Origin of the sequence: Rhodococcus sp. Eu-32, assembly GCF_003336925.1 — a bacterium.
GTDB lineage: Bacteria > Actinomycetota > Actinomycetes > Mycobacteriales > Mycobacteriaceae > Rhodococcoides > Rhodococcoides kyotonensis_B.
The window spans coordinates 1-57,208 of sequence record NZ_QGNK01000025.1; the positions used below are offsets into that span (position 1 = coordinate 1).

A 57,208-nucleotide genomic window follows, 5' to 3' on the forward strand; every position below is an offset into this window, starting at 1 on the left:
CCCAGACGGGAAGAATGAAGCAAGAAGACGTCACACCCACACCCCACAAGGCATGAGCGCCAAAAACATTCGGCACTGACATTCATCGACACACTGTTGAGTTCTCAAAGAACACGCGCACACCATCCACTCGCAGACTCACGCCTGCCAGCATCAAGGGCAACTGTTCCAGTCTATCCCAGCTTGGTCTCGGAAGCAAACTTCCGACTCTTGGGGGACACGCTATATCAGGCACTCCGTACAACCTCGTTGTCTCCGGCCTCTCGGCTCGGAGTCGGTGTCCGTGTCGCTCTGACTCGACAAAAGTTACGCGAGCAGACTGCACCACGCAAATCCCCAGGTCGCGTCGACAACTCCCCACGTTTACGCAGGTAGCGGATGCGCGAGGGGCGTTCTCCAGCCCACGCTGAAGGAAACCGTCGACTGTGACGCCGGACATACCTCTACCTTCGGCGCACTGATATCGCTCGAACATGCTCCGGCACAGCAACATTCGTCTCGACATCCGAGGCAATCCGCGGTGTGCCCACCGTTTCGACCATCGGGACGACGCCGGCCCACACTCCCCCCGCCTCGATGTCGGCGGCGTCGTCGACCGGATCACCGGCCCGCGACTTGACCGACGCCTCGTACAGAGGAAGCGCCAATACCGCCGTCGCCGCCAGCTCTTTGCGTGTGTGGGGACGGAGATGCGCGCTTCTCCCCTCGACGACCTGATCGACGATCGCGTTCAGTGCACGCACGCGTTCGCCGTGGTCGGTGACGACTCGGGGGGTTCCGACCACCACCGCACTCCGGTAATTCATCGAATGATGGAACGCCGACCTCGCCAGTACGAGCCCATCGAGCGCCGTCACCGTCACGCAAATTCTCCAGCGGGTGCGTCGACCAGACTCCTGGCCGCGACCGATCCGTGGAGATACAGGCTTCCACCGCGGTCCGGGCCGTCGAGATCGACGCCATACGCAGTGGGTAGGACGCGCACGGAGCCGTCGACAACCACGCCCATGTGACAGATGCGTGACGACGCGAGCACGTCGACCAGGTCGGCGCGATCGCTACGGGCACGGCCTCGGCCACGTTTGATCGTCGTTCTGGGCGTCGGCGACAACGGGGTCTCGTAGATGCTCACCTCGTCGATCGTTGTCGACAACTGGCCCGATGTCATGGTCCACTGAACGCGATTTTCCATAGGCCACTGTGCAGGTGTTGGGAGCATCCGATGTTGCCGTCTTCGCTCACGATCACGCTCGATCGGTCGGGTACGCGTACCTTGCCGGTCCAGATCGCCGATCGAATTCGGTCCGCGATCAGCGACGGCGAGATCCGTGGTAACACTCGATTGCCCAGCAGCAGAGCGCTTTCCGGCGAGATCGGCGTGGCTCGAGGCGTCGTCGAGCAGGCCTACGAACAATTGATCGCTGAAGGGTGGATCGAAGCGCGTAGCGGGTCCGGTACATACGTGCGCCGCATCTCCTCGTCCACCGGGACCCGAGTTGGGAGGACAGCGTCCTCTCCCCCGCCCACCGCCACCACCCACCGCCGTCGGATACGACTCGGGACGGGCACCCCGTGGATCCCGCCTCGACTCCCTACAGCGTGGAAGCGTGCATGGCGCGACGCCGGCGCTGCTCCACACCCGCAGATCTATCCCGACCCACTCGGTGAGCCGCGGTTGCGCGACGCCGTCGTCGACCTGCTGGCCAGGGCGCGCGGCCTGCACACGGACTCGAGCTCGGTCGTCGTCACCACCGGCAGCATGCACGGTCTCGGCCTCGCACTGGCCGCGCTTGCCGACCCCGGAGTCGACGACTCTCCCGTGCTCGCTCATGAGAATCCGGGTTATCGCGTCGCAACGACGACCGCTCGTCGCGCCGGGTGGTCGCTGTTCGACGTCCCCGTCGACGCCGACGGAATGGTGCCCGACCACCTCGATTCCGCGCCAGCGCAGACACGCGCCGTGTATGTCACGCCGTCGCACCAACATCCGACGGGAGGACTGCTTCCGGTGGGCCGTCGACGAGCCCTCGCCGACTTCGCGCGAACGCGTGACGTCATGATCATCGAGGACGACTACGACTCCGAATTCCGTTACGACGTAGCACCTTTGCCGACGATTGCGGAGTTCGCACCGGATCGCACGATCTATCTCGGGACCGTCGCGAAGACGTTCGGCGGCGGCATCAGACTCGGATGGCTCGTCGCACCACCGCACATCGTCCAAAAGATCGCGTCCGTGCGCGCCGACACCGGTGACTACCCCTCCGTGCCGGTTCAGAACGCGATGGCGTCGCTGCTGCGCGACGGCGAGTGGGATCGGACGGTCCGAGCGGCGCGCCGTCGCTACCGAGAGCGCGACCGCCGCGTCACCGCGGCACTCGCGCCCTACGGCGAACTGCGCGGCGTCGGCGCCGGGATGCACACGACGCTGCTGTTACCCGAACACACTGCGACCGACGTTGCCCGTATGGCGGCCGAGGAGGGCGTCGACGTCGACACGCTCGCGAGTTCGACCAGAAGCCCGTCCCCGATCGCCGGTTTGCTCGTCGGCTACGGCTCCCTGTCCGACGAGGACCTCGTCTATTGCCTCGATGTGCTCACGAGTGCCCTCGACTCCGTGACCCGCTGACTCGAAACGCCTGGTGTCGCAGCAAGTTTCGAAGGGAAGAGCCTGTAGAACGCGTCAGCTGACGCGTTCTATGTTGCCGCCCAAGGCGGTCAGGTTCTCCACGAACCGCGGGTAGCCGCGGTCGATGTGATAGACGTCGTGCACCTCGGTGACGCCGTCGGCGCACAGACCCGCGAGGACGAGGCCCGCGCCGGCTCGAATATCCGACGACCACACCGGCGCGCTCGACAGCTGCGGCACCCCCCGCACGACCGCATGGTGACCGTCGGTTCTCGCGTCGGCTCCGAGTCGAATCATTTCCTCGACGAACCGGAAGCGCGCTTCGAAAACGTTCTCGGTGATCATCGACGTTCCGTTCGCGACGGCCGCAAGACCGATGGCCATCGGCTGTAGATCCGTCGGGAATCCGGGGAACGGCAGCGTCGCGAAATTCACGGCAGTCGGACGCTCGTGCTGGACGACGCGGAAACCGTCGGGCTCTGAGGTCACCTCGGACCCGGCCGCGCGCAACTTGTCGAGTACCAGAGACAGGTGCTTCGGGTTCACGCCGCGCACTCGGACGTCGCCACGCGTCATGGACGCTGCGATACCCCACGTCGCCGCGACGATGCGGTCGCCGATGACACGGTGGGTGGTCGGCTTCAACGATTCGACACCCTTGATGGTCAGTGTCGACGTGCCCGCTCCGGTGACGTTGGCGCCCATCTCGTTGAGCATGTTGCAGACGTCGACGATGTCCGGCTCGCGCGCGGCATTGTCGATGACCGTTTCCCCCTTGGCGAGCACAGCCGCCATCAGGATGTTCTCGGTCGCGCCGACGGACGGGAACGCCAAGCGAATGTTGGCGCCGCGCAGCTCGTCGGCCTCCGCGACGACGCAGCCGTGCTGAATTTCGCTGTGGGCGCCGAGCAGCCGCAGGCCGGACTGGTGCATGTCCAGAGGCCGCGAGCCGATGGCGTCGCCACCCGGAAGCGCAACCACTGCGCGCCTGCACCGCGCGACGAGCGGGCCGAGCACGCACACCGACGCCCTGAACTGGGTAACAGCCGGGAAGTCGGCGTGATGTTTCGGTTCGGCAGGCGTCGTGATGCGGACGACGTCGCCTTCGAGCTCGACATCGCAGCCAAGGCCGCGCAGCACCTCGGCCATCAGCGGTACGTCGAGAATGTCCGGGCAGTTGGTTATGGTGCTCGTGCCCTCCGCCAACAGCGCGGCCGCCATCAGTTTCAGAACGCTGTTCTTGGCGCCCCCGACCGACACCTCGCCGACGAGTCGGTTTCCTCCGGATACCAAAAAGCGTTCACTCACAATTCGACAGCGTAGCCAGGGAAGCGCGACGGCATCCGAGCGGTACCGTGACTTCATGGCTGTGCACCTCACCCGCATCTACACGCGTACCGGCGACGACGGCACCACAGGACTCAGCGACTTCTCACGAGTCACCAAGAACGACCCACGCCTCGTCGCGTACGCCGACTGCGACGAGACCAACGCAAGCTTGGGAGTTGTTCTGGCTCTTGGTAATCCGCCGCAGCAGGTCGCCGACGTGATTCGCACGATCCAGAGCGATCTGTTCGACGCGGGTGCGGACTTGTCCACTCCGATCGTCGAAGACCCGAAATATCCACCGCTGCGTATCGACCAGAGCTACATCGATCGCCTCGAAGCATGGTGCGACGAGTTCAACGAGAATCTCGAGCCACTGACGTCGTTCATCCTGCCCGGTGGTACCCCGTCGGGAGCTCTCCTGCACGCTGCACGCACGGTGTGCCGTCGCGCAGAACGCGCTGCATGGGCTGCGGTCGACGCGAGCCCCGACACGACGAACGCACTGCCGGCGAAGTATCTGAACAGATTGTCGGACCTGCTGTTCATCCTGAGCAGGTATGCGAATCCGGACGGAGACGTCCAATGGGTTCCGGGAGCGTCGCGCTCTACCGAATAACTACGCGGGCAGGAGCGGAGCCTGCAGAAGCGACATAGGCGGGCAGGAGCGGAGCCTGCAGAAGCGACCTACGCAGCCGGTCGGCCGCGCTTCGAGCGGTCCGACGGCCGGGATTCGAGCCACGACATGAACGCGGTCAACGCACCGCGGTCGAGAGCGATCTCGTAGGTCTTGCCTCGATCCGAGAGTTCGAGGATTGCGATCTCGTCGGACATGATGTCGAACTCGTTGTCGCGGGGCGTGCGCCTGGCACCCACTTCGATGCCCTGACGTGCCATCCGATGGTTGGGTCCGAGCTTCAGGCTCGACAGTTTGAAGAAGACCATCGTGTTGTCGCCGTAGCGGATGACGCCGTGGCGCCAGCCACTGCCACCCGCGACCGGCGTCACGCGCATGATGGCCGCGGTACCACCGCGCCGCAGCACGTTCAGACGGTACAGAAAAGCCGCGACGAGGCCTGCGAGCAGCACTACCAGAAGGATCAGAACGATCACTCCGATGTGCATCACAGACCTCGTCGCGGCTTGCTGTCGAATACCTAGGCGCGCTCGGCAGCGCGAATTCGGCCCTTCGCGATTGCGAGAGCTTCCTTGTCGTCACCGCCTGCGTCCAATACTGCACGAGCTGCTTCGACGTCGATGTCCTGCGCGAAGTCCGCGGACTCCGCCAGAACGGTGACGGTCTTGCCCGTGACCGACAGGAAGCCACCGTGAACTGCAGCCACGATCTTCCCCCCGTCGGTCGTCGTGATGGACACCGTCCCTGCCTCGACGAGCTGGCCCAGTACGGGCTCATGGCCGGCCATGATGCCGATCTCGCCCTCGGTCGTCTGAGCGCTCACCAGGGTCGCGTTGCCGGACCACAGCTTCTGCTCGACCGCGACGAGAGCGACCTCCATGCCGTTCGTTTCCGCAGATGTCACGTCGGGCTACTTTCCGGCCATCTTCTTCGCTGCAGCCTCGACGTCGTCGAGACCACCACAGCTGTTGAAGGCCTGCTCGGGAAGGTGGTCGTACTCGCCCTTGGTGACCTTGTCGAACGCCTCGATCGTGTCCGCCAGCGAGACGACCGAGCCGGCCTCACCGGTGAACTTCTCGGCGACGATGAAGTTCTGGCCGAGGAACTTCTGGAGACGGCGTGCGCGGCCGACCAGAACCTTGTCCTCTTCCTGAAGCTCGTCCATACCGAGGATGGCGATGATGTCCTGCAGTTCCTTGTACTTCTGCAGGATTCGCTTGACCTCGTTGGCGACGCGGAAGTGCTCTGCACCGACGATGCCGGGCTCGAGGATTCGCGACGTCGAGCTCAGCGGGTCCACAGCGGGGTAGATACCCATCTGCGAGATCGGACGCGAGAGCTCGGTCGTGGCGTCGAGGTGGGCGAACGTCGTCGCAGGCGCCGGGTCGGTGTAGTCGTCGGCGGGAACGTAGATCGCCTGCAGCGAGGTGATCGAACGTCCACGGGTCGAGGTGATGCGCTCCTGGAGCTCACCCATCTCGTCCGCCAGCGTCGGCTGGTAACCCACGGCAGAAGGCATACGTCCCAGAAGGGTCGACACCTCGGAACCTGCCTGCGTGAAGCGGAAGATGTTGTCGATGAAGAGCAGAACGTCCTGGCCCTGAACATCGCGGAAGTACTCCGCCATCGTCAGTGCGGACAGGGCGACGCGCATACGCGTGCCCGGCGGCTCGTCCATCTGGCCGAAGACGAGGGCGGTGTCCTGAAGGACGCCCATCTCTTCCATTTCCAGGTGAAGGTCGGTGCCCTCGCGAGTGCGCTCACCGACGCCTGCGAACACCGAGGTGCCCGAGAACTCGCGAGCGATACGCGTGATCATTTCCTGGATCAGAACGGTCTTGCCGACGCCGGCACCACCGAACAGACCGATCTTTCCACCCTTCACGTACGGGGTCAGAAGGTCGATGACCTTGATGCCCGTCTCGAGGATCTCGGTCTTGCCTTCGAGCTGATCGAAGGCTGGTGGCTTGCGGTGGATGCCCCACTGCTCGCCGTCGCGACCCAGTCCGGGGGTGTCGAGGCAGTCACCGAGGGCGTTGAATACGTGGCCCTTGACGACGTCGCCGACGGGAACCGAGATCGGCTTGCCCGAGTTGGCCACCGAGGTGCCACGAACCAGACCGTCGGTCGGCTGCATCGAGATGGTGCGGACCAGGTTGTCGCCGAGGTGCTGCGCAACCTCGAGCGTCAGGGTCTTCGCCACCGTCGGCAGCGTGATCTCTGCGTGCAGTGCGTTGAACAGGGCGGGGATGGCGCCGCGCGGGAACTCGACGTCCACAACGGGGCCGATGACCCGAACGACACGGCCGGACTGAGTGTCCGCTCCGCTCGCGTTCTCTTGGGTTACTGCTGCGGTCATTGCTTAGTCACTTCCTGCGCTGTCAGCCAACGCGTTCGCGCCACCAACGATTTCGCTGATTTCCTGGGTGATCTGGGCTTGCCGAGCCTGGTTCGCCTGACGGCTCAGGTTCTCGACCAATTCGTTCGCGTTGTCCGTCGCGGCCTTCATGGCGGTACGACGCGCGGCCGACTCGGATGCAGCCGCATCGAGCAGCGAAGAGTAGATCCTCGTGCTGATGTACTTCGGCAGCAGAGCCGACAGGAGGGTTCCGGCCTCGGGTTCGAAGTCGTACTGCGCCTGGACTTCCGAAGCGGACGGTGAGTCGGTGAGTGCGTCGGCACCCAGTTCGATCTCTTCGTCCGTGTAGGAGATCTCCAGCGGAGCCATGCGACGAACTTCGGGCTTCTGCGTCAGCATCGACACGAATCGCGTGTAGACGATGTGCAGTTCGTCGACGCCCTCGACGGTGCCTTCACCGTTGGGTGCATCGACATCCGAACCGGATCCCGCCATGAAGAGCTCGACCAGGTGCTTGCTGGCCTTCGCTGCGTCGGCGTAGCCGGGCTCCTGGGAGAAGCCCGTCCAAGCGCCCTTCACGTCGCGCTCGCGGAAGGTGTAGTACGTGAGTCCCTTCGCACCGAGTACGTAGATGACCGGATCCTTGCCCTCGGAACGCAGGAGCTGGAACAGCTCCTCCGCTTCCTTGAGCACGTTGGAGTTGTAACCACCGCACATACCGCGGTCACTGGTGACGACCAGGACTGCAGCACGCTTGGGTTCGGGCCGCTCGTTCAGCAGCGGGTGGTCCAGCGAACCGGACGCACTGGCCAACGCGGAGAGCACGTTGGTGATCTCTTCCGCGTACGGCTTCGATGCAGCAACACGGGCCTGCGCCTTGGTGATTCGCGATGTCGCGATCAACTCCTGCGCCTTGGTGATCTTCTTGGTCGAGTTGACCGACTTGATCCGGGAACGCAGCTCGAGAATGCTTGCCATCAGCTGTTCACGCTCCCTTCTCTACTCGTAACGACACTGGGCATCTCTCGCAGACCTACTTGCTGACAGTCTTGCGAGTGACGTTGACCTGCTCCTGGTTGACCTCGTCCGGGTTCAGCGTGTCCGCCTCTGCCTCGTTGACGACGCGGTTGCCCTCGGAGTCCAGGAATCCTGCCTTGAACTTCTCGGTGGCCTCGACCAGTGCCTTCTGCGCGTCCTCGTCGAGAGCCTTGCCGCCGGCAATGCTGTCGTAGACGCCAGTGGCGTTGCGGTGCAGATCTTCGAGCAGCTCGCTCTCGAAGCGACGAACGTCGCCGACGGGAACCGAGTCGTACGTGCCCTGGCCGGCGAGCCAGATCGAGACGATCTGATCTTCGACGGCAACCGGTGCGTACTGGTCCTGCTTCAGCAGCTCCACGAGGCGAGCGCCACGCTCGAGCTGTGCCTTGGAGGCCGCGTCGAGGTCGGAAGCGAAAGCCGAGAAGGCTTCGAGCTCACGGAACTGAGCGAGCTCGAGACGCAGCGAACCGGAGACCTTCTTCATGCCCTTGGTCTGCGCTGCGCCACCGACTCGGGACACGGAGATACCGACGTTGATGGCGGGGCGAACACCCTTGTTGAACAGGTCCGACTCCAGGAAGACCTGGCCGTCGGTGATGGAGATGACGTTGGTCGGAATGTACGCCGAGACGTCGTTGGCCTTGGTCTCGATGATCGGCAGAGCCGTCAGCGATCCACCACCGAGCTCGTCGGACAGCTTCGCCGAGCGCTCCAGCAGACGGGAGTGCAAGTAGAAGACGTCACCGGGGTAAGCCTCGCGGCCCGGCGGGCGACGCAGCAGCAGCGAGATGGCACGGTATGCCTCGGCCTGCTTCGTCAGGTCGTCGAACACGATGAGGACGTGCTTGCCCTGGTACATCCAGTGCTGGCCGATGGCCGAGCCGGTGTACGGAGCGAGCCACTTGAAGCCTGCGGAGTCGGAAGCGGGAGCCGCGACGATGGTCGTGTACTCCAGTGCGCCCTGCTCTTCGAGCGCGGCCTTGACGCCTGCGATCGTGGAGCCCTTCTGGCCGATGGCGACGTAGATGCAGCGAACCTGCTTCTTCTCGTCGCCGGACTCCCAGTTGGCCTTCTGGTTCAGGATGGCGTCGATGCAGACGGCGGTCTTGCCCGTCTTGCGGTCACCGATGACGAGCTGGCGCTGTCCGCGGCCGATCGGGGTCATGGCGTCGATGGCCTTGATACCGGTCTGCAGCGGCTCTTCGACCGGCTGACGCTCGAGCACGGACGCTGCCTGCAGTTCGAGTGCGCGGTTCTCGGTCGACTCGATGTCACCGAGGCCGTCGATGGGCTGGCCCAAGGGGTTGACGACGCGGCCGAGGTAGCCGTCGCCGACCGGCACGGACAGAACGTCACCCGTGCGCTTGACTTCCTGGCCTTCTTCGATGTGCTCGTAGTCACCGAGGATGACGGCACCGATCTCGGTGGCATCCAGGTTCAGCGCCACACCGAGCACGCCGCCCGGGAATTCCAGCAGCTCGTTGGACATCGCCGACGGCAGCCCGGACACGTGCGCGATTCCGTCGCTCGTGTCGGTAACCGTGCCGACCTCCTCGCGGGAAGACTCCGGTGAGTAGCTCGCGGTGAAGTTCTCGATCGCGCTACGGATCTCGTCGGAGGAGATCGTCAGCTCCGCCATATTGTTTCCTGCTCTTCCTTCGATGTTCGCGGTATCAAACGCTTCGAAACGTCGAAACGCTTTTCCTCGGACTGTGGTGTCCGTACTCGGACTACTTGAGTGTCTTTCGCAATGCAGCGAGGCGTCCTGCCCCACTACCGTCGATGACCTCGTCGCCTATCCGGACCACGAGTCCGCTGAGCAGTTCGGTATCGACCTCGACGTGCACGGTGACGGGCTTGCCGTACGTACGTGTCAGTGTCGCAGTCAGCTTTTCGAGCTGACTGTCGCTGAGCGGCGCCGCACTCCGCACATGAGCGACAGCTCGGTCACGGACCTTCGCCGCCTGCCCAGCCAGCGCGTCGAGCGCGTCGGCCGGAGCCGTCGTGCGCAGACGACTGACTGCCTGGATCGCCAGGGCCTCGGTGACCGCGGTCACCTTGCCGTAGAGAAGGCGTCCGAGCAGCTCACGCTTCGCCTGGACCGGCTTGCCGAGATCCGACAGAGCCTGCTCGAGCGACGGGTTGGCTGCGACGATGCGGCCGAGGCGGAACAGTTCGTCCTCGACCGTATCGAGCTGGTTCTGATCTGCCGCGGCGCGAAGCAGCGCTTCACGTCCCAGCTCGACCAATGAGTTCAGCAGGTCCGATGCCTTGGACCAGCTCTCCGAGACAGCGCTCTTCAGAATGCGAGCGGTGATCTCGGAGACCTGTCCGGCGAACAGCTCCTCCACGAGAGCGCTGCGACGAGTCGCCGAAACCGACGCGTCGGCCAGCGCGGTACGCAACGTGCGCTGACCGTCGAGGGACTCGACGACAGCGAAGAGCTCTGCACCGGTCTGCGCGGCAGTAGCAGTTTCCGCACCTGCCGACGCAGACCCCAGCGCATCGTTCGCAACCGAACGCGTGCGGGCAAGAGCCTCACGAGAAGTTGCGTACATGGTCATCTCACTTTCCGGCTGCAGAGTCAGCCGTGACGGAGTCGAGTTCGCTCAGGAAACGATCGATCGAGCCTGCGCGCTTCGCCTCGTCGGACAACTGCTCTCCGATGACCTTCTCGGCGAGTTCCACTGCCGTGCGTCCGAGATCGGCACGGAGTTCCGTGACGATCTGCTGACGCTGCGCGACGAGCTGGCTGTGGCCTGCGGCCACGATCCGGTCGCTTTCTTCCTGCGCCTTCGTCTTCATTTCGGCGAGAATGGCCTGTCCCTGGCTGCGTGCGTCCTCACGGATCGCCGCTGCCTCGGACCGAGCGTCGGCGAGCTGCTTCTGGTACTGCTCGAGAGCAGCCTTGGCCTCTGCCTGCGCCTCTTCGGCCTTCTTGATGCCGCCTTCGATCAGATCGCTACGTTGCGCCAGGACGGCCGAGAACTTCGGGAGGATGTACTTCCAGAAGACGAAGCCGATGACAGCGATGCAGACCAAAGACCAAACGATGTCGTATGTCGCGGGGAGGAGAGGATTGATGTCCTCGCCTTCCTCCGCGGCCAAGATCGCGATGTTGGTTGCCATGTCGAATTAACCGAACAGGAAGCCGGCGACGATACCGATCAGCGCGAGAGCTTCGGTGAACGCGATACCGAGGAACATGTTGGTACGGATGGTGCCCTGGAGCTCGGGCTGACGCGCGATGCCCTCGATGGCCTTGCCGACCACGATGCCTACACCGATGCCAGGTCCGATGGCTGCGAGGCCGTAACCGATGGCGCCGTAGCCGCCACCCGTAACGGTGGTCTCGGTGACTTCCTGTGCCAGGTACGCGAGGCTCATTTGATTTCCGTTCCCTTTCTGTTGCCCATCACCGGTCGGTGCGTGGGTCAGGTAGATCTGTCGGTCGAGCGGTCTAGTGAGAGTCGGCGTGCAGCGCGAGATCGATGTACACCGCGGTCAGCAGGGCGAACACGTACGCCTGCAGACCGATGACGAGCATCTCGAACAGCGTGAAGCCGAAGCCCGCTGCAAGCGAGAACACGCCGAAAATCTTCATTCCCGCCGCGGCCTGGAAGAAGAAGAACTGGGTCGCGCTGAAGAACAGCACGAGCATGAGGTGGCCGGCCAGCATGTTGGCCATGAGACGAACGGTCAGCGTGAACGGCCGCAGGATGAAGGTCGAGATGAACTCGATCGGGATCAGAATTATGTGCAGGGCAGGCGGAACGTTCGGAACCACGATGCTGCTCTTCACGTACTTGAAGAAGCCGTACTTCTTGATGCCCACGTAGTTGAACGTGACGTAGGCGATCGCTGCAAGGACGATCGGCATACCGATTCGCGCGTTGGGCGAGATGTTCAGGAACGGAATGATTCCGGAAAGGTTCATGAACAACACGGCGAAGAAGATCGTCATGATGATCGGCAGGAAGCGCTTTCCCTGCTCCTTGCCGAGGATCTCGTCGGCGATCTGAACCTTGACGAAGTCGAGCATGTACTCGACACCGTTCTGCAGACCCCGCGGAACGACCTTCGGGCTTCGCATCGCGAACGCGAACAACACGACCAGCACGAGGGTCATGAGAATGCGAATCAGCATCAGCCGGTCGAGTTCGAAGGGGGTGCCTTCGAACAACACAGCGGGAGGAAAGAAGTCGGTTAGTGACGGCGGGTGGAACTCCGCAGCCAAGTTGGTGACGCTCAGCGGTCTCTCCCGTGTTCGGGCCGCAGACATCTACGACTGCGGTTCGATCGGACATTGACGATCTATCAAGTCGACGATATCGGCTCGAGGTCGTCAGCAGCTGAGGCAGATTTTCAGGTCGGCCAGCGTCTGTCGGGTGTCGGCGACTCACGTCGACTCGGTAACTTCTCGTTACCTGCAAGCGCCTTCGTGCACGCGAAATGTCCCATTCGCGGCAGTCCACCACTTACTTGGTCGGAACTTTATCAACACAACTACGACGATGTGTAGGTGGGGCCGATTCTTGACCGATTACGACACATCGTCGTACTACTTCTCGTCGGACCCCGACGTCGCAGGGGGTTCGTCCACATAGGGGGCCTTGGTGCGCACGACGCCGTACACCTCGGCACCCAGCACCAGAACCAGTGCCGCGATGACGACGCCTGCGAGTGCGCCCTTGCTGTAGAAATCCATGTCCTTCAGGACGGCGAGAACCACCACGGCCAGCAGCATCTTGACGATCCACCCGCCGAGCAGAACCGCGCCCGCCATGGTCGGTGGGAACTTCGACGTCAACGCGATGGACAACGCCGTCGTCAGGATGAAACCGCCGCCGAGAGCGGCTCCGATGAGCGCTCCCCACAACCCGGGGAGTCCCGCGACCAGCGTTGCGACGACTGCGCCGACGACGGCGAGCACCACGAGACCGATCACGCCGTAGCGAACCGCGGCGCGCATCGTGTCGGACTGATCGGGCACGGGCGTTGGAGAGAAGCTCACAGGCGCACAGACTACCCAGTGGCTCGCGACGTCACGCCCGACGCCCTCTTCGACCAGCGGCGCGCGAGCGCCGTCGCTGTCGGGCGAGGTCCAATCGGACCGAGGGGACGGCCGTCACCACCAGCGCGAACACGAGGCCGGCCGCCACCAGGAGCACGACGACGCGACGGTCGATGAGCGACGACCCGACAGCTCCGAACGCCAGTACGCCCACCCACAGGTAGATCACGAGCACGACGCGTCGGTGCGAGTGACCGATCTGCAGCAACCTGTGATGCAGGTGCATCTTGTCCGGACTGAAGGGGCTGCGACCGGCGCGGGTGCGCCGAACCACGGCGAGCAGCAGGTCGAGGATGGGAATGAACATGACCGCGCCGACGAGCAGAATCGGCGACAACAGACCGAGCAGGTCACGTGGGCCGTACGCGACGAGCGGGATCCGGCCGGACGCGCTCGTCGACACCGTCGCGAGCATCAGGCCGATGAGCATCGATCCCGAGTCGCCCATGAAGATGCGGGCGGGCTGAAAGTTGTGCGGAAGAAAACCCAGGCACGCGCCCGCCAACGCTGCTGCGATGACGGTCGGCGGATAGATGCCGACGTCGCCGCCCTGCTCGTGCAGCAGGCCCACCGAGAAGACACAGATGGCGATGGACGCGATCAACCCGAGTCCGGCAGCGAGACCGTCCAGCCCGTCGACGAAGTTCATCGCGTTGACCATCACTACCGTCACCAGCACCGTGACCAGTCCGGCCTGGAGCTGATCGAGCACGACGGTCTGCACGTCGGACCACGGGACGTAGATGATGTACCAGCTCACGCCCATCACGACGAGCACACCGGCGGCGGTCACCTGGCCGACGAACTTGGTCAGAGCGTCGAGACCCCATCGATCGTCGATGATGCCGACGACGACGATGACGCATCCCGCGAGCAGCGCAGCGGGAATGTCCTGGGTGTACTCCGAGTCGAATCCTCGCGCCAACGCCGGAAGTTGCGACGCGAACAGCAGCGCGACCAGCATGCCCAGGTACATGCCGGTGCCGCCGAGCCGCGGCGTGGGGGTGACGTGCACGTCGCGTTCGCGAGGCGCTGCGACCGCTCCGAACTTGATCGCGAGGACGCGAACTCCGCCGGTCGCGAGGAACGTCACGACGGCCGCGGTCAGGAAGACCAGCAGCAACTCCCTGATCGGGACGCCTGCTCCCTGCCCCGGCTGTGCGAGTACGTCGACCGTCATGCGCGAGGGTACGCAGGCTTGCGGGTCACGAGGTTCGTGACGTCGTCCCGGATCGACGCGATCTCGCGGTCACCGGCCTCGGTACCCATCTCTGCGCGAACAGCGCGCGCGACGAGCGTCGCCACCGCCTGCATGTCCGACGCGTCGAACCCCTGCGTCGTCACTGCTGCCGAGCCGACACGAATTCCCGACGCGACCGCGGGCGGAGCCGGGTCGAACGGGATCGCATTCTTGTTCAGCGTGATGCCTGCCGCCTCGCATCGCGCCTCGGCCGTTCGGCCGTCGACTCCGAGGTTCTGTAGGTCGAGCAGCGCGAGGTGCGTGTCGGTTCCGCCGGAGACGGCACGCATGCCGTTCTCGACCAGACCGGACGCAAGGGCTGCCGAGTTGGACACGACGTCGCCCGCGTAACGCTTGAACGCGACGGTCGATGCCTCGGCGAACGCGACGGCCTTCGCCGCGACGGTGTGCATCGCCGGACCGCCTTGGCTGAACGGAAAGACCGCCTTGTCGATGGCGCGCGCGTGTTCCGCACGGCACATCAGCATCCCGCCTCGGGGTCCGCGCAGCACCTTGTGCGTGGTCGCCGAGACCACGTCCGCATACGGTACGGGCGATGGGATCGCTTGTCCGGCAACGAGACCGATGAAGTGAGCCGCGTCGACCCACAGGATTGCACCGACTTCGTCGGCGATCGAACGGAAGGCGGCGAAGTCGATCAGGCGCGAGTAGGCCGTAGCCCCTGCGACGATGATTCGGGGGCGGTGGACGAGGGCGAGCTCGCGGACCTCGTCGTAATCGATCAGTTCGGTGTCTCGTCGCACGTGATACGGGATGGGCGTGAACCACCGGCCGGAGAAGCTGACCTTCGAGCCGTGTGTCAGATGTCCGCCGTGCGGCAGGCTCATCGCGAGAATCGCATCACCGGGCTGCGCGAACGCGGCGTAGACCGCGAGGTTCGCGTTGGCACCCGAATGCGGTTGCACGTTGACGTGATCGGCGCCGAACAGCGTCTTCGCCCGCTCGATAGCGAGGTTCTCGGCGCGATCGACGACCTCGCAGCCACCGTAGTAACGGTTGCCCGGATATCCCTCGGCGTACTTGTTGCCGAGCACGCTCCCCAGTGCCGTGAGGACCGCGGGGCTCGCGAAATTCTCGCTCGCGATCAACTGCAGGCCGGAACGGACACGGCCGAGTTCACCGAGCAGGACGTCGGCGATCTCGGGATCGGCAGCCTCCAACTCGGTGAAGTCGGGGCCGAAGAAGTCGGGCGTCGTCACGTGGCAGCACTCCCCTGCCGCAGGCTATCCGCCGTCACGCCGAGAACCTCACCGACGGCGTCGGCCGAGATGGCGCCCTCGCGCAGGATGCGCGGGTTCTCCGACGTCAGGTCGACGATGGTCGATGCGACGGCGTGCTCGGCCGGTCCACCGTCGAGGTACACCGCGGCGGAACCCCCGAGCTGATCACGAGCCTCCACGACCGTCGTCGCAGGCGGTTGACCGGAGATGTTGGCGCTCGAGACCGCCAAGGGCCCGACCTCGCGCAGCAACTCGAGCGCAACCGGGTGCAGCGGCATACGCAACATGACGGTGCCCTGTGCGTCGCCGAGATCCCAGGCCAGCGACGGTGCCTGCTGCACGACGACGCTCAGCGCGCCCGGCCAGAACGCCTTGATCAGATCGCGCGTGCGCGGACGGACGCCCTGGACGAGTCCGTCGATGGTGTTCCAGGATCCGACGAGCACCGGTACCGGCATGTCGCGACCGCGGCCTTTGGCGCGCAGAAGGTCGGTGACCGCGCTGCTGTCGAAGGCGTCGGCAGCCAGGCCGTAGAGAGTGTCCGTCGGCATGACGACGAGTCGACCGGACTTGAGGGCGCCTCGGGCAGCGGTCAGTCCGGCGGCCCGGGAATCGGCTTGCTGGCAGTCGTAGACGGTGCTCACTCCCCTATCCTGTCACTCACCTCCCGCGAGACGGCAGATGGCTCGCGGGAGTGCGTCAGTGGCCCGACACGTCCGTTTTCGACACGGCCACTCTGGACGCGACGACGAACCGCGGCCGTCCTGCGAGATCCGGGTGTTCCTCGACCCCGGCGAAGATGCGTCGGCGCTCGAACAACTCGGCCACCTGGCGCCCGTGGGAGTCGTCGTGTTCGACGCCCGCCGCTCCCCCGACGCGCAGCAGACGTGCGATCGTCCCGATCATGGGCTCGATGACCGACAGTCCATCCGCGCCACCGAACAGTGCACAATGCGGGTCGTGGTCCACGACTTCCGGTTCGAGTTCCGCACCGAGCGGAATGTACGGCGGATTGGACACGATGAGGTCGACGCGCCCGTCGAGGTCGGTGAGCAGCGTTCGGTCGGTGACGTCGCCGTGATGCAGCGTGATCGGCGTATCCCCTTGTTCCGCACGCAGATCCGCGTTGCGACGCGCCCACGCCAGAGCAGGTGGATCGATTTCGACGGCGTGAACTTCGGCGTCCGGCCGGGCATTCGCCACGGCGAGCGCCAAAGCGCCTGAGCCGGTGCACAAGTCGACGACGACGGGCGGCTTGGTATCGACGCGTTCGAGAAACGCCAGAGCCCAGCCGAGCAACAGCTCGGTCTCGGGGCGTGGAACGAACACTCCCGGACCGACTTCCACGTCGATGTTGCCGAGAGCCGTTGTGCCGGTGATGTATTGAAGTGGAATACGCTTCGCGCGTTGCTCGACGGTCTTCATGTACGCGTCGATGATCTCGGGCTCGACCAAGGGGACGAGCCCGAGACGGCCGCGTTCGACACCGACGATGTGCGACGCCAACAACTCGGCGTCGACGCGAGCGCTCGGGACACCTGCGGCCTCCAACTTGCCGGTGGCGTCGAGAATGGCCAGGCGCAGTGGTTTACGAGTCACGAGTACAGCGTGCCACGAAGTGTCATTCCGCCTGCATGCGAGCCTCGCGGTCGGCCTTGCCGAGCGCGTCTAGCAACGCGTCGAGTTCGCCGTCGAGGACCGCGTCGAGGTTGTGTGCCTTGAATCCGATGCGGTGATCGGTGATTCGGTTCTCGGGGAAGTTGTACGTGCGAATGCGCTCGGAGCGGTCGACGGTCCGCACCTGGCTGGCCCGACCCGCTGCGGCTTCCTCGTCGGCAGCTTCCTCGGCCGCGGCCTGCAGGCGCGCGGCGAGCACCTGCATGGCACGTGCCTTGTTCTGGAGCTGAGATCGTTCGTTTTGGCAGGTGACGACGATTCCGGTAGGCAGGTGCGTGATGCGAACCGCGGAGTCCGTCGTGTTGACGCCCTGGCCACCCTTGCCGGACGAGCGGTACACGTCGATACGAAGATCGGTCTCGTCGATCTGGACTTCCTCGACCTCTTCGGGCTCGGGATACACGAGAACGCCTGCCGCGGAGGTGTGCACGCGTCCCTGCGACTCGGTGACCGGCACACGTTGTACGCGGTGCACGCCACCTTCGAACTTCAGTCGCGCCCAGACGCCGTCGAGCGAATCGCCCTTGGTCTTGATCGACAGCGTCGCATCCTTGTATCCACCGAGGTCGGAAACGTTGGCGTCGAGGATCTCGACGCGCCAGCCGCGTCGTTCCGCGTATCGGACGTACATGCGAGCCAGATCGGACGCGAACAGAGCCGATTCCTCGCCACCCTCACCGGACTTCACCTCGAGGACGATGTCGTCGCCGTCGTGCGGGTCGCGGGGGGCCAGCAGATCGGCGAGCGTCTGCTCCAGCGTCTCCACCGACTGTTCGAGGTCGGGAATCTCGGCGGCGAACGACGCGTCGTCGGCGGCCAGTTCGCGGGCGGCGGCCAGATCGTCCTGTGCCGAGACGAGTTTGCCGTGCACGGACATGATCGGCGCCAACTCGGCGAAGCGTTTACCCGCACGACGTGCAGCACTGGGGTCGTTGTGCAGCGCCGGGTCCGCCAGCTGCTGCTCGAGGCCCGAGTGTTCGGCCAGAATGTCGTCGATGGCCGAAGGCTTCGTCATCCTCGCCATGGGTGTGCTCCGCTCTCGTGAATCCTCGATAGGTATGAAAAAAGCCGACGCCCGCCCTGCAAACTGCACAGGGCGGGCGTCGGCGAAACAGCTAGCTGTCGGCTGCAGCCTTCTTGCCGGCGCGCTTTCCGTAGCGAGCCTCGAAGCGTGCAACGCGACCACCGGTGTCGAGAATCTTTTGCTTGCCCGTGTAGAACGGGTGGCACTGCGAGCAGACCTCGACGTTGATGCGCTCTTTGTCGGTGGTGCTACGCGTCTCGAAAGTATTTCCGCAACCACAGACCACGGTGGTGGTGGTGTAGTCGGGGTGGATTCCTGCCTTCATGGTGTCCCTTTCCAATGGTCGCCGGGTCGACCTCGCCGTTCGAGGACGTGAACCGGAACCGGACTCGGCCGTTCAGTATGCCAGAGAGAGCGGTTGACCTGCTAATCGCTCACTGACAGGTGCTTCAACACGAGCACTTCGACTCTTGTTCCCAGTCGTGCGTGCGAATGTACAGCGGGCTGTACATTCGCACGCACGGGTGCCTAGTCGTCGAGCGCGCCGGGCGCGGTCTTCGACACCTGGATCAGGAACTCGAGGTTGTTCTTGCTCTTCTTGAGCCGGTCGATCAGCAGATCGATGGCCTGGTGCGAGTCGAGGCCCGACAGCACGCGGCGGAGCTTGTGCAGCACCGCTGCCTCGTCCGAGCTGAGCAGCAGCTCGTCCTTACGCGTACCGGACGGGTTGACGTCGACGGCCGGGAAGACGCGTCGCTCGGCGATCTTGCGATCGAGCTTGAGCTCGGCGTTGCCGGTGCCCTTGAACTCCTCGAAGATCACCGTGTCACCCGTGGAACCGGTCTCGACCATCGCCGTCGCGATGATGGTGAGCGATCCGCCGTTCTCGATGTTGCGCGCGGCACCCAGGAAACGCTTGGGCGGGTACAGCGCGGTCGAGTCGACACCACCGGACAGGATGCGTCCCGATGCAGGCGAGCTGTTGTTGTACGCACGGCCGAGTCGCGTGATCGAGTCGAGCAGCACGACGACGTCCTGGCCGGCCTCGACGAGACGCTTCGCACGCTCGATGGCGAGCTCGGCCACCGACGTGTGGTCGCCCGGCGGACGGTCGAACGTCGAGGCGATGACCTCGCCGTTCACCGAACGCTGCATGTCGGTGACTTCCTCGGGACGCTCGTCGACGAGGACGACCATCAGGTAGCACTCGGGATTGTTGACCGAGATGGCGTTGGCGATGGCCTGCAGAACGCTGGTCTTACCGGCCTTCGGCGGGCTCACGATCAGCGCACGCTGGCCCTTACCGATCGGCATGACCAGGTCGATGATGCGCGTGGTCAGGATGTTCGGCGTGGTCTCGAGACGCAGACGCTGGTTCGGGTAGAGCGGCGTCAGCTTGCCGAACTCGGGACGCTTGCGCGCCGATTCGACGTCGCCGCCGTTGACGGTGTCGAGACGAACGAGCGGGTTGAACTTCTGGCGCTGGTTCGACTGTTCGCCTTCACGCGCGACTCGAACGGCACCGGTGATCGCGTCGCCGCGACGAAGTCCGTTCTTGCGCACCAGGTTCATCGAGACGTAGACGTCGTTCGGACCCGCCAGGTACCCGGACGTACGCACGAACGCGTAGTTGTCGAGAACGTCGAGGATGCCCGCTACAGGCTGGAGAACGTCGTCCTCGCGAATCTCGGGCTCGCGCTCGCGGCCCTCGCTGCCGCCGCCGTCACGGTCGCGTCCACGACGACGCTCGCGGAACCGGCGACCCCGACGACCACGACCTTCTCCGTCGTCGTCCTGGTTGTCGCGGTTGTCACGATCGGACCGCGGACCGTTGTTGCGGTCTTCACGGTTGTCGTTCCGGTTGTCGTTGCGGCTGTCGCCTCGGTTCTCGCCCCGGTTGTCACCCTGGTTACGACCACGGTTCCGGTTGTTCTCACCACGACCGTCGCCACGACCGTCGGACCGGTTGCCGTCGCCGCGGCCGTTGTCGGACCCACGGCCCTCGGAACGCGTGTTGTCGCCGCGGTTTTCCGAACGGTTGCCGTCGCCGCGCGTCGCGGTGTCGTTGTCCGAAGCCTCGGTGCGAGCGCCGCCGTCGGCACGGTTTCCGCGGCCACGACGCGGACGCTCGGAGGCTGCGTTGTCGGATTGTTCCTTGTCGGCAACAGGAGCGCTGGACTCGGAAGCCGACTCGGAGGAAGCTGTGTCGTCGAGCGGAAGCTGGTCGGGTGCACCGGCACGACGACCGGAAGCCCGACGTCCCCGCGTGCGACGCGGTGCCTCGGCCGCATCGTCGGTCGCCGCAGGCGCGGCCGACGGAGCGTCGTCGACGGGAGCCTTGTCCGCTACAGCCGCAGCGCGACGCGATGTCTTGGGTGCCGCCTCGGCCTTCGGCTGCGCTTCGATCTTCGAAGGCGCGGCACCGCCTGCCTGACGTGCAGAAATTGCGGCGATCAGGTCGCCTTTGCGCATGCCCGAGATGCTCTTGATGCCGAGTTCTCCCGCGAGACTACGCAGCTCGGTGAGCACCATTCCGGACAGGCCAGCTCCGCGGCGCGTTTTCTCGGGCGCAGAGATCAGTTCCGTATCGGTCACGGAGGTCCTTTCCTTCCCTCGCTCGCAGTCTGCGCAGTCGAGGGTTCGTTCCGCAGCTCGAATCTCGTATCGAACCCGGATGTAGCCGTTCACGATCGACACGCTTCGGACAGACGACCGATTCCGATGCCGCGTGTGTGTTGCGGATGGGAATCGAGCCAGGAACGTCAACCACCCCGGACGTGGAATCCCCCGGATGCAGCAACTTGAATGCCCTGGTGAAAACCGGCGTCTGAAGCGCACGATGTACGGACGAACCTCAGAATAGCCCTGTTCGACACAGTCGGCAAGAACCGGTTACCGGCGAGTCACCCGATTCGGACGCCGTCGGCGACCTCGAGCTCGAGAACTTCCAGTCCTTCGCTGTCCGCCTGTTCCTTCATGTCCTGCGGAAACGGTTCCGTGCACAGAGCCAGGACCGTCGGCCCGGCGCCCGACAACACCGCCGCGATGCCACGCGCGCGCAGTGACGAGATCCACTTCGTCGCGTCGGGCAACGCACTCGAACGCTGCCCTTGATGCAACAGGTCCTCGGTCGCGGCCATCAACAGATCGGGCCTCTGTGTCAGCGCGACGACCGCGAGCGCTCCCCTGCTGACGTTGAACGCCGCGTCGCGATGCGGGACCAATTCCGGTAGCAGACCACGGGTATGCGACGTCGACGATCGCTCCGAGGGTACGAGCGCGACGACGCGGATGTCCGGATGCACGGCAAGACGCACGGCCGAATAGGTGCGTTGCGTGATGCTCGCGCTTGCCGGCTCGCTCCACGACACGACGGCACCGCCGAGCACACTGGCCGACGCGTTGTCCGGATGACCTTCGAATTCGGACGACAACTGCACGAGTTGCTCGTCGCTCAGCGCGAGCGACGGATCGAGTTTCGCCGCGAGACCGTTGGCGGCCGCCAGTCCTCCGACGACCGCCGACGCCGATGATCCGAGACCACGCGAATGCGGAATGACGTTGTTGCACACCACATCCAGGCCGTCGGCCCAGACGCCTGCGGCCTCGAGCCCACGCTCGATCGCCCGTACGACGAGATGCGTCGGCCCCCACGGGACGTCGTCGGCACCTTCGCCCTGAACGTGGATGCTCAGACCCGACGTGGTCGTGGTGACGGTGACCTCGTCGTACAGGCCCAGTGCGATACCGAGGGTGTCGAACCCCGGGCCGAGATTGGCACTCGACGCAGGCACACGGGCGGTCACGGTCAGACCGGTCGGCAGCGTTGTCGTCATGGTCGCGGATTCTGTCACTACGCCAGCTCGAGCGCAGACGCCACAGCGACGGGATCGACCGGGATGGGTTCGACGACAGGCATTCCCGACAGTGCGGTGTCGGGGTCCTTGAGGCCGTTGCCGGTCACGGTGCAGACGACGGTCAGTCCGCTGTCCAGCCAGCCTTCCTTGCGTGCGGCGAGCAGGCCGGCGATGCTTGCTGCCGACGCAGGCTCGACGAAGACACCTTCGGTCCTGGCGACCAGGCGGTAGGCCTCGAGAATCTCGTCGTCGGTGGCCGCGCGGAACGCGCCGCCCGACTCTTCCTTGGCTGCGACCGCACCGTTCCACGACGCGGGCGAACCGATGCGGATCGCGGTGGCGATGGTTTCCGGATCCTTCACCGGTGCACCGCTGACGAGAGGTGCTGCGCCCGCGGCCTGGACGCCGAGCATGCGCGGCTTGACCGACGTGATGCCGTCACGGAAGTACTCGGAGTATCCGCGCCAGTACGCGGTGATGTTTCCGGCGTTGCCGACCGGAAGTGCATGCACGTCAGGCGCTTTGCCGAGTGCGTCGCACACCTCGAACGCGGCCGTCTTCTGTCCCTCGATGCGCACGGGGTTGACGGAGTTGACGAGGCCGATCGTCGGGAATTCGGCCGTGGTCTTGCGGGCGAGTTCGAGGCAGTCGTCGAAGTTGCCCTGCACCTGAATGATCTTCGCGCCGTGCATGACTGCCTGGGCGAGCTTGCCCATTGCGATCTTGCCCTGCGGCACGAGCACCGCGCAGCCCATCTTGGCCTTGGCCGCGTAGGCAGCGGCGGACGCCGACGTGTTGCCCGTCGACGCGCACAGCACTGCTTCCTGGCCGCGAGCGAGTGCGTCGGTGACGGCCATCGTCATACCGCGGTCCTTGAACGACCCCGTCGGGTTGAGCCCCTCGACCTTCAGATGTACGTCGCACCCGGTGATCTCGGACAGGTGCTCCGCGTGGATCAGCGGCGTGCCACCCTCGAGCAGGGTCACGGTCTTCCAGTCCGGTCCGAGAGCGAGGCGATCGCGGTACGCCTCGATCAGCCCTGGCCACGGCGTGTGAACGGTCATTCGGTGGTGCCTTCCAATCTGAGAACGCTTGCGACTGACGTGACGACGTCGAGCTTCTCGAGCGCCGAGACGGTTTCGGAGAGTGCGGAATCCGCGGCGACGTGGGTGACGACGACGAGGCGGGCGCCGTCGCCCGCATCCTGCTGACGGACTGTCGAGATACTGACGTCACGCTTGGAGAACTCGGCCGCGACCGTCGCCAGAACGCCCGGGCGATCGGCTACCTGCATGCTCACGTAGTACCGAGTGGGGATGTCTCCCATGGGCGCAACCTTGAGCTTGGCGTACTTCGACTCCAGCGGACCGCGTCCACCGTAGAACTTGTTGCGTGCGGCCATCACCAGGTCGCCGAGCACGGCAGACGCCGTCGGCGATCCGCCTGCACCCTGTCCGTAGAACATGAGACGTCCTGCGGCCTCTGCTTCGACGACCACGGCGTTGAATGCGCCGCCGACCGTCGCCAGCGGGTGGTTTCGCGGAACGAGCGCCGGGTAGACGCGAGCGGAGATGCGCTCCTTGCCCTTCGGCGTCGTGATGCGTTCGCAGATGGCGAGCAGCTTGATGGTGCAGTCGAGCGACCGTGCCGTCTGCAGGTCCTCCGCGGTGATCTTGCTGATGCCCTCGCGGTAGACGTCGCCCGCGGTCACGCGGGTGTGGAACGCGATCGACGCGAGAATCGCAGCCTTGGACGCGGCGTCGTAACCCTCGACGTCGGCGGTGGGATCCGCTTCGGCGTACCCGAGACGTCCCGCTTCGGCGAGCGTCTCGGCGTAGTCGGCACCCGTGTCGTCCATCGCGGACAGGATGAAGTTGGTCGTGCCGTTGACGATTCCGGCGACCTTGTTGACGCGATCGCCTGCGAGCGACTGCATCAGCGGGCGCACGACCGGAATGGCGCCCGCGACGGCAGCCTCGAAATACAAGTCGGCGCGGGACTTCTCGGCCGCGTCGTTGAGCTCGCCCGCGTATTCGGCGAGCAGCGCCTTGTTCGCGGTGACGACCGACTTGCCCTTCTCGAGGGCCGAGAAGATCAGCTTGCGAGGAACGTCGATGCCGCCCAGCACCTCGACGACGAGATCGACGTCCTCGCGCGCGACGAGCGACGCCGGATCGTCGGTCAGCAACGAGGCGTCGACGCCTCGATCACCGTCGATGCGTCGCACTGCGATGCCCCGAATCTCCAGCGGCGCACCTACTCTCGCCTCGAAGTCGGCTGCGTTCTCGGTCAGAATGCGAACGACTTCGCTTCCGACGTTTCCGAGACCGAGAACGGCCACACCCAACGGCTTCGATGTCACGGCTGCACCTCCAAGCTGAGCAGATCTTCCAATGTCTCCCGGCGCAGAACGAGGCGGGACTTTCCGTCTTTCACTGCCACGACGGCAGGTCGAGTCAGCAGGTTGTACCGACTGGACATCGAGTAGCAGTACGCACCGGTCGCGGCGACGGCCAACAGGTCGCCCGGTCCGACGTCGCTCGGCATCCACGTGTTCTTGATGACGATGTCGCCGCTCTCGCAATGCTTTCCGACGACACGAGCGAGCACCGCATCCGATTCGCTGTCACGCGAGACCAACCTGCAGTCGTACTCGGCCTGGTACAGCGACGTACGAATGTTGTCGCTCATTCCACCGTCGACGCTGATGTAGCGGCGACGAGTCTTCGCATCGACCGTCACGTCCTTGGTGGTACCGACCTCGTACAGCGTGACCGTGCCAGGACCGGCGATGGCGCGTCCCGGCTCGACGTCGATACGAGGCACCGGCAGGCCAACGGCCGCCGATTCGCTTGCGACGATGGACTTCAACTTCGCGGCGAGGTCCTCGACCGCGGGCGGGTCGTCACTGGCCACGTACGAGATGCCCATGCCGCCACCGAGATCGATGGTCGAGATCTGCGCAGTCTTGTCGGTACCGAACTCCGACACCACGTCTCGCAGCAGGCCCAGCAACTTGTGCGCGGCGAGTTCGAAACCGTCGACCTCGAAGATCTGCGAGCCGATGTGGCTGTGCAGTCCGACGAGCCGCAGGTTGTCGGCGGCGAAGACACGACGAACCGCGTCCAGCGCCGAGCCGTCGGCCAGCGAGAATCCGAATTTCTGATCCTCGTGCGCGGTCGCGATGAACTCGTGCGTGTGTGCCTCGACACCGACGGTGACGCGCACCAGGACGTCCTGAACGACACCGAGTTCTCCGGCGACGGCGTCGAGTCGGTCGATCTCGATGCTCGAGTCGAGTACGACGTGTTCGACCCCGGCTCGCACGCCTGCGGTCAGCTCGTCGATCGACTTGTTGTTGCCGTGCATGGCAATTCGGTTCGCCGGGAATCCCGCGGCGAGTGCGATGCCCAGTTCACCGCCGGAGCACACGTCGAGCGAGAGTCCCTCGTCGGCGATCCAGCGCGCGATCTCTCCGCACAGGAACGCTTTGGACGCGTAGTGAACTCGTGCCGGGTCACCGAACGCCGACGCCATTTCCCGTGCCCGCGAACGGAAGTCGTCCTCGTCGATGACGAACAGCGGGGTGCCGTACTGCTCGGCCAGTTCGGTGACCGGCACTCCAGCGAGGCGGACCACGCCGTCGTCGCCGCGAGCGGCGTTGCGCGGGAAGACATGCGCGGGAAGCGTCGTCATCTCCGACGCCGAGGCGGGTCGTTCCGTCCACGACTCCTTGGTCGCGACGTCGGCGTGCTTCGGACCGGCGGGATGCGCGTTCACATCCGCTCCGGTGCGCTGACGCCGAGCAGGTCGAGGCCGTTGGCCAGCACCTGCCGGGTTGCGTTGCCCAACGCCAAACGTGCGATGTTCACGGGGCCTGGCTCCTCGTCTCCTTGGGGAAGTACACGGCATGCACCGTAGAACCGGTGGTAGGCACCGGCCAGTTCTTCGAGGTACCGCGCAATGCGGTGCGGCTCACGCAGATTCGCCGCACTGGCTACGACGCGCGGGTATTCGCCGATCGTCCGGATCAGGTCGCCCTCCTGCTCCTGCGTCAGCAGGGACAGGTCCGGGTTCTCGGCGGACAGGCCCAGTTCGGCCGCGCCCCGTGCCAGCGACGCGAGCCGCGCGTGCGCGTACTGGACGTAGTAGACCGGGTTCTCGTTGCTCGCACTGGCCCACAGTTCGAGGTCGATGTCGATGCTCGAGTCGACCGACGAGCGCACGAGCACGTAGCGGGCCGCGTCGACGCCGATGGCGTCGACCAGGTCGTCGAGCGTGATGACGGTGCCCGCGCGCTTGCTCATCTTGACCGGGGCGCCGTCGCGCACCAGGTTGACCATCTGGCCGATGAGCACCTCGACGGTGTCGGGGTCGTCGCCGTACGCTGCCGCGGCGGCCTTGAGGCGACCCACGTAACCGTGGTGGTCCGCGCCGAGCATGTAGATGCACAGGTCGAAGCCGCGCTGGCGCTTGTTCTGGAAGTACGCGATGTCACCGGCGATGTACGCGGCGTTGCCGTCGCTCTTGATGACGACGCGATCCTTGTCGTCACCGAAGTCGGTGCTGCGCAGCCACCAGGCTCCGTCCTCGTGGTAGAGGCTTCCCGAGTTCTTCAGGTAGTCGACGGCCTTCTCGACCGCACCGGATTCGAACAGCGAGTTCTCGTGGAAGTACACGTCGAAGTCGACGCCGAACTCGTGCAGATTCTTCTTGATCTGCGCGAACATCAGGTCGACGCCGATGGACCGGAAGGTCTCGGCCTGTGCTTCGGGTGCCATCGCGAGCGCCTCGGGGCTCTTCGCGAGCACAGCCTGTGCAATTTCACCGATGTAGGCGCCCGCGTAGCCGTCCTCGGGCGCCGGTTCACCCTTCGCGGCGGCGATGAGCGAGCGGCTGAAGCGGTCGATCTGCGCACCGTGATCGTTGAAGTAGTACTCGCGTACCACCTCGGCTCCCTGAGCAGTCAGGATCCGGCCCAGCGCGTCGCCGACGGCTGCCCACCGGGTGCCGCCCAGGTGGATCGGGCCGGTCGGGTTCGCGGAGACGAACTCGAGGTTCACCTTGCGGCCTGCGAGCGCAGTTCCGTGGCCGTACGACGCGGCCGCGGCGAGCGCCTGGGCGACGATCGCGCCCTGCGCGTCCGCCGCGAGGCGAATGTTGAGGAACCCGGGGCCCGCGACGTCGGCGCTGGCGATCGCGGAGTCGGCGGCGAGGGCTTCGGCGAGCCAACCGGCGAAATCGCGCGGATTGGCGCCGGCTTTCTTGGCGACCTGAAGTGCGACGTTGGTCGCGTAGTCACCGTGCTCGGGGTTGCGGGGTCGCTCGACCGTCAGCTTCTGGGGCAGCACGGACGCGTCGAGACCGCGTTCGGCAAGCACCTTCGCGGCGGTCGCGTGTAGCAGTTCGGCAAGGTCGGCTGGAGTCACAGGTAGCTATCCTATGGTCTAGGGCAGGGTCGGTCGGCAGCCAGTACCTCATGAGGGCAGGCGTCACCCCCGGACGGCCTCAAAGCATGCGCTCAGAATGAGAACGTACAGTAATGGCGCCCTGCGATCTTGCAACCAGGTGCGCGGACACGTCGCACCTCCCACAACCGAAAGAGCGACGACAGCGATGCCCACGGGTTCCGATAGCGGCGGTCAGAGCAAGAAGTCGGCCGCCAAGGCCAACAAGGCCATCAAGGCCGCCAAGAGAAAGAGCGGCGTCCCGGCGACCAAATCCGGACGTCCGGGTCGGCAGATTCCCTGGCTGACGGTCGGAGCGATCGTCGTCGTGGTCGGTCTCATCGCGATTCTCGCGATCAACCTCGTTCCCAAGTACCAGCAGCGCGCCGAGACCCAGAAGTGGGAGCCGAGCGAGAGCAATCAGGACCCGTCGTCGCAGATCGCCGACGTGGTGAAGATGGAGTACCCGGCGGCGCTGCACGTCAGCCCGACCCAGCGCGTCGCGTACGACCAGACTCCCCCGTTCGGTGGACCACACGATGCGGTGTGGGCCACGTGCACCGGCGTCGTCTACCCCGAGGCCATCCGTACCGAGAACGCCGTGCACTCGCTCGAACACGGCGCCGTATGGATCACGTACAACCCGGACGAACTGGGCGAGGATCAGATCTCCACTCTCGCCGACAAGGTCGACGGTGAGTCCTACATGCTGATGTCGCCGTACCCCGGCCAGGACTCCGCGGTGTCGCTGCAGTCGTGGGGCCACCAGCTGAAGCTCGACAGCGTCGACGACGAGCGCATCGATCACTTCATCGCTGCGCTGCGCCTGAACCGCTACGCATACCCCGAGGTCGGTGCCAGCTGCTCGACCGTGCCCGGCTCGTTCGATCCCGACAACCCGCCGCCGTTCGACGCGTCGGCTCCCGGGGCCGACGCCGTGCCGATGGACGGCGCGGGCATCACGCCCGACGCCAGCGAGACCGGCGCTACCGGTGGTCTGCCCGATGGCATGCAGCTTCCCTCCGATCTCCAACTCCCGACCGAAGCTCCGGCAGAACCGGCGCCCGCGTCCTGATGTCGGATCAACTTCGTAAGAAGTCCCAGGTCGCCGCGCTGGCGGTCCTGGGACTGATCGCGGCCGTCGCCGTCGGATTCGCCCTCGGATTCCTCGCCAGGACCACCGTGCTCGGTGGCGACGACTCCGTGCCTGCAGCGGATTCGGTCGACGTCGGCTTCGCCCAGGACATGTCGGTGCACCACAACCAGGCCATCGACATGTCCTCGATCGCACTGACCAACGCAGCCGACCAGCCCGTGCGAACGCTCGCGTTCGACATGCTGACCTCGCAGCAGAACCAGGTGGGCCAGATGCAGGGCTGGCTGGCCATCTGGGACCGCGCTCCCGTCGGATCGAACGGCTACATGGGCTGGATGAAGGACGACGAAGGCCACTCACACACGATGTCGATGGCCTCACAGCCGACAGGATCGGTTGCGGCCATGCCGGGCATGGCGACGGCCGACGAGCTCGCAGCATTGCGCCAAGCAACCGGCCCGGCCGTCGACGTGATGTTCCTGCAGTTGATGCTGCGGCACCACGAGGGCGGCCTGTCGATGATGGAGTACGCCGTCGACCACGCCGAGACTCCCGCTCTGAAGCGGCTCGCCGAATCGATGATCTCCACGCAGGAGAGCGAGGCCACGCTCATGAAGCAGATGCTCGCCGAGCGTGGCGCCCAACCCTTGGCGCCTAGCTAGAGACCGAGAACGTCCAGTCGGCCACCTCGGGCATGTCCTCGAGGTGCTCGACGACGTACTTCTCGTGCCGCGCGAGCTGGGACGTGCAGTAGTCGATCAACTCTCCGCCCTTCTCGGGTACGCGACGCGACCGCCGTAGCGCCTCCAGCACGAGGTGGTAGCGGCTCATCTTGTTCAGCACGACCATGTCGAACGGTGTCGTCGTCGTGCCCTGTTCGTTGAAACCGCGGACGTGGAACCGACCGGCACCCGTGCGTCCGTGCAGAAGCTCGTGCACGGCACGCGGGTAGCCGTGGAAGGCGAAGACGACGTCTGCATCGGCGGTGAACAGATCGACGAACTTCGTCTCCGGGAAGCCGTGCGGATGCTCCTCCGGCGTCAGCAACCCCATCAGATCGACGACGTTGACGACGCGCACCCGCAGGTACGGGACCCATTCGCGCAGAATCTGCGCGGCCGCGAGAATCTCCTGCGTCGGCACGTCACCGGCCGCCGCGAGCACGATGTCCGGCTCGCTCGGCGTCCCGGCCGTGTCGGTCTCGGTGCCTGCCCATTCCCAGATCGACGCGCCGGCCGCGCAGTGCTCGTGAGCCTGCTCCAACGTCAGGTACTGCAGGTGCGGCTGCTTGTCGACGACGATCAGATTGACGTGATCGCGGCTGCGCAGACAGTGATCGGAGATCGACAACAGCGTGTTCGAGTCCGGCGGCAACCAGACACGCACGACGTCGGGTGCCAGCGGGATGACTGCGTCGATCATGCCCGGCCCCTGGTGGCTGAAGCCGTTGTGATCGTTGCGCCAGCACGTGCTCGTCAGCAACACGTTGAGCGACGCCACCGGCTCACGCCACGGCAGGTCCGCGGCGTGCTGCAGCCACTTGACGTGCTGGATCATCATCGAGACGCTGACCATCGCGAACGCCTCGTAGCTGGCGAACACGCCGTGTCCGCCCGCCAGCAGATAGCCTTCCAGCCAGCCCTCGCAGAGATGTTCACTCAGCACCTCCATGACGCGTCCGTCCGGCGAGAGGTGGTCGTCCCACTCCTCGATCGGCAGCTGCCAGCACCGGTCGGTGGCGTCGAACACCGCCGCCAGGCGATTGCTGGCCGTCTCGTCCGGGCAGAACAGCCGGAAGTCACCGCCACCGTCGTCGCGGGTGTTGTCCGCATAGATGTCGCGCATCAGCTCGCCGAGCACACGCGTCGTCTCGTGGAATCCGGCGCCGGGTGCCTCGATCGGGATCTCGTACTTCTCGAGCGGCGGAATCCGTAGCGGTCGTAGAAGCCTGCCGCCGTTCGCGTACGGCGTCGACCCCATGCGCTTGTCTCCCGACGGGGCAAGTGTCGCAAGCTCTTTCACCAGAGCACCGTCGTCGTCGAACAGGTTCTGCGGCTCGTAGGACCGCATCCAGGATTCCAACTGCGCGAGGTGGTCGGGGTCGGTGCGGACCCCGGACAGCGGAACCTGGTGCGCGCGAAAGGTTCCCTCGACGAGTGTGCCGTCGACGGTGTGCGGGCCGGTCCATCCCTTCGGGGTGCGCAGAACGATCGCGGGCCATCGCAAATCTGGTTTCCCGCCGGAACGGGCAGTGCTCTGTATCGCACGAATCGTGTTGTGTGACTGGCGGATCGCCCGTTCGAGAGCCGGGAACACCTGCCGCGGATCGTCTCCCGATACGACGACCGGATCCCATCCCTGCCCCCGCAGGAATGCGTCGACGTCCTCGTCGCTGCTGCGACCGAACACCGTCGGCCCCGCGATCTTGGCGCCGTTGAGATTCAGGATCGGCAGCACCGCGCCGTCCCGGCGGGGATTCAGGAACGCCGGTAGCTTCCACGATCCGGCGAGCGGGCCCGTTTCCGCCTCCCCGTCACCGATGACGCACGCGACGGTCAGATCGGGCCGATCGAACGCCGCACCGCCCGCGTGCACGAGCGCGTACCCGAGTTCGCCGCCTTCGTGGATGCTGCCGGGGGTCTGGACGCTGACATGGCTAGGGATGCCGCCGGGCGACGAGAACTGACGGCAGAGCCGTCGAACGCCCTCGGTGTCGCGGGAAACATGCGGATAGACCTCCGAATACGTGCCTTCCAGATAGGTCGACGCCACCAGCGCAGGCCCTCCGTGACCGGGTCCGGTCACGTACAGCCAATCCGAGTCGGTGTTCTTGATGTGCCGGTTGAGCAGCGCATAGATCATCGACAGCGCCGGGCTCGTCCCCCAGTGGCCGAGGAGGCGAGGCTTGATGTGGGCCGCGGTCAGCGGCTCACCGAGGAGAGTGTTGTCCTGCAGATAGATCTGAGCGACGGTCAGATAGTTCGCCGCCGCCCACCATTTCAAGTCGAGATCCAGGTCGTCCGTCGAGTAGTCCTGTGCTGTCACCGATCATCCTTTCGGCTGGTCTTGACTGTCCCCCGTACCCACGACACTAGGTCGATTTCGGCTGCCGGGGGTGATGCGCTAGTCTTGGACCCGCCCTGGCCCCCGTAGCTCAGGGGATAGAGCGTTCGCCTCCGGAGCGAAAGGCCGCAGGTTCGAATCCTGCCGGGGGCACACATTCTTCCATCACTCGATGCGAGTATGGCTGTGTGCCCGATCAAGTCGATTTCGACGACGTAGCCGACGAACTGTATTCGCTCGACCCCTCCGAGTTCGTCGCCGCGCGCAAGGACGCCGTCGCCCGCGCCCGTAAAGCCGGCGACCGAAAAACTGCCACCGCCATCGGAGCGCTGCGCAAACCCACCGTCGTCGCGTGGATGGTCAATCTGCTGGTCCGCGAGGAACCCGAGGACGTCGCCGAACTGTTCGACCTCGGCGACAGTCTGCGCGAGGCTCAAAGACGTTCGGCCGCCGACGAGCTCAAGGAACTGTCCGGGGCACGCCAGCAGGCGATCCGGGCGCTGACGCGTCGCGCAGTGAAGATCGCAGCCGAGCACGGCAAACCCGGTGCCGACGACGCGGAACGCGAAATCGGTCAGACCCTGAACGCGGCTCTCGCAGATCCCGACGTCGGCGAGCGGGTCAGGGCGGGCCGCGTCGTCACGGCCGAGTCGTACAGCGGGTTCGGTCCCGCGATGCTTGCGTTGGCACCGGAGCTTCCCGACGAGGAAGAGGAGCCAGGCGACGAGAAGACCGCCGACGAAGAGCCCGAAACCGTCGACCAGAAAGCCCTCGACAAGGCCAGGGAACAATTGGAGGAAGCGAGGGAGGACGAGGCGTCGGCGCGCGCCGACGCCGAATCCGCCCGCGCCGAGGCAGAATCCGCCGACGAGAACCTCGCCGAGGTCAAGGAGCGGCTCGCTCGACTGCGTAGCGAACTACACGAAGCCGAGGAGCAGGAAGCCGAAGCGCGTCGGACCGTGAAGTCGGCCGATCGTGAAGCCAGGCGCCTGAAGCGAGTGCTCACCGACGCGCAGGCGCGGACGGAGGAGGCGCAGAACGCCGTCGACTCTTTCAGGCGGGAGTGTAGCCTGCAGGAATGACCCAGATCAGGCGGGAGTGGAGCCTGCAGGAATGACCCAGATCAGGCGGGAGTGGAGCCTGCAGGAATGACCCAAATTAGGCAGGCTCGATGATGGCCGTGATGGTGGTGATATCGCCTGCCGGGATTTCGAAGTGCTCGGTCACGGATACGGTCACGCCGCCGTCCAGGTCGAGCAGATAGCGCCCGACGACGCTGGTGCCCCACTCGCGGAAGGCGAGATCACGCACCGCGACGATGGGCCTGTACTGCTGCCCTTGTTCCAGGTCGTCGCGGATGAACTGGCCGGTGTCGCCGGTGCTGTTTCCGTTCTCGACGCGTCGGCACGCGTCGGCGAGTCGCAGTTTGGTGGCGTCGTGACTGACGAGAGCCTCGACGTACTCACGTGCCATCGCGACGCGTCCGGAATCGGCGTCACGGGTGGCGTGCGCGGCAATTCCGCGCAGCAGCGGCTCGGCGAGTTCGGGACGACAGATCAGCAGATCCGGTACGTACGGATGAGAGTTGTTATACGTCAACGGCGTTCCGTCGATGCGTGAGCAGTGCAGCCCGGCCGCCAGCGCAACACCGACGGGTGCTGCGGAATCCCATTCCCACTGCCCACCGGAGTGGACGTACGCGTCGACGTCCCCGCGCACGACGGCCATCGCCTTGGCTCCGGCGGACCCCATCGTGACGACGTCGCCGCCGACGTCGGCCGCGAGTGCGTCCATGTAATACGGCGGGCGGCTGTCGCTGACGACGAGCTGCGGTCTGCGGTCCGACCGCACCGGCAGGCTCACGTCCGCAGTCGAATACACGACGCCTGCAGCCGGTTGCGCGACGGCCGACGCCGTCATCCCCTTCCCTGCTTCCCACAGACCGACGTGCACGGCCCAGTCGGCGCGGTCGCTCATGCCGTATTCGCGTGATCCGTCGAGCGGATCGATGATCCAGACGCGTGAGGCGTCGAGGCGGGCGCGATCGTCGGCCGACTCTTCCGAGAGCACCGCGTCGTCCGGACGGTCGGTCTTCAGCCGCGCGAGGATCAGGTCGTTGGCCTGCGCGTCGCCGAGACGGCCCAGTTCGCGTCCCGTCACGCTCGCGCCGTCCCGAATCTCCAGCAGCAACTCCCCCGCAGCGCGCGCGACGTCGGCGGCGAAGTGGGCGTCGTCCTCCAGCGAATACGTCACGCGCTCAACAATTCCACAATTCGCGCCGCTTGCGCCGCGGGATCGCCGTCCGACGGCCGCAGCACGAGGTCGGGGTGCTCGGGCGCCTCGTAGGGATCGTCGACGCCGGTGAACCCCGTGATCTCACCGGCACGCGCCTTGGCGTACATGCCCTTCGGGTCACGCTGTGCGCAGACCTCGAGCGGCGTGTCGACGTGGACCTCGAAGAACGGCAGGCCCGCACGGTCGTGGACACGTCTCGCGTCGTCGCGGTCCGCGCGATACGGGCTGATGAGACAGGCAATGGCGACGAGCCCCGCGTCGGCCATCAGTACGGCGACCTCGCCGACGCGTCGCACGTTCTCGGCGCGGCTCGTCCGATCGAATCCGAGATCGGAGTTGAGTCCGTGCCGCAGGTTGTCGCCGTCGAGTCGATACGCGGGCCTACCCGACGCCACCAGAATCCGCTCGAGTTCCGCCGCGATCGTCGACTTTCCCGACGCCGACAGCCCGGTCAGCCACACGGTCGCCCCTCGGGTCGCGCGACTCTCGCGTTCGACTCGCGCAGCGTGCCACACGACGTTCGACGCCGTCAGAGCCGGCCCGCCGATCATCCCCGCTGCGACGGTGGCGCCTGTGCTCTCGTTCACGAGCAGAAAGCTTCCGGTCACGCGGTTGCGGCGATACGGGTCGAAGAACAGCGGGTTCTGCGTGCGGATGCGGACGCGGCCGATGTCGTTGAGCGACAACGACTCTGCCGACCTGTCTCGGTGCAGGGTGTCGACGTCCAGTCGATAGTCGAGTCGGGTGACATGCGCGATCGTGGAGTTGCTGGTGTGCAGCATCAGATAGCGATCTTCGGGCCGCAGTTCCGCGCCCTCGGCGAGCCAACACACCATCGCGTCGACGTCCGTGCCGATGTCGGGATGATTGTTCGGACGGCACAGCATGTCGCCACGACCGACGTCGAGCGGATCGTCGAGTTCGAGACAGACTGCCGACGACGCGAATCCCTCGGTGAACTTCGCTCCGCCCGGTCCCCACACCGCCGAGATCCGCGTCCGAAAACCCGACGGAAGGACCACGACGTCGTCGCCCGGTGCGAACACACCTCCGGCAACCGTGCCCGCCAACCCCCGAAAGTCGCGATGCTCACCGTCGTCTTTCGGCCTGATCACGTATTGCACCGGGAACCGTGCGTCGATGAGGTTGCGGTCCGACGCGACGTGCACCTCCTCGAGAACGTGCATCAGAGAACCACCCGTGTACCACGGCATCGACTCGGTTCGGTGCACCACGTTGTCGCCGCCCAAGGCGCACATCGGAACGAACGTCAGATCGTGCACGTCGAGTTTGGTTGCGAACGAGGAGAAGTCGGCCTTGATCTCCTCGAATCGATCCTCGGACCAGTCGACGAGGTCCATCTTGTTGACGCACAACACCAGATGCGCGACGCCGAGCAACGACGCCAGGAACGCGTGACGCCTGGTCTGTTGGAGTACCCCGGCCCTGGCGTCGACGAGAATCAATGCGAGGTCGGCCGTCGACGCGCCCGTCACCATGTTGCGCGTGTACTGCACGTGACCCGGCGTGTCCGCGACGACGAATTTCCTTTTCGGCGTGGAGAAGTAGCGGTAGGCGACGTCGATGGTGATGCCCTGTTCACGCTCGGCGCGCAGACCGTCGGTGAGCAGCGCGAGGTCGACGTCGTCACCGCCGCGGGCGCGCGACGTACGTTCGACGGCATCCCACTGATCGTCGAAGATCGCCTTCGAGTCGTACAGCAACCGGCCGATGAGCGTCGACTTGCCGTCGTCGACGCTTCCTGCCGTGGCCACCCTGAGCAACTCGGACATCAGAAGTAGCCTTCCTTCTTGCGATCTTCCATACCGGTGTCGGAGATTCGATCGTCGGCGCGCGTTGCACCGCGTTCGGTGGTGCGTGTGGATGCGATCTCGGCGACGACGGCAGCGGGATCGTCGGCTGTGGAGCGGACACACCCGGTGCACGTGGCGTCGCCGACGGTGCGGAAGCGGACGAGCGCGTCGAACGGCTCGTCGTCCCGTATGTCGACGAACCGTGTTGCCGCCAACAGCATTCCGTCACGCAACACGACCTGCCGCCGGTGCGCGTAGTACAGATTCGGCAGCGCGATGCCTTCGGCCGCGATGTACTGCCATATGTCGAGCTCGGTCCAGTTCGACAGAGGGAACACCCGACAGTGCTCACCGCGTCGGTGACGACCGTTGTACAGCTGCCACAGTTCCGGCCGCTGCTTGCGTGGATCCCACTGCCCGTGCTCGTCGCGAAAACTGAACACGCGCTCCTTCGCGCGCGCCTTCTCCTCGTCGCGGCGCGCTCCCCCGAACACCGCGTCGAAGTTCCTCTCCTCGATCGCACGCAGCAACGTTCTGGTCTGCAGACGATTCCGAGAGCCGCCCGGATCCGGAATCGACCGGCCCGCGTCGATGTCGTCCTGCACTCGCGCGACGATGAGCGGGATGCCGAGACGGGCGACCGTACGATCCCGGAAGTCGATGACCTCGTCGAAGTTGTGACCGGTGTCGACGTGCAACGCCGCGAACGGGATTCGGGCGGGCCAGAACGCCTTCGCTGCGACATGCAGCATGACGACGGAGTCCTTGCCGCCGGAGAACAGCAGTACCGGTCGTTCGGCGGTGGCCGCCACTTCCCGAAGAATGTGCACGGCCTCGGCTTCGAGCGCGCCGAGGTGCGACAGTGCGTACTCGGTCGATGCCACGGCACACTCCTTCGCAATGGAACCCGTTACAACTGCCCTGCTGGTCATTGACCAGCGGCTGCATGCACCATATCCTCACATACTAGAACCTGTTCTACATTTGATCGTGACGATCGGAACGAGGAGTTGCGCGTGCTCACCGAGGCATTCACCGACGCGATCGCGGCGGCCGAGAAGATCGTCGAGGAGGCGCCACACGTACGCGACGAGCGCGATCTCGCCGAAGGCCTCGACTATCTGGCCGGCAACATTCAGGCGTCGATCCAGATGGCGTGGGCATACGATCCCGACTTTCCGCACTTTGCGTCGTCCACCGGCCCGTACACCAAGATGGGCCTGGACAACCCGGACACGCTGTACTTCCACGCGAACATCCGCGACGACGAGGAGTACATCGTCTCCGGAAAACGCGGCACCACAACCGATCTGAGTTTCCAGATACTGAAGGGCGACTATTCGCCCGTCGACGTCCCGGACAGCCTCACCGCATTCGACGATCGACAGATCGACATCTCACCCGACGGTAGCTTCGAACTCCACTTCGGCCCGGCGTCGGACCTACCGAACCACTTCACGCTGGGCCCCGGGTCGTCGATGCTGGTCGTGCGCGAGGTCTACGGCGTCTGGTCGGCCGAGCGTGGCACGCTGACCATCCGTCGCGTCGGAAGCGACGGCGACGCGCCACCGCCGCACTCGAAAGAAGCTGTCGCGAAACGGTATTCGACGGCAGGCAAGATGCTCGTCGGCCGGCTGCGCACATTTCTCCAGTTTCCGCAGTGGTACTACCTGAACCTCGACGTCAACACGATGACCGAGCCGCGGCTCACGCCAGGCGGACTCAGCACCCAGTACTCGTCGGCCGGGCACTACGAGCTCGGCGCGGACCAGGCGATGATCATCACCGTCCCGAAATCCCATGCGCCCTATCAGGGATTCCAACTCGGCAGTCTCTGGTACATCTCGCTCGACTACATCGATCATCAGACGTCGCTGACGTCGGAACAGGCACAGACCGACCCGGACGGCAACATCAGACTGGTCGTCAGCGAGCGAAATCCCCACGTGACCAACTGGATCGAGACCACCGGGCATTCGCGCGGGTACGCACAGTTCCGGTGGCAGCGCGTATCCCGAGTCATGACCGCAGCCGACGGACCGATCATCGAGGTGGTCGACTTCGACCAAGTGGCCTCGCGGCTGCCGTTCCACGAACTCAACAAGATCTCCGACGACGACTTCGCCCGGCGGATCGCCGAACGCCGCGATGCCGTCGCACGACGGATGCTCGGATGACCGGCCTGCTCGACGGCAGCGTCGTCGTCGTCTCCGGCATCGGACCCTCACTCGGCAGGTCCATCGCGCTGCGGTGTGCAGCCGAAGGCGCCGATCTGGTGTTGGCCGCGCGCACCGCGAGCTACCTCGACGACGTCGCGAAGGAGGTCGCCGGTCTCGGTCGGCAGGCGGTCGCCGTGCCCACCGACATCACCGACGAGGCGTCGGCGACGAGGCTGGTCGTCAAGGCCGTCGACGCGTTCGGGCACGTCGACGCGTTGATCAACAATGCTTTCGCGATCCCGTCGATGAAGGACCTCGCGCACACCGAGCCCGCGAGCATCAGGGCAGGGCTCGAACTGTCGCTGTTCGGGACACTGCGCCTGTCGCAGCTGTTCACTTCCGCATTGACGAAGTCCCACGGTTCGATCGTCATGATCAATTCTGCGGTCATCCGACACTCCCAGCCGAAGTACGGTGGCTACAAGATCGCCAAGGCGTCGCTGCTGGCGATGTCGCAGACCCTGGCGAGCGAACTCGGACCGCAGGGGATCCGCGTCAACACCGTTGCGCCGGGCTATATCTGGGGTTCGACGTTGAAGAGCTACTTCGAGCATCTGGCCCAGAAGTACGGCACGACGAGCGAACAGATTTATCGGCAGACCGCGTCGACCATGGATCTACGACGGCTGCCCGAACCCGACGAGATCGCCGACGCCGTCGTATTCCTATCGTCGTCGCGCGCACGGGCGATCACCGGCCAGTGTCTGGACGTGAACTGCGGCGAATACCACCACTAGGAGCGGCGATGACCAGCACGGAACGTACCGACGTCGGCACTGTCGCCGACCTGCACGCGTCGGCGACGAAGGCCACCGGCTTGTCCGACTTCGGCTCCGACGACTATCGCGAGGCGCTCGCCGTGCTGCTCGAATCGTATCGGCGGGACGCCGAACTGACCGCCGCCGGTTCGAAGATGCACCGCTACTTCCTGCGTGGCGCGCTGATCGCCCGATTGCTGAGCGAGCAGGCGTGGGCACAGCACCCGGAGTACGCGTCGGTGCCGATCGAGCGGCCGATCTTCGTCACGGGCCTCCCTCGCACGGGAACCACTGCGCTGCATCGACTTCTGACCGTCGACCCGTCGCATCAAGGGTTGGAGATGTGGCTGACCGAGGTACCTGGGCCGCGTCCACCCCGCGAGACGTGGGACGCGAATCCCGTGTTCGCCGCATTGGAGAGAGGCTTCGCGCAGCATCACGTCGACCATCCCGAATTCATGGGTGTGCACTACATGTCGGCCGCCGAGGTCGAAGAATGCTGGCAGCTGCTGCGGCAGTCCGTGCAGTCGATCGCGTACGAGTGCCTCGCCTATCTGCCGACGTACTCGTCGTGGCTCGCCGAGCAGAGCTGGCTCGGCGCGTACCGGCGGCACCGCCGCAACCTGCAGCTCATCGGACTGCACGACACCGACCGCCGATGGGTGCTGAAGAACCCGAGCCACCTGTTCGCGCTCGACGAGTTGTTGCAGGTCTACCCGGACGCGCTCGTCGTCCAGATGCACCGCGAACCGGCCACGATCATGCCGTCGATGTGCAGTCTTGCCGAACAGGCCACCGCCGGCTGGAGCGAGAAGTTCACCGGCGACGTCATCGGGCGCACCCAACTCGACCTGTGGGAGCGTGGGCTCGAGGTGTTCGCGGCCGCGCGGGCCGCGGCCGATCCGACGCAGTTCCACGACGTCGACTATCACGATTTCGTGGCCGACCCTCTCGGCACGGTCGAATCGCTGTATCGCCGCTTCGGACTCCGCCTCACTGCGGAGGCGCGTACGCGAATGGAGGCGCTGCACGCCGAAAGCCGTAGCGGCAGCCGCAGACCCGCACACCGCTACGCTCTCGGCGACTTCGGTCTGGACAGACGCGAAGTGGAGCGGCGGTTGGGGGCCTGCTGAGCACACGCTCTATCGTTGCTCCCATGGCGACGCGCTGGCAGGACGAGAACACCCCCGACCACTCGCGGCGCTACATCGAACGTTTCGACCGACTCGCGGCACAGGGCGTCGACCTCCACGGTGAAGCACGAATGGTCGACGCGCTCCTGTCCCCCTCTAGTTCCGTCCTCGACGCCGGGTGCGGCACAGCGCGTCTCGGCGCCGAACTCGCACGACGGAGTCACACCGTCACCGCCGTGGATCTCGATCCGGTGTTGGTGGAGGAAGCCCGCAGGCACACGAACATCACCGTGTACCTCGCCGATCTCACCGAATTCGACCTCGAGCAGACGTTCGACGCCGTCGTCGCAGCCGGCAACGTCATGGTGTTCATGACACCGGGAACCGAACGGACGGCACTCGAACGTGTTGTCGCACATATGAACCCGACAGGTGTGTTCGTTGCAGGCTTCGCGACGGACCGGCAGTACACCGTCGAGCAGTTCGACGACGACCTCGCCGCCGCAGGCTTACGCGTCGAACAGCGGTTTGCGACGTGGGACCTCCGTCCGTGGCACCCCGGCGCTGACTGGGCGGTCACGGTCGCCCGGCTGGGTCCTCAGCCACTTCACCTCGTCTGCGATGCGTCCTAACATGGGAGGGCAGGACCTCGCATGTTAGGACGATCGTGACGAACACAGGCACGTGGGTGTACGCCGTCGTCGGAGACGGCCCGATCGACGCCGACCTTCCACCCGGCGTCGCGGGCGAACGCGTCCGCGTGATCGAGGCGGCTGGATTGACTGCGGTGGTGGGGTCCGTCCCCTTCGACACGTTCGGCGACGAGGCGCTGCATCGCAATCTGGAGAAAGCCGACTGGCTCGACGACGTCGCTCGCGTACACGACGGCGTCGTCGGCGCTGTGGCACACACGGCCGACACGGTCCCGATGCGACTCGCGACCGTCTACTCGGACGACGACGACGTGCGGGCGACGCTGAGCGCACGTCGAACCGCGTTCGACACCGCCCTACGCCGGATCGCAGGCCGGGCGGAGTGGGGTGTGCGTGGCGTGGCCGACACGTCGTTGCCTCGTGACAACGACGACGAGCCGTCCTCGCGCGCAGACATCGAACTCTCCGTCGCTGCCGACGCGAACGAGGTGTACGCCGCATTGCTGGAGGCAGCGGTGGCTGGTCGCCGGCGAGAGCCCGCGGCGCCCGAGCTCGCCGGCTCCCGCCCGTGGATGCCGCTCGTCAGCACATACCTCGTCGAACGCCGCCGCACGGGTGATTTCGCCGCGGCGGTGTCGTTTCTGAACCGCACCTACGCACGCCTCGAACTCGAACTGACGGGTCCGTGGCCGCCGTACTCGTTCACCGGCATCGACGAGGACCCGGGCCCGTCGTGAATCCACGATCACTCGGTCACCGCGTCCGGTAGCGCGTCGAACCAGTCCAGCGTCGCCTGTTCGTAGCGGATACCGAAATCCAGAGTGGCGGAATCGAATACGGACCGGTGATCCTTGCTCCTCTCCCACTCCTGGCGGTATCGCGCAAGCACTTCCTCGTGACGCCGGCGGTGTTCTTCGAGAATCTCGGCACGCCGGGTCGGATCGAGGTGCGCAGCGAACGCGATGGTGAGCAGCAGCGGGTGCCGAATGGTGGCTTCGCCGGGATCGCGGTCGATCCAGCGAGCGAACGCAGCCCTACCCTCGTCGGTGATCGTGAAGGGCTTCTGCGCCCGAGCACCCGGCGCACCCTCTACGACGAGCCCGCGCGACGACAGACTGGTCAGCTCGCGATAGACCTGGCTGCGCGTCACCGTCCAGAAGCCGCCGATGCAGGCCTCGGCCGTCGCATGCAGGTCCCATCCGGTCATCGGGCCGCGGTGCAGGAACCCGAGCAGCGACGCGGCGGTGGCGTTCAGTGGGGTGTCGGTCACGAATTCATCGTCACACACCTTGACATTCCACAGTGGTAGGTCGAAGCTTGAAACCGATGACATTCCACAATGGAATGTCAGCTCCGAACGGTCTGGAGACTGCGATGTCCTATCAACCGTCCACGTCCCACTCACCTGCGTCACGCGTCTCCGACGCCGAACGCGATTCGGCAGTCGAGGCCCTGACCGGCCACGTGTCGACGGGTCGGCTGTCGATCGACGACTTCGACGCCCGTGCCGCACGCGTCTACTCGGCCGTGACACGCGCGGATCTGACGTCGGTGTTCGACGACCTGCCGCAGGCAACTGACCCTGAGGTTTCCGCGAAGCCGGTCCGGCGTGATCACGAGATCGCGGCGTGGGCAGGCGTCGGCGTGCTGTGCCTGGTCATCTGGGCTGTCACGTCGATTGCGACGGGCGGCGTTCTGTACTTCTGGCCGATGTGGGTGATCGGGCCGTGGGGAGCAATGCTGGCGCTGCAACGCGTGACCGGCATACAGATGCCGATGGGCTGCGCGGGGCGTCGGGTCTACGACTGAACGATCGACGCGATCTGGAACCGCGCACCCAGCGGGTCCGCGATGCCCGCGATGCGTCCGAACGGTGAGTCCTTCGCGGCGTCGACGACCGTCCCTCCGAGTGCGGTCACTTTCTCGACTGCAGCATCGGTGTCGTCGACTCCGAAATAGAGCCGCCAGTGCGACGGGACGTCGGCCTGCAGGTATCTGTCGGCGTCCATGATGCCCGCGACCATGCCACCAGCGACGAAGCCCTGGGAATACCGGAACTCGTCGGTGTCGCCCAGAACGCCGTACGTCCATCCGAACACCGACTCGTAGAACTCCAGTGCAGCGCCGTAGTGGTGCGTGAATTGCTCGTGCCAGACGGGTGTTCCGTGCTCACCCCACAACCCGTATCCGCGGTGCTGATCGGCCTGCCAGATACCGGTGACCGCTCCCCCTGCATCGACGACGAGCGCCATCGTGCCCTGGTCTCCGACCTGCATGGCAGGACACAGCACCTGCGCGCCTGCTTCGACGGACTTGGCGACGCTTGCCTCCGCATCCGCGGACGCAATGTAGGTGTTCCACACGTTCGCGATCGTGGTGCCGGGCATCTGTCCGCCGAGACCCGCCACCGGCTCGTCGTTCTTCAGGAACGTCGTGTACCCGCCGTACTCGGCTTCCTTGCTGACATCGGCTTCCCAGCCGAACAGACCGTTGTAGAACGGCACGACGGTGCGGGGATCCGAACTGGTCAGATCGACCCAGCACGGAGCGTCGACGCGGTAATCCTTGGCAGGCATGCACACAAGGTACGCGGGTGGTCCAACACTCACTGCACATCGGCGGGGGCAAGGCATGTTTCCTCACAGCTACTCCGTGGAAAGTGATGAGCATGGCTACATACCAGTTACGCGGCGCAGACGACGCCGTACTCGCGCAGACCGAACTGCCCTCCGACACCCGCGCGATGGCGTGGATGGTCTCGGCAGCCACCGTCAACCGTCGCGCACTCGACGGCAAACGCTGGGAAGGCTTCCGCCTCGACGACTCCGGATGGGAGCACCGCTTCTCGGGCGCATACCGCAAGCAAGAAGTCGGGGTCGGTCTCAGCTGACCGAACCCGACTTCCTCATCGAGCGAGCGACGGGATTCGAACCCGTGTAAACGGCTTTGCAGGCCGGTGCCTAGCCACTCGGCCACACCCGCATCGATAGCTACTATGCCGTGTCGACCACGCGTCGACCATGGTTCGAATCAGCGTGATTCGAACGTAGGCTCACGCGCCGTGGGAAGATGGACCGCATGTCTACATCGTCGCCTCTCCCGCTCGATCCCATCGCAGAAGCCCACCGTCAGTGGACCAAGCATGGATGGGGAGACGTCGCCGACGGGATGGCTGCCGTCACATCGCTGATGCGCGCGCAGCAGATCATGCTCGCCCGTGTCGAGGAAGTGCTCAAGCCGACGGGACTTACGTTCTCGCGCTACGAATTACTGACGCTGCTCACGTTCACGAAGAACGGCGCGCTGCCGATGGCGAAGGCCAGCGCCCGCCTCCAGGTTCACCCGACGAGTGTGACGAATGCCGTCGACCGACTCGAGGCCGCGGGATACGTCCAGCGCACACCTCATCCCAGCGATCGCCGCACGACACTCGTCGAGATCACCGAGTCCGGCCGCGCACTTGCTGTGAACGCCACCGAGAAACTCAACGATCAGGTGTTCGGCAAGCCCGGCCTGGCCAAGGAACGGTTGACGTCGCTGGTACGCATCCTTGCCGAACTGCGTCGTGCTGCGGGCGATTTCGACGACGGCGGCACCGGTTCTGCCTGGTGAGTCGGGCGCCCGCCACGCGTTCATGATCAAATAGCACGTGAGCGCTGCGGGGGCAGCGCACAGGTTGGAGACTTACGTGTTGGTCGTCGGCGTCGGGGCGGGTGCGCATGGGGCACGCGCAATCCTCACCTATCTGGACAGTCCGCATCGCGCACCGATCGCCACGCGCACCGTGCGCAGGCGCCGAGGTCAATCCCTCGTCTCCACGGTCTCCGACGGCGTGTCTGCACTGCATGCGATCGCGTCGAAACTGGCTCTGCAGGTACGACACTCCGCGATCGCCTACCGCGTCAGCGAAGATGCAGATGCAATCACCTCGCATCGCGACGCGGCCGCGTCCGCACTCGTCCACGAAACCGCAGCACAACTACGCTATCTCCGCTTCACCGGCATGGTTCCGAATCATGGCTCGACGGTGGTGTGCGACATGGGAAGCACCGGAATGACGGTCTCCGTCGTGGATCTCGCGGGCAGCGACACACTCAGGTCCACGCGCACTTCCACGTTCTGCGGAGACGACCTCGACCACCTCGTGCGACGGCACCTGTCATCCAACAAAATTCGTGTCGACGTCGATCGTTCGCGTCTACTGAAGGAACAACTCAGCACAGGAGGCGTCGTCAACGCGCAGAACCCAGACGGACCCGGCAGCCATGTCCTCACGCGCAAAGACTTCGAGGACATGATCGCCGGGTCGGTCCGGTACGCCACGATGGTGGTGGGTCAAACGGTCGAGCTGTCCGGTGCGAAGCCGTCGTCGATCGTGCTGGTCGGTGGCGGCGCGAACGTGTCGTCGATCGGAGCGTCGTTCGAGCGCCACCTCGGGCTGCGCACGCACGTACCCGAACACCCGGAGCTGGTGTCGGCGCGGGGCGCAGCCCTGCTGTCGGTCAGCGGTGGGTGAACTTCGCCTGCCGCTTCTCGATGAACGCGGTCATGCCTTCTTTTTGATCCTCGGTGGCGAACGTCGAATGGAACAGCCGACGCTCGAACCGAACACCTTCTGCGAGAGTCGATTCGAAGGACCGGTTGACCGCATCCTTCGCCATCATCGCGACCGGTAGCGACATCTCGGCGATCGTCGTCGCAGTCTCGAGTGCGTCGTCGAGCAGTTCCGCGGCGGGCACGATGCGAGACACGAGGCCGGCGCGCTCGGCCTCGTCGACCTTCATGTTGCGGCCGGTCAAGACCATCTCCATCGCCTTGGCCTTGCCGACGGCACGCGTAAGGCGTTGCGATCCACCGATTCCCGGAATGACACCGAGCTTGATCTCGGGCTGACCGAACACTGCCGTATCCGACGCGATCAGCACGTCGCACATCATGGCGAGTTCGCACCCGCCACCGAGCGCGTAGCCCGACACAGCGGCAACGATGGGAGTGCGTGCGGCGCTGAGTCGATCCCAGGCACTGAAGAAGTCGTCCTGGTACACGTCCATGTACGACTTCGGCTGCATCTCTTTGATGTCGGCACCTGCCGCGAACGCCTTCTCCGAACCCGTGATCAGGATGGCACCGATGCCTTCGTCGCCATCGAGATCCTCGACGGCTCCGACGACCTCACGCATCAGCTGGGAGTTCAACGCATTCAGGGCCTTCGGCCGATTCAGCGTGATGATGCCGACGCGGCCGCGACGCTCGAGCAGGATCGTCTCGAAGTCGGTCATTCGGCCGCCCCCGTCGAACGCTCGCGGATGTCGTTGATGATGCCGGAGAAGTCGACATCGGTTCCGCCGCCGGAGGTTTCCTTGAACTTGGAGTAGATCTCCGCCGCCTGCAGCCCGAGAACTCCCTCGACGCCGTTGGCGCGCAACGCGTTCGCCGCCAGACCGAGATCCTTGTCCATCAACGCGGCCGCGAAGCCCGGCTTGTAGTCGTTGTTGGCGGGGCTCGTCGGAACCGGGCCAGGGACAGGACAGTTGGTGGTCAACGCCCAGCATTGGCCCGACGCCGTCGACGACACGTCGTAGAGCGCCTGGTTGCTGAGGCCCAACTTCTCGCCGAGTACGAACGCCTCGCTGATCGCGATCATGGAGACACCGAGAATCATGTTGTTGCAGATCTTCGCGGCCTGGCCGTTGCCCGCCTGACCGCAGTGCACGACCTTGCGTCCCATGACGTCGAGAACCTCTGCAGCGGACGCGAAGTCCTCCTCGGAACCGCCGACCATGAACGTCAACGTTCCCGCCGCGGCACCACCGACGCCACCCGACACGGGCGCGTCGAGACCGCGGTGGCCCGCTGCCTCGATCAGCTTGTGTGCGGCATGGGCGTCGGCGACGTCGATGGTGGAACTGTCGATGAACAGCGTCCCAGGTGTCGCAGCAGGCAGCAGTTCCTCGTAGAGACCGAGGACGAGACGCCCGTTCGGAAGCATCGTGATGACGATGTCCGCACCCTGCACGGCCGCGACAGCCGAATCGACGACGGTGACGCCGTCCGACTTCGCCTGCGTCAAAGCAGCTTCGACGAGATCGAAGCCCTGAACCGTATATCCGGCCTCGACGAGATTCGCTGCCATCGGGCCACCCATGTGGCCGAGGCCAACGAAGCCGATCGTCTTCCCACTCATGCGTTCCTCTCCAGACCTAGTTCGGTGTCACCCAACGGCGCGAAGTACCGATCGACGTCGGCGTCGGTCACGTCTGCGAGTGTTGCAGGCGACCACTTCGGATTTCTGTCCTTCTCGACCACCTGCGCACGGATGCCTTCGACGAGATCGTGCGACTCGAGCGATGCGAGAGACACGCGGTACTCGTCGTTCAGTACCTCTTCGAGCGACGACGCCGCGGCCGCACGTCGCAGCGATTTCAGCGTCACTTTCAAAGACACCGGCGACTTCGACTCGATGTCCGACGCCGCCTTCTCTGCGTCGGCAATTCCACTGCCGCGCAACCCTTCCACAATCGCTTCGACGGTGTCCGCACCGTAGTAGAGGTCGATCCACTCCTGCGACGCGGCGAGCGACGACGCCGGAGCCTCGTCGGTGAACTCCTCGAGCGCCGCCGACAACGAGCCGGTCTCGAGCGCGTCGTAGAACTTCTCGAGGTTCTCCGACGGCATGTAGTGATCGGCGAAGCCGGCGGCGATGGCGTCGCCTGCATCCATGCGAGCGGTCGTCAGACCGAGATGTGTTCCGAGCTCGCCGGGGGCACGCGAGAGCAGGTACGTGCCACCGACGTCGGGAACGAAGCCGATACCGACCTCGGGCATCGCGATCTTCGAGCGTTCGGTGACGATGCGGGTGTTGCCGTGCGCCGACAATCCGACGCCTCCGCCCATGACAACGCCGTCCATGATGGCGACGTAGGGCTTGTCGAAGCGCGCGATCGCCGCGTTGAGGATGTACTCGTCGCGCCAGAAATCCTTGGACCCGCTACCGCCGTCCTTGGCGTCGTGATAGATCGACACGATGTCGCCGCCCGCGCACAGTCCACGCTCGCCGGCGCCGACGAGGAGCACCAGTTCGACCTCGTCGTTCGACGCCCACTCGTCGAGCTTCGGCGCAATCTGTTGCACCATCGCATGATTGAGCGCGTTTATGGCTTTCGGTCGGTTCAGCGTGATCCGGCCGACGCCGCCGCGGACGTCGAACAGAACTTCTGGATCTGGCTCTGTCATGCTGCTCCCACAATCGAGCGAGCCACGACGACTCGCATGATCTCGTTGGTTCCTTCGAGGATCTGGTGCACGCGGAGATCGCGGACGATCTTCTCGACACCGTACTCGGCAAGATACCCGTAGCCACCGAGCAGTTGCAGCGCATCGTTGGCGACCTCGAAGCCTGTGTCGGTGGCGAATCGCTTTGCCATCGCGCACAGTTCGACCTTGTCCGACGCGTTGTTCTGCAGGGCATCCGCAGCACGCCACAGCATGGTGCGTGCTGCTTCGAGCTCGGTCTTCATGTCCGCCAACCGGAACTGCAAGGCCTGCTGATCGAGCAGTCTGCTACCGAACGCCTTGCGGTCCAACAGATACGCGACAGCCTTCTCCAGCGCGCTCTGCGCGCCACCGATCGAACACGCCGCGATGTTGAGACGGCCGCCGTTGAGGCCGTTCATCGCAATGCGGAAGCCCTCGCCCTCACCGCCGAGCAGATTCGCCGCAGGCACTCGGACGTCCTCGAAGATGACCTGACGCGTCGGCTGCGCGTTCCAGCCCATCTTCTTCTCGTTCGCACCGAACGACAGCCCCGCCGAATCCTTCGGCACGATGATCGCCGAGATCCCCTTCGGACCCGCATCCCCGGTACGCACCATCACGACATAGACATCCGACGTTCCCGCACCGGAGATGAACTGCTTGACCCCGTTGAGGACGTAGTCGTCGCCGTCGCGAACAGCCTTGGTGGACAGGGCCGATGCGTCGGAGCCCGCCCCCGGCTCGGTGAGGCAGTAGCTGCCGAGCTGGTCCATCGAGCACAACCCCGGCACCCACTGACGACGTTGCTCGTCGGTGCCGTAGGTGTCGATCATCCACGTCACCATGTTGTGGATCGAGATGTACGCCGCCAGCGACGGATCACCCGTCGCCAACTGCTCGAAGATCCTTGCCGCGTCCACACGTGTCAGACCCGACCCACCGACTTCCTCGTCGACGTAGATTCCGCCCATTCCCAGACCGGCGGCCTTACGCAACACGTCCACCGGAAAGTGCTTGTTCTGATCCCACTCGACGGCATTCGGCGCCAGGAACTCGTCGGCGAAATCCCTCGCCGTGGAGTTGATGGCCTTCTCGTCCTCGGTCAATGTGAACATGGATCAGTCCATGTTGGGGATGACGAAGTGGTTCGAGGCAGCTGCCTCCTTGGTGCCGGACGGCCACCGCTGCGTGACGGTCTTGGTCTTGGTGTAGAAGCGCACCGAGTCGGGGCCGTGCTGGTTCAGATCGCCGAAGCCGGAACGCTTCCAGCCACCGAAGGTGTGGTACGCGATCGGCACCGGGATCGGAACGTTGACGCCGACCATACCCACCTGCACACGCGTCGTGAAGTCGCGGGCGGTGTCACCGTCGCGGGTGAAGATCGAGACACCGTTGCCGTACTCGTGCTCGGTCGGCAGACGCAGCGCGTCCTCGTAGTCCTTGGCGCGCACCACGATCAGGACAGGGCCGAAGATCTCTTCCTTGTAGATGCGCATGTCCGTGGTGACCTTGTCGAACAGCGTTGCGCCGGCGAAGAATCCGTTCTCGTGGCCTTCGAGACGGAAGTCGCGGCCGTCGACGACGAGCTCGGCGCCCTCGTCGATACCGATCTGCGTGTAGTCGTTGACTCGCTTCAACGCGTCGGCTCCGACGAGCGGACCGAAGTCGGCGTCCTCGTCGTCGCTGCGACCGATCTTCAGCGTCGCGACGCGTTCCTTCAGCTTGGCGACGAGCGCGTCAGCGGTCTCCTCGCCGACGGGCACTGCCACGGAGATGGCCATGCACCGCTCGCCCGCCGAGCCGTACGCAGCCCCCAGCAGAGCGTCGGCGACCTGGTCCATGTCGGCGTCGGGCATGACGAGTGCGTGGTTCTTCGCACCGCCGAAGCACTGGGCGCGCTTGCCGTTCTTGGCGGCTTGCTCGTAGATGTACTGCGCGATCGGCGTCGAGCCGACGAAGCCGATGGCCTTGACACGGTCGTCGTTCAGCAGCACGTCGACGGCGTTCTTGCCGCCGTTGACGACATTGAAGATGCCCGGGGGCAGACCTGCCTCGAGGAACAGCTCGGCCAGCTTCAGCGGCACGGACGGGTCACGCTCGGACGGCTTGAGAATGAACGCGTTACCGCAGGCGATGGCCGGGCCTGCCTTCCACAGCGGGATCATCGCCGGGAAGTTGAACGGGGTGATACCCGCGACGACGCCGAGAGGCTGACGCATCGAGTAGACGTCGATGCCGCCGCCCGCGCCCTCGGTGAACTCGCCCTTGAGCAGGTGCGGGATACCGGTCGCGAACTCGACGACCTCGAGGCCACGCTGGATGTCGCCCTTGGCGTCGGCGATGGTCTTGCCGTGCTCGGACGACAGCAGACGTGCCAGCTCGTCCATGTCGCGGTTGATCAGCTGCAGGAACTTCATCAACACGCGGGCACGGCGCTGCGGGTTCCAGCGTGCCCACTCGACCTGCGCCTGCTCGGCGTCCGCGATGACGGCCTCGACCTCGGCATCACTGGCGAGAGGCACCCTGGCCTGAACCTCACCGGTGTTGGGGTCGTAGACGTCGCCGAAGTTGCCCGACTCTCCGGGGACATGCTTGCCGCCGATGAAATGCGTGAGTTCGCGAGCCATTGAAATCCGTCCTAACAGGTACGAGAAAGTGAAGTGTGCTCATCCTATAGTCGGACTTCCATGTATGTCGAGGGGACTCGCTACGTGCGCGCGAATGTATAGCGGGCTATACATTCGCGCGCACGTGGGGCGAAGCCCCCTACAGCCGTCGATAGAACGCCCTCAGATCCTCGACACCCCGCGTGACCTCGTGCTCCTCCGATCCCGTCGACCGCAGGGCCCGCCTGAGCACCATCATGTCGAGGTCGTCCACGGCGGGTGCGAAGTCAGGTTTCGGCAGCGCCGGGAACTCCATCTCGTCGCCGAACCAGTCGTCCGTCCCGACCTCGACCTCCGCCTCACCGACTCCCTCGATCAACTGGTCGAGATCCACCCCGCGCAGCGTCAGGATCGTCGTCGCGGACGCGTCGATGTGCTCGGCCGCGATGTACATCAGCGCGGCCGCGTGCTTGCACGGCCACCCGTCGTCGGGGCAGGTGCAGTCGAAGTCGAGTTGCCCCTTGTCGTGCGGCAGCAACGTCGACGCCAACGCCTGCGGTATCGCGTTGGATGCGAGTTCCGCGAGCATCCCCGGATTCGACGACACTCGATCCACCAGCGCGTCGATCTGCCCCGAGGACAGTGGATCGACAATCACCGACGCCGAGAACGGCTCGAGCTGACTGCCCTGCACCTCGCCGTAGATCTGCCCGCGCTCGACGCCGAGGTTCAGCACCTGTCCCCCACGCGCGTACGTTCGGCCGCGCGCGATGCGCCCCGGGTCGGCGAGTTCTTCCATCGCCGTCACGAAATGACGGCCCCACCACGTCTGCCCGAACGCGCCTCGCTTGTTGCGAGCTTCGATGCCGCCCTTGGCTTGTCGACGTTTCCCGTACTGACTGAAGTCGGCCATCACTCACCCACCGCGTCGTCACCCAGCCGGAACAGCTCGCGCAGCTCACCGGTGTCCATCTCGGTGACCCAGTTCTCCCCCGTGCCGACGGTCATGTCGGCCAATTCCTGCTTGGACGTGAGCATTCCGACGATGCGCTCTTCGATCGTGCCGACGCACAACAACTTGTGGACCTGCACGTTCTTGCGCTGACCGATACGGAAAGCACGGTCGGTCGCCTGGTTCTCCACCGCCGGGTTCCACCATCGATCCATGTGCACGACGTGGTTGGCCTTCGTCAGGTTCAGGCCCGTACCACCGGCTTTCAGCGACAGAATCATGATCGGCGGACCGTCGTCGCGCTGGAAGTTCTCGACCATGCGGTCACGCTTCGACTTGGTCACCGCCCCGTGCAGGAACGGAACCTCGGTACCGAACCGTTCGGCGAGGTACGGGGCGACGATGTCACCGAACTCGCGAAACTGCGTGAACAGCAACGCTTTCTCGTTGTCGCCGAGCACCGCGTCGAGAATGTCTTCGATCAATCCCACTTTCCCGGAACGATGCTGCCCGCGCCGCAGCACCGGCGACCCGTCGGACAGAAAATGCGCGGGGTGATTGCACACCTGCTTGAGTCGCGTGATTGCCGCCAGCACCGCGGCTTTGCGTTTCATGCCCTTCTTGTCGGCGATCTGCGCCATCATCTCGTCGACGACTGCCTTGTACAACGCCGCCTGCTCGGCCGTGAGATTCGACCGCACCGTCATCTCGTTCTTCTCCGGCAGATCCGAGATCACCGCCGGATCGGTCTTGACGCGTCGCAGGATGAACGGCGACGTGATCGCCCGCAGCCGCGTCACCGCACCCTCGTCGCCCTCCCGCTCGATCGGCACCGAGAAGCGGTTCCGGAAATCCGACGGCTTTCCCAGCATCCCCGGGTTGGCGAAATCGAGAATGGATCGCAGCTCGTCCAGTCGGTTCTCGACGGGTGTGCCCGTCAGCGCGAGCTTGTGTTCGGCGGGAATCGCCCGGGCGGCCCTGGCCTGGGACGTGGTCGAGTTCTTGATGTGCTGGGCTTCGTCGAGCACCATCCGGCGCCAGGTCTGCGCTGCGAGCCGCTCACGGTCCTTCGCCATCAGCGCATACGTGGTGACGACGAGATCGTGCTCGCCGACGGCCTTGTCGAATTCGTCGTCCCGGAGCCGCGTCGGCCCGTGGTGGACCATCACACGCAGGTGCGGGGTGAACTTCGCCGCCTCCCGTTGCCAGTTTCCGACGACGGACATCGGCGCGACGAGAAGCGTCGGCGACGGGCTGCTCTCGTGCGCGAGAAGGGCCAGGACCTGCAGTGTCTTACCGAGGCCCATGTCGTCGGCGAGCACGGCACCGAGGCCGAGACGGCTCATGAACGCAAGCCAGGACAGGCCCCGCTCCTGGTACGGCCGCAGCACGGCGTCGACGGTCTCGGGCGTCGGAATCTGCTCCGGGGACGCGCCGGGTTCGAGCAGCGTCGCCGCCCATCCCGACGCCTGCACCTCCCCGACGGGCACCGGCGGCGGTTCCGCGATCGTCATCTCTCGCACCAATTTGCCGAACGGGGTGCCGTCGCCATGGTGTTCGGCCACGTATTTCGCGGCCCGCGCGAGCTGGCTGCCGTCGGCCATGACCCAGGTGCCCCGGAGACGAACGAGATCTCCCTTGCCCACGGCGAGGCGATTCATCTCGGCCTCGGTCAGAACCATGTCGCCCAGCTGCAGCTGCCAGTCGTACGAGACGAGTTCGTCCATCCCGACGGCCCGATTGTCCGCGGCCTTGCTGACGGGTACGTCGACGCGCAACCGCATCGACGGATCGAGACGTGTCCACGCGCGCGGCAGCAGCACGGCGACGCCCGCGGACTGCAGCGCGGTCGCACCGTGCTCGACCAGGTCGATGACGACCGACGTCGGCAGCAACAGGTCGAGCGAATTCGGGGCGTTCGGCAGATCCCGCAGGCGCGGATACGCGGCGACGGCCTCACCCACCTTGCGGACGGCCGTGCTGAGCAGGGACGCGTCGACGCGTCGGTTCATCGGAACGGGTATGGGCGCGTCGTCGCCGACACGCAGGCACACCTGGAGAGTCCAGAGAAGCTCGTCCTCGGTGTCCTCGGTGTCCTTCTCGTCGTCGGGCTCGAGCAGCCGCAGCACGAGCGACGGCTCGTCGACGGTCAGGCTGGCTCGCCAGGTGTCCAGCAGCGTCGCAGTCTGTTGAACGCCCTCGAGGTAGGGCTCGTCGTCGACGAGCGCCTGCCACATCGGATGTTCCGTATTCGGTTTGCCGAGAATCGATCTCACGATCGGGTCGGTGAGCTCGTCGACGACGCTGCCGAGAAGCTGCCTCGGTCGACCCGTGGCACGCAGCGCGGGCGGCATCGCGACGGCGAGTTCGCTGAGCCAGGCCCGCTGACGCTCCCCACCGACGAGCGTCCATCGTGGCCACCACTGGCCGTCGGCGCGCGTCAGTGTGGGGACGACGCGCCCGGCCTTCGCCCACACTTCGATTCCGCGGGCGACGTGACCGAGGTAGCGCAGGTCCCCGGAGATTCCGGAGTGCGACGACGGAGTGCGCAGCAGCAATTCCGCGGCATTCATGGGAGCGAGCCGTATGGCCGGAATCTGTGCGGTGTTCGGTTCACCTGAGGTCGACGGGAACGCGACGGTTGCACGAGCTCGAAAAGTCCTGGTCAGCGCGCGTGCATGTGCAGCGGGAAGTTCGGGCTCGTGTCCGGTGGAGAGCTCGTCGTTCCACAGCATCAGGCCCTCTTCCGTGGACCAGAGACCGTGCAGCATGGTGTCCATCCAATCAGGTTGGGCATGGTGTTCCAGTGGTGACCCGCGGGTGCGGATTCCCGCTCCGAGACACGCGAAAGTGGAACACCATGCCCATCCTTTGCTTGCTTTTGGCACAGTGGATGCATGATCGCGTATGGATTCAGCGAGTACGGTGGGCCCGAAACCGAGTATTTTCTCGACATTCCGATCCCGGATCCTGGACAGGGTCAGCTCCTGATCGCGGTCCACGCCGCGGGCGTCAATCCCGCCGATTGGAAGGTCAGATCCGGCAATCGCAAGGACACCGTGCAGACGCAGTTGCCCGCGGTCCTCGGTCGCGAGGTAGCAGGAACGGTCGTTCAGGTCGGCACCCACACCGACGGCTTCTCGGTCGGCGACGAGGTGTTCGGGTCGACCGCAGCTGGACACGGCGGATACGCGCAGTACACCGTGCTCAACGCCGCGAACGCGGCCGCCAAGCCCGAATCCGTGTCGTTCGCCGTCGCCGCCACGTTGCCGGTCGCGGCAGGTACCGCGTACGACGCATTGGACCAACTCGCCCTGCACAAGAAGGACACGCTGCTCGTTCTGGGTGCGGGCGGTGGCGTCGGCTCGGCGGCGCTGCAACTGGCGCGCGCCGACGGCATCTCGACCATCGGCGTCGCCAGTGCGAGCAAGAAGGACTGGGTGAACAGCCTCGGTGCGACGTTCGTGGAATCCGGCGAGAACTTCACGGACTCGCTCGCCCGTCCCGTCGACGGAATCTTCGACCTGGTCGGAGGAGATACCCTGCGCGCCGCCGCAGCGCACACCACGCCCGGCGCACCGATCATCAGCGTCGCCGATCCGGTACTCGCCGCGTCACTTGGAGGATCGGGAGTCGCACGCGATCGCAGTGCCGCGGCATTCACCCGACTCGCCGAACTGGTCGCGTCGGGAGTTCTTCGGCCGCACATCGAATCGACGTTCCCGCTCGAGCGTGCAGGCGAGGCACTGGCAGCCGTCGAGAGCGGACACGCGACGGGCAAGGTCGTCGTCGAGGTGAGCTGACCGTGTCGGACCCGTACGGCACACTTCTTGCCGAAGGTTCGAAATCGCCGACGATTGGGTGTGTGTGAAGAAGCTGCGTATTGCGCTGCTGTTGGTGGTCGTCACGTTGGCGATGTCGGCGTTCGGGTCGTGCGACACGTCGAACATCCCCGGTTTTTCCGCGCCCTCTCCTGCGCCCGGAAGCCCCACGCGCGCACAGATAGACGAGCTTCTCGGTCGAGTGCACGTCGTCGCGGCACGCCCCGACGCGGTCGGCTACGAGCGAGGATGCAAGAGCGGTCAAGGGTGCGTGTTCGGACCTGCATGGACCGACGACTACGACGGCCCCGGCGGTCACGACGGCTGCGGTACCCGAGACAACGTTCTCGCCAAGGACATGACCGATCTCGTGTTCAAGCCGGGCACGCGTAACTGCGTCGTGCTCGAAGGCACTCTCGCCGATCCCTATTCGGGCACCGTCATGAAGTTCAGCAAGTCCGACGCGAGCAAGGTCCAGATCGACCACGTCTACCCGTTGTCCGCGGCGTGGGACATGGGAGCCAACGGATGGCTGCCCGAGAAGCGCGTCCAGTTCGCCAACGACATCGACTTCAATCTGTTGGCGGTTGGCGGTACCGACAACCAGTCGAAGAGCGACAGCACTCCGGCACAGTGGCTTCCGCCGAACGCGGCGTACCACTGCTTCTATGCAGGCAAGTACCTGTCCGTCGCGGCCCAGTACGGGCTGCCGATCACCCAGGCCGACCAGCGAGCGCTGGCGTCGATCTCCGAGAAGTGTTGAGCGTAAAGTACTGACGATGTCGCGCAGCTTCCTCAACCGTGAAACTCAGCTCTGCATGTCGTTGTCGGGACGACCGAGCAACATCGGTACGCGATTCCACAACTACCTGTACGACGAACTCGACCTGAACTTCGTCTACAAGGCGTTCACGACGACCGATCTTCCCGCCGCGATCGGTGGAGTTCGCGCACTGGGCGTCCGCGGGTGCGCCGTGTCGATGCCGTTCAAGGAGGACGTCATCGCACTCGTCGACGTGATGCACGATTCGGCGAGCGCCATCGACTCGGTCAACACCATCGTCAACGAGAACGGCGTACTGCACGCCTACAACACCGACTATCAGGCCGTCGCGAATCTGCTCGCGTCGTCCGGGTTCGCGACCGACTGGTCCGTCGCCGTCACCGGAAGCGGAGGAATGGCCAAGGCCGTCGTTGCCGCACTTCGTGATTCGGGCTTCACCGACGGAACCGTCGTCGCCCGCAACACCGACACCGGACGAGCGTTGGCCGACGCGTACGGATACGCCTATTCCCGGGACACCGTCGACGCAGACCTCCTCGTCAACGTCACCCCCATCGGCATGGACGGCGGCCCCGACGCCGACGCATCCCCGTTCTCGGACGATCGAATCTCCGCCGCGCAGGCCGTGTTCGACGTCGTCGCCATGCCGTCGGAGACACCGTTGATCGTCGCGGCCCGTGCGGCCGACAAACCCGTCGTCACCGGCGCCGAGGTCATCGCGCTGCAGGCGGCCGAGCAGTTCCACCTGTACACCGGGGTCCGGCCGACCGACGAGCAGGTGCGACGGGCGTCGGAATTCTCGCGACGCTAGCTCAGTCGCAGACCGCCTTGGCCTCGTCCTCGGCGGTCGCGAGTGCGCCGGACTCGTACTCGCCGATCGCCGCGACCTTCGCCGCGGACGCCGACGCCGGGTCGAACGTGTAGCCGAGCCATTCCTTGGCCAGACGTCGAGCGAGCTCGATACCGATCACGCGCTGTCCCATGCACAACACCTGGGCGTCGTTGCTGAGCACCGCGCGTTCGACCGAGAAACTGTCGTGGGCCGTCACAGCCCGGACACCGGGTACTTTGTTGGCGCTGATCGCAACTCCGAGCCCGGTACCGCAGACGAGCAGCGCACGGTCGGCAGTACCGTCGGCGATCATGCGGGCAGCCGTGACCGCGACATGGGGGTACGCAGTGTGCTCGTCGTCGCCGACGCCTACATCGGC

General features: G+C 65.3%; 54 protein-coding genes, 2 tRNA genes and 1 pseudogene (1 of these 57 cut by a window edge). 18 read left to right on the forward strand and 39 right to left on the reverse strand.

Translation table 11 applies throughout. The features are described 5' to 3' along the window. Positions 1-443 precede the first annotated feature (443 nt). Positions 444-1,168: pseudogene (locus DK926_RS22960) on the reverse strand (pyridoxamine 5'-phosphate oxidase family protein). Between the two features lie 54 nt (positions 1,169-1,222). On the opposite strand from DK926_RS22960, the gene DK926_RS22965 reads away from it, so the two are divergent. Continuing rightward, positions 1,223-2,629, forward strand: a complete 1,407-nt coding sequence (locus tag DK926_RS22965; RefSeq protein ID WP_114332320.1) for a PLP-dependent aminotransferase family protein — start codon at positions 1,223-1,225, stop codon at positions 2,627-2,629. Positions 2,630-2,683: 54 nt separating this feature from the next. Here the strand turns inward: DK926_RS22965 and murA are convergent, their stop codons facing one another. Further along, a complete protein-coding gene (gene murA, locus DK926_RS22970; RefSeq protein ID WP_114332321.1) occupies positions 2,684-3,937 on the reverse strand; it encodes a UDP-N-acetylglucosamine 1-carboxyvinyltransferase in 1,254 nt (417 codons plus the stop codon). Positions 3,938-3,992: 55 nt separating this feature from the next. On the opposite strand from murA, the gene DK926_RS22975 reads away from it, so the two are divergent. Beyond that, positions 3,993-4,574, forward strand: coding sequence for a cob(I)yrinic acid a,c-diamide adenosyltransferase (locus tag DK926_RS22975; protein ID WP_114332322.1), 582 nt, complete (start codon positions 3,993-3,995; stop codon positions 4,572-4,574). Positions 4,575-4,642: 68 nt separating this feature from the next. Here DK926_RS22975 and DK926_RS22980 read toward each other — a convergent pair whose 3' ends face one another. The 22 genes from DK926_RS22980 to argS all read right to left on the reverse strand — a co-directional run bounded on the left by DK926_RS22980 (position 4,643) and on the right by argS (position 27,531). Then, positions 4,643-5,080 (reverse strand): DUF2550 domain-containing protein, encoded by a 438-nt coding sequence (locus DK926_RS22980; protein WP_114332323.1) that lies wholly within the window; start codon positions 5,078-5,080, stop codon positions 4,643-4,645. A 32-nt stretch (positions 5,081-5,112) separates the two neighbouring features. Further along, positions 5,113-5,472 carry a F0F1 ATP synthase subunit epsilon gene (locus tag DK926_RS22985; RefSeq protein WP_114332324.1) on the reverse strand — a complete coding sequence of 120 codons (360 nt, stop codon included), beginning with the start codon at positions 5,470-5,472 and terminating at the stop codon, positions 5,113-5,115. A 30-nt stretch (positions 5,473-5,502) separates the two neighbouring features. Continuing rightward, positions 5,503-6,951, reverse strand: coding sequence for a F0F1 ATP synthase subunit beta (gene atpD / locus DK926_RS22990; protein WP_114332325.1), 1,449 nt, complete (start codon positions 6,949-6,951; stop codon positions 5,503-5,505). 3 nt (positions 6,952-6,954) lie between these two features. Then, complete coding sequence (locus DK926_RS22995) at positions 6,955-7,929, reverse strand: F0F1 ATP synthase subunit gamma (RefSeq protein ID WP_068429369.1); 975 nt, start codon at positions 7,927-7,929, stop codon at positions 6,955-6,957. Positions 7,930-7,984: 55 nt separating this feature from the next. Then, entirely contained in the window at positions 7,985-9,628 is a 1,644-nt protein-coding gene (atpA, locus tag DK926_RS23000; protein WP_114332326.1) for a F0F1 ATP synthase subunit alpha, read from the reverse strand. A gap of 91 nt (positions 9,629-9,719) precedes the next feature. Beyond that, positions 9,720-10,547 (reverse strand): F0F1 ATP synthase subunit delta, encoded by an 828-nt coding sequence (locus DK926_RS23005; RefSeq protein WP_114332366.1) that lies wholly within the window; start codon positions 10,545-10,547, stop codon positions 9,720-9,722. Positions 10,548-10,554: 7 nt separating this feature from the next. Then, a complete protein-coding gene (locus tag DK926_RS23010; protein WP_068429375.1) occupies positions 10,555-11,118 on the reverse strand; it encodes a F0F1 ATP synthase subunit B in 564 nt (187 codons plus the stop codon). A 6-nt stretch (positions 11,119-11,124) separates the two neighbouring features. Further along, the gene (locus DK926_RS23015) at positions 11,125-11,376 is read right to left on the reverse strand and encodes an ATP synthase F0 subunit C (RefSeq protein WP_019667280.1); all 252 of its coding nucleotides are present in this window, start codon (positions 11,374-11,376) and stop codon (positions 11,125-11,127) included. 73 nt (positions 11,377-11,449) lie between these two features. Beyond that, entirely contained in the window at positions 11,450-12,271 is an 822-nt protein-coding gene (gene atpB / locus DK926_RS23020; protein ID WP_174551474.1) for a F0F1 ATP synthase subunit A, read from the reverse strand. A 279-nt stretch (positions 12,272-12,550) separates the two neighbouring features. Further along, complete coding sequence (locus tag DK926_RS23030) at positions 12,551-12,961, reverse strand: hypothetical protein (RefSeq protein ID WP_243636983.1); 411 nt, start codon at positions 12,959-12,961, stop codon at positions 12,551-12,553. A 73-nt stretch (positions 12,962-13,034) separates the two neighbouring features. Continuing rightward, positions 13,035-14,243, reverse strand: coding sequence for an MraY family glycosyltransferase (locus tag DK926_RS23035; RefSeq protein WP_068429384.1), 1,209 nt, complete (start codon positions 14,241-14,243; stop codon positions 13,035-13,037). Next, entirely contained in the window at positions 14,240-15,523 is a 1,284-nt protein-coding gene (gene glyA, locus DK926_RS23040) for a serine hydroxymethyltransferase (protein ID WP_114332328.1), read from the reverse strand. Before glyA ends, DK926_RS23035 begins: the two co-directional genes overlap by 4 nt. Continuing rightward, a complete protein-coding gene (locus tag DK926_RS23045; protein WP_068429390.1) occupies positions 15,520-16,188 on the reverse strand; it encodes an L-threonylcarbamoyladenylate synthase in 669 nt (222 codons plus the stop codon). The genes glyA and DK926_RS23045 overlap by 4 nt, the downstream gene beginning before the upstream one ends. Positions 16,189-16,243: 55 nt before the next feature. Then, complete coding sequence (gene prmC, locus DK926_RS23050; protein WP_114332329.1) at positions 16,244-17,143, reverse strand: peptide chain release factor N(5)-glutamine methyltransferase; 900 nt, start codon at positions 17,141-17,143, stop codon at positions 16,244-16,246. Positions 17,144-17,165: 22 nt separating this feature from the next. Continuing rightward, positions 17,166-18,245, reverse strand: a complete 1,080-nt coding sequence (gene prfA, locus DK926_RS23055; RefSeq protein ID WP_068429396.1) for a peptide chain release factor 1 — start codon at positions 18,243-18,245, stop codon at positions 17,166-17,168. Between the two features lie 91 nt (positions 18,246-18,336). Further along, a complete protein-coding gene (gene rpmE, locus DK926_RS23060) occupies positions 18,337-18,570 on the reverse strand; it encodes a 50S ribosomal protein L31 (protein WP_068429399.1) in 234 nt (77 codons plus the stop codon). Positions 18,571-18,773: 203 nt separating this feature from the next. After that, a complete protein-coding gene (gene rho / locus DK926_RS23065) occupies positions 18,774-20,840 on the reverse strand; it encodes a transcription termination factor Rho (RefSeq protein ID WP_114332367.1) in 2,067 nt (688 codons plus the stop codon). A gap of 308 nt (positions 20,841-21,148) precedes the next feature. After that, positions 21,149-22,081, reverse strand: a complete 933-nt coding sequence (gene thrB / locus DK926_RS23070) for a homoserine kinase (protein ID WP_114332368.1) — start codon at positions 22,079-22,081, stop codon at positions 21,149-21,151. Between the two features lie 17 nt (positions 22,082-22,098). Continuing rightward, complete coding sequence (gene thrC / locus DK926_RS23075) at positions 22,099-23,166, reverse strand: threonine synthase (RefSeq protein ID WP_068429402.1); 1,068 nt, start codon at positions 23,164-23,166, stop codon at positions 22,099-22,101. Further along, complete coding sequence (locus tag DK926_RS23080) at positions 23,163-24,464, reverse strand: homoserine dehydrogenase (protein WP_114332330.1); 1,302 nt, start codon at positions 24,462-24,464, stop codon at positions 23,163-23,165. The genes thrC and DK926_RS23080 overlap by 4 nt, the downstream gene beginning before the upstream one ends. Next, positions 24,461-25,882 carry a diaminopimelate decarboxylase gene (gene lysA / locus DK926_RS23085; RefSeq protein WP_068429407.1) on the reverse strand — a complete coding sequence of 474 codons (1,422 nt, stop codon included), beginning with the start codon at positions 25,880-25,882 and terminating at the stop codon, positions 24,461-24,463. Before lysA ends, DK926_RS23080 begins: the two co-directional genes overlap by 4 nt. Continuing rightward, positions 25,879-27,531 carry an arginine--tRNA ligase gene (gene argS, locus DK926_RS23090; protein ID WP_114332331.1) on the reverse strand — a complete coding sequence of 551 codons (1,653 nt, stop codon included), beginning with the start codon at positions 27,529-27,531 and terminating at the stop codon, positions 25,879-25,881. The genes lysA and argS overlap by 4 nt, the downstream gene beginning before the upstream one ends. 187 nt (positions 27,532-27,718) lie before the next feature. Between argS and DK926_RS23095 the strand changes: the two genes are divergently transcribed. Together DK926_RS23095 and DK926_RS23100 are read left to right on the forward strand one after the other, a co-directional pair. Beyond that, positions 27,719-28,624 (forward strand): DUF3105 domain-containing protein, encoded by a 906-nt coding sequence (locus DK926_RS23095; RefSeq protein ID WP_068429413.1) that lies wholly within the window; start codon positions 27,719-27,721, stop codon positions 28,622-28,624. Next, positions 28,624-29,307 (forward strand): DUF305 domain-containing protein, encoded by a 684-nt coding sequence (locus DK926_RS23100; protein ID WP_114332332.1) that lies wholly within the window; start codon positions 28,624-28,626, stop codon positions 29,305-29,307. Before DK926_RS23095 ends, DK926_RS23100 begins: the two co-directional genes overlap by 1 nt. On the opposite strand, the gene DK926_RS23105 is transcribed toward DK926_RS23100, so the two are convergent. Then, the gene (locus DK926_RS23105) at positions 29,300-31,690 is read right to left on the reverse strand and encodes a phosphoketolase family protein (protein WP_114332333.1); all 2,391 of its coding nucleotides are present in this window, start codon (positions 31,688-31,690) and stop codon (positions 29,300-29,302) included. The two genes, DK926_RS23100 and DK926_RS23105, sit on opposite strands and share 8 nt — an antisense overlap. A 98-nt stretch (positions 31,691-31,788) precedes the next feature. Between DK926_RS23105 and DK926_RS23110 the strand changes: the two genes are divergently transcribed. Both DK926_RS23110 and DK926_RS23115 read left to right on the forward strand, forming a co-directional pair. Beyond that, a tRNA-Arg gene (locus DK926_RS23110) sits at positions 31,789-31,861 on the forward strand. A gap of 35 nt (positions 31,862-31,896) precedes the next feature. Further along, the gene (locus tag DK926_RS23115) at positions 31,897-32,790 is read left to right on the forward strand and encodes a hypothetical protein (protein WP_114332334.1); all 894 of its coding nucleotides are present in this window, start codon (positions 31,897-31,899) and stop codon (positions 32,788-32,790) included. A gap of 76 nt (positions 32,791-32,866) precedes the next feature. Here the strand turns inward: DK926_RS23115 and DK926_RS23120 are convergent, their stop codons facing one another. Genes DK926_RS23120 through cysD form a run of 3 tightly spaced genes read right to left on the reverse strand, consistent with a single transcriptional unit; the run spans position 32,867 to position 36,701 of the window. Further along, positions 32,867-33,949 (reverse strand): 3'(2'),5'-bisphosphate nucleotidase CysQ, encoded by a 1,083-nt coding sequence (locus tag DK926_RS23120; RefSeq protein WP_114332369.1) that lies wholly within the window; start codon positions 33,947-33,949, stop codon positions 32,867-32,869. Between the two features lie 8 nt (positions 33,950-33,957). Next, on the reverse strand, positions 33,958-35,796 hold the full coding sequence (gene cysC, locus DK926_RS23125; RefSeq protein ID WP_114332335.1) for an adenylyl-sulfate kinase: 1,839 nt from the start codon (positions 35,794-35,796) through the stop codon (positions 33,958-33,960). Further along, the gene (cysD, locus tag DK926_RS23130; RefSeq protein WP_243636980.1) at positions 35,796-36,701 is read right to left on the reverse strand and encodes a sulfate adenylyltransferase subunit CysD; all 906 of its coding nucleotides are present in this window, start codon (positions 36,699-36,701) and stop codon (positions 35,796-35,798) included. The genes cysC and cysD overlap by 1 nt, the downstream gene beginning before the upstream one ends. Before the next feature lie 132 nt (positions 36,702-36,833). On the opposite strand from cysD, the gene DK926_RS23135 reads away from it, so the two are divergent. From DK926_RS23135 to DK926_RS23155, 5 genes are read left to right on the forward strand one after another with little or no spacing between them, the layout of a single operon-like run. After that, a complete protein-coding gene (locus DK926_RS23135) occupies positions 36,834-37,994 on the forward strand; it encodes a hypothetical protein (RefSeq protein ID WP_114332337.1) in 1,161 nt (386 codons plus the stop codon). Continuing rightward, positions 37,991-38,773: an SDR family oxidoreductase gene (locus tag DK926_RS23140; protein WP_114332338.1), complete on the forward strand. Its 783-nt coding sequence runs from the start codon at positions 37,991-37,993 to the stop codon at positions 38,771-38,773. The genes DK926_RS23135 and DK926_RS23140 overlap by 4 nt, the downstream gene beginning before the upstream one ends. Before the next feature lie 8 nt (positions 38,774-38,781). Beyond that, positions 38,782-39,927, forward strand: a complete 1,146-nt coding sequence (locus DK926_RS23145) for a sulfotransferase (RefSeq protein WP_114332339.1) — start codon at positions 38,782-38,784, stop codon at positions 39,925-39,927. A 23-nt stretch (positions 39,928-39,950) separates the two neighbouring features. Continuing rightward, a complete protein-coding gene (locus tag DK926_RS23150) occupies positions 39,951-40,559 on the forward strand; it encodes a class I SAM-dependent methyltransferase (protein WP_114332340.1) in 609 nt (202 codons plus the stop codon). Positions 40,560-40,594: 35 nt separating this feature from the next. After that, on the forward strand, positions 40,595-41,317 hold the full coding sequence (locus DK926_RS23155; protein ID WP_165839656.1) for a GvpL/GvpF family gas vesicle protein: 723 nt from the start codon (positions 40,595-40,597) through the stop codon (positions 41,315-41,317). Positions 41,318-41,325: 8 nt separating this feature from the next. Here DK926_RS23155 and DK926_RS23160 read toward each other — a convergent pair whose 3' ends face one another. Further along, a complete protein-coding gene (locus DK926_RS23160; protein WP_243636981.1) occupies positions 41,326-41,850 on the reverse strand; it encodes a helix-turn-helix transcriptional regulator in 525 nt (174 codons plus the stop codon). A gap of 104 nt (positions 41,851-41,954) precedes the next feature. Between DK926_RS23160 and DK926_RS23165 the strand changes: the two genes are divergently transcribed. Then, a complete protein-coding gene (locus DK926_RS23165) occupies positions 41,955-42,389 on the forward strand; it encodes a DUF1707 domain-containing protein (protein WP_165839657.1) in 435 nt (144 codons plus the stop codon). On the opposite strand, the gene DK926_RS23170 is transcribed toward DK926_RS23165, so the two are convergent. Next, positions 42,380-43,156 (reverse strand): VOC family protein, encoded by a 777-nt coding sequence (locus tag DK926_RS23170; protein WP_114332344.1) that lies wholly within the window; start codon positions 43,154-43,156, stop codon positions 42,380-42,382. The genes DK926_RS23165 and DK926_RS23170 overlap by 10 nt on opposite strands. 92 nt (positions 43,157-43,248) lie before the next feature. On the opposite strand from DK926_RS23170, the gene DK926_RS23175 reads away from it, so the two are divergent. Next, positions 43,249-43,470, forward strand: coding sequence for a hypothetical protein (locus tag DK926_RS23175; RefSeq protein WP_125833451.1), 222 nt, complete (start codon positions 43,249-43,251; stop codon positions 43,468-43,470). A gap of 21 nt (positions 43,471-43,491) precedes the next feature. Here DK926_RS23175 and DK926_RS23180 read toward each other — a convergent pair. After that, positions 43,492-43,562, reverse strand: a tRNA-Cys gene (locus tag DK926_RS23180). A 96-nt stretch (positions 43,563-43,658) separates the two neighbouring features. On the opposite strand from DK926_RS23180, the gene DK926_RS23185 reads away from it, so the two are divergent. After that, complete coding sequence (locus tag DK926_RS23185; RefSeq protein ID WP_165839658.1) at positions 43,659-44,192, forward strand: MarR family transcriptional regulator; 534 nt, start codon at positions 43,659-43,661, stop codon at positions 44,190-44,192. A 37-nt stretch (positions 44,193-44,229) separates the two neighbouring features. Further along, a complete protein-coding gene (locus tag DK926_RS23190) occupies positions 44,230-45,096 on the forward strand; it encodes a hypothetical protein (protein WP_243636982.1) in 867 nt (288 codons plus the stop codon). On the opposite strand, the gene DK926_RS23195 is transcribed toward DK926_RS23190, so the two are convergent. The 7 genes from DK926_RS23195 to DK926_RS23225 all read right to left on the reverse strand — a co-directional run bounded on the left by DK926_RS23195 (position 45,083) and on the right by DK926_RS23225 (position 54,163). After that, on the reverse strand, positions 45,083-45,859 hold the full coding sequence (locus DK926_RS23195; protein ID WP_114332347.1) for an enoyl-CoA hydratase: 777 nt from the start codon (positions 45,857-45,859) through the stop codon (positions 45,083-45,085). The two genes, DK926_RS23190 and DK926_RS23195, sit on opposite strands and share 14 nt — an antisense overlap. Next, positions 45,856-46,764 (reverse strand): 3-hydroxyisobutyrate dehydrogenase, encoded by a 909-nt coding sequence (mmsB, locus tag DK926_RS23200; RefSeq protein WP_068426948.1) that lies wholly within the window; start codon positions 46,762-46,764, stop codon positions 45,856-45,858. Before mmsB ends, DK926_RS23195 begins: the two co-directional genes overlap by 4 nt. Further along, positions 46,761-47,813, reverse strand: a complete 1,053-nt coding sequence (locus DK926_RS23205) for an enoyl-CoA hydratase/isomerase family protein (RefSeq protein WP_114332348.1) — start codon at positions 47,811-47,813, stop codon at positions 46,761-46,763. Before DK926_RS23205 ends, mmsB begins: the two co-directional genes overlap by 4 nt. Next, the gene (locus tag DK926_RS23210; RefSeq protein WP_114332349.1) at positions 47,810-48,949 is read right to left on the reverse strand and encodes an isobutyryl-CoA dehydrogenase; all 1,140 of its coding nucleotides are present in this window, start codon (positions 48,947-48,949) and stop codon (positions 47,810-47,812) included. Before DK926_RS23210 ends, DK926_RS23205 begins: the two co-directional genes overlap by 4 nt. A gap of 3 nt (positions 48,950-48,952) precedes the next feature. Next, a complete protein-coding gene (locus DK926_RS23215; RefSeq protein ID WP_114332350.1) occupies positions 48,953-50,461 on the reverse strand; it encodes a CoA-acylating methylmalonate-semialdehyde dehydrogenase in 1,509 nt (502 codons plus the stop codon). 139 nt (positions 50,462-50,600) lie between these two features. Further along, a complete protein-coding gene (locus DK926_RS23220) occupies positions 50,601-51,353 on the reverse strand; it encodes an SWIM zinc finger family protein (RefSeq protein ID WP_114332351.1) in 753 nt (250 codons plus the stop codon). Then, entirely contained in the window at positions 51,353-54,163 is a 2,811-nt protein-coding gene (locus DK926_RS23225) for a DEAD/DEAH box helicase (protein WP_114332371.1), read from the reverse strand. The genes DK926_RS23220 and DK926_RS23225 overlap by 1 nt, the downstream gene beginning before the upstream one ends. A 126-nt stretch (positions 54,164-54,289) precedes the next feature. Here DK926_RS23225 and DK926_RS23230 point away from each other — a divergent pair, with 126 nt between their 5' ends. The 3 genes from DK926_RS23230 (at position 54,290) to DK926_RS23240 (ending at position 56,808) form a co-directional block, all read left to right on the forward strand. Beyond that, positions 54,290-55,195, forward strand: a complete 906-nt coding sequence (locus tag DK926_RS23230) for an NADP-dependent oxidoreductase (protein WP_114332352.1) — start codon at positions 54,290-54,292, stop codon at positions 55,193-55,195. A 112-nt stretch (positions 55,196-55,307) separates the two neighbouring features. Next, complete coding sequence (locus DK926_RS23235; RefSeq protein WP_114332372.1) at positions 55,308-55,976, forward strand: HNH endonuclease family protein; 669 nt, start codon at positions 55,308-55,310, stop codon at positions 55,974-55,976. 16 nt (positions 55,977-55,992) lie between these two features. After that, the gene (locus tag DK926_RS23240; RefSeq protein ID WP_114332353.1) at positions 55,993-56,808 is read left to right on the forward strand and encodes a shikimate 5-dehydrogenase; all 816 of its coding nucleotides are present in this window, start codon (positions 55,993-55,995) and stop codon (positions 56,806-56,808) included. Position 56,809: 1 nt separating this feature from the next. Here the strand turns inward: DK926_RS23240 and DK926_RS23245 are convergent, their stop codons facing one another. After that, positions 56,810-57,208, reverse strand: partial view of a ribose-5-phosphate isomerase gene (locus DK926_RS23245; RefSeq protein WP_068426961.1) — the 3' portion only. 102 nt of this gene lie beyond the right edge of the window; the window shows 399 of its 501 coding nt (coding positions 103-501); its start codon lies off the right edge, out of view; the stop codon is at positions 56,810-56,812.

Bases quoted from the DNA above. Each gene is read 5' to 3' on its own strand.
- DK926_RS22965 (WP_114332320.1), top strand. From the start codon at position 1,223: ATGTTGCCGTCTTCGCTCACGATCACGCTCGATCGGTCGGGTACGCGT.
- DK926_RS22975 (WP_114332322.1), top strand. From the start codon at position 3,993: ATGGCTGTGCACCTCACCCGCATCTACACGCGTACCGGCGACGACGGC.
- DK926_RS22980 (WP_114332323.1), bottom strand. From the start codon at position 5,080: ATGCACATCGGAGTGATCGTTCTGATCCTTCTGGTAGTGCTGCTCGCA.
- DK926_RS22985 (WP_114332324.1), bottom strand. From the start codon at position 5,472: ATGGAGGTCGCTCTCGTCGCGGTCGAGCAGAAGCTGTGGTCCGGCAAC.
- atpD (WP_114332325.1), bottom strand. From the start codon at position 6,951: ATGACCGCAGCAGTAACCCAAGAGAACGCGAGCGGAGCGGACACTCAG.
- DK926_RS22995 (WP_068429369.1), bottom strand. From the start codon at position 7,929: ATGGCAAGCATTCTCGAGCTGCGTTCCCGGATCAAGTCGGTCAACTCG.
- atpA (WP_114332326.1), bottom strand. From the start codon at position 9,628: ATGGCGGAGCTGACGATCTCCTCCGACGAGATCCGTAGCGCGATCGAG.
- DK926_RS23005 (WP_114332366.1), bottom strand. From the start codon at position 10,547: ATGTACGCAACTTCTCGTGAGGCTCTTGCCCGCACGCGTTCGGTTGCG.
- DK926_RS23010 (WP_068429375.1), bottom strand. From the start codon at position 11,118: ATGGCAACCAACATCGCGATCTTGGCCGCGGAGGAAGGCGAGGACATC.
- DK926_RS23015 (WP_019667280.1), bottom strand. From the start codon at position 11,376: ATGAGCCTCGCGTACCTGGCACAGGAAGTCACCGAGACCACCGTTACG.
- atpB (WP_174551474.1), bottom strand. From the start codon at position 12,271: ATGTCTGCGGCCCGAACACGGGAGAGACCGCTGAGCGTCACCAACTTG.
- DK926_RS23030 (WP_243636983.1), bottom strand. From the start codon at position 12,961: ATGCGCGCCGCGGTTCGCTACGGCGTGATCGGTCTCGTGGTGCTCGCC.
- DK926_RS23035 (WP_068429384.1), bottom strand. From the start codon at position 14,243: ATGACGGTCGACGTACTCGCACAGCCGGGGCAGGGAGCAGGCGTCCCG.
- prfA (WP_068429396.1), bottom strand. From the start codon at position 18,245: ATGGCGAGGATGACGAAGCCTTCGGCCATCGACGACATTCTGGCCGAA.
- rpmE (WP_068429399.1), bottom strand. From the start codon at position 18,570: ATGAAGGCAGGAATCCACCCCGACTACACCACCACCACCGTGGTCTGT.
- thrB (WP_114332368.1), bottom strand. From the start codon at position 22,081: ATGACGACAACGCTGCCGACCGGTCTGACCGTGACCGCCCGTGTGCCT.
- thrC (WP_068429402.1), bottom strand. From the start codon at position 23,166: ATGACCGTTCACACGCCGTGGCCAGGGCTGATCGAGGCGTACCGCGAT.
- DK926_RS23095 (WP_068429413.1), top strand. From the start codon at position 27,719: ATGCCCACGGGTTCCGATAGCGGCGGTCAGAGCAAGAAGTCGGCCGCC.
- DK926_RS23100 (WP_114332332.1), top strand. From the start codon at position 28,624: ATGTCGGATCAACTTCGTAAGAAGTCCCAGGTCGCCGCGCTGGCGGTC.
- cysC (WP_114332335.1), bottom strand. From the start codon at position 35,796: ATGTCCGAGTTGCTCAGGGTGGCCACGGCAGGAAGCGTCGACGACGGC.
- DK926_RS23140 (WP_114332338.1), top strand. From the start codon at position 37,991: ATGACCGGCCTGCTCGACGGCAGCGTCGTCGTCGTCTCCGGCATCGGA.
- DK926_RS23145 (WP_114332339.1), top strand. From the start codon at position 38,782: ATGACCAGCACGGAACGTACCGACGTCGGCACTGTCGCCGACCTGCAC.
- DK926_RS23150 (WP_114332340.1), top strand. From the start codon at position 39,951: ATGGCGACGCGCTGGCAGGACGAGAACACCCCCGACCACTCGCGGCGC.
- DK926_RS23165 (WP_165839657.1), top strand. From the start codon at position 41,955: ATGTCCTATCAACCGTCCACGTCCCACTCACCTGCGTCACGCGTCTCC.
- DK926_RS23170 (WP_114332344.1), bottom strand. From the start codon at position 43,156: ATGCCTGCCAAGGATTACCGCGTCGACGCTCCGTGCTGGGTCGATCTG.
- DK926_RS23175 (WP_125833451.1), top strand. From the start codon at position 43,249: ATGGCTACATACCAGTTACGCGGCGCAGACGACGCCGTACTCGCGCAG.
- DK926_RS23185 (WP_165839658.1), top strand. From the start codon at position 43,659: ATGTCTACATCGTCGCCTCTCCCGCTCGATCCCATCGCAGAAGCCCAC.
- DK926_RS23195 (WP_114332347.1), bottom strand. From the start codon at position 45,859: ATGACCGACTTCGAGACGATCCTGCTCGAGCGTCGCGGCCGCGTCGGC.
- mmsB (WP_068426948.1), bottom strand. From the start codon at position 46,764: ATGAGTGGGAAGACGATCGGCTTCGTTGGCCTCGGCCACATGGGTGGC.
- DK926_RS23205 (WP_114332348.1), bottom strand. From the start codon at position 47,813: ATGACAGAGCCAGATCCAGAAGTTCTGTTCGACGTCCGCGGCGGCGTC.
- DK926_RS23210 (WP_114332349.1), bottom strand. From the start codon at position 48,949: ATGTTCACATTGACCGAGGACGAGAAGGCCATCAACTCCACGGCGAGG.
- DK926_RS23215 (WP_114332350.1), bottom strand. From the start codon at position 50,461: ATGGCTCGCGAACTCACGCATTTCATCGGCGGCAAGCATGTCCCCGGA.
- DK926_RS23220 (WP_114332351.1), bottom strand. From the start codon at position 51,353: ATGGCCGACTTCAGTCAGTACGGGAAACGTCGACAAGCCAAGGGCGGC.
- DK926_RS23225 (WP_114332371.1), bottom strand. From the start codon at position 54,163: ATGCTGCACGGTCTCTGGTCCACGGAAGAGGGCCTGATGCTGTGGAAC.
- DK926_RS23230 (WP_114332352.1), top strand. From the start codon at position 54,290: ATGATCGCGTATGGATTCAGCGAGTACGGTGGGCCCGAAACCGAGTAT.
- DK926_RS23235 (WP_114332372.1), top strand. From the start codon at position 55,308: ATGTCGGCGTTCGGGTCGTGCGACACGTCGAACATCCCCGGTTTTTCC.
- DK926_RS23240 (WP_114332353.1), top strand. From the start codon at position 55,993: ATGTCGCGCAGCTTCCTCAACCGTGAAACTCAGCTCTGCATGTCGTTG.